Below are 55,274 nucleotides of genomic sequence, written 5' to 3'. Positions count from 1 at the left end.
AACGATCAACCGGCTTGGCTCGGCGCCATAGCGCTGCTGGATATTGTGCAGTTCGGCGACCGAAGTGGTGGCATAAATCATAGGCGCCATGTCCGCGTTGGACTGCTTTTTCAGCCATTCAACGATCTGGACGCAGTACTCATCAAGCGTCCAACGTTTATCCAGCAAACCTGCCACGTCCACGGCCAGCGATGGCGCCAGTTGGCGGTATTTTTCCACCTGCGCCTGAGTTCTCATAGAACAGGAGCCGGATAATACTACCGTGCTGGCCGCTGGCGTGGTGACGCTAAAGGGAAGGGAAGGCGCCGTGGCGTTGGCCCAGCAGCGCGCGAGACCGGCGGCTAAGCCGGATCCCCCGGTAACCAGCTTCATATCGTGCAGCGCTTGTCCCTGAATTTGCAGATGTTTATCGTTTAATGCGTCCAGTGCGATATAGCGATAGCCCGCGGCGGATAGGGTTTGGATGCCGTCGCGCACGGCCGCCTCGCCGGACTCCAGCATCTGAGCATTGATAAGGGCGCATGTTCCGCGTGACTGACGTTCCATTAAACGTCGCAGATCGCTGTCATCCATGGGATTGACCGGATGATTGCGCATACCGGATTCCTGGAGCAGGCGATCTTCAACGAATAAATGTCCCTGATACACCGTACGACCGTTAATGGGCAAGGCCGGAGAGATCACCGTGGTTGCGACGCCCAGCGCATCCATTAAGGCATCGGTGACCGGACCGATATTCCCCTCGATCGTGCTATCGAAGGTGGAGCAGTACTTAAAATAAAAACGATCGCACCCTTGTTGTTGCAACCAGCGCAGCGCATTCAGTGACAGTGTCACAGATTCTTTGGCTGGAACAGAACGTGATTTCAGACTCACGACTAATGCGCGAGCATCACCCAGGTAATCTTCTCCTGGGACGCCGCTAAACAGGCTGGTCGCTATTCCGTTATTGGCCAGAAAACTGGCGATATCCGTCGCGCCGGTAAAATCATCGGCAATTATGCCTGCTCTCATATCCAGTCCTCTTCATACAGCGAGTGTTAATTTACGGTACTATCTGTTGTTAAATGTTAATATCAATGATTCAGATGATGAATGCAGCGACGGTGATCACATTAAATAACATTTATTATCTATTTTTCACATGGTGTGGCGCTGTCAATCCGATGTACAGCCCATCTGAATGTGATAAAATGTGAAAATATGAGATGACGAGACACCATCAGGAGAAATCGATGCTGCCGTTGGAAAGACAAGAGAAGATACTGGAAATCATTAAAGACAAAGGGGTGGTCAGCGTCGTCGAACTGGTCGAGGCGCTGGGCGTGTCGCATATGACTATCCGGCGCGATATTCAGCGCCTGGAGCAGCTTAACGTGCTGGCCAGCGTATCAGGGGGCGTGGCCCTGCCGCAACGAACCCGCTTGCTGAATGAACCTTCGCATCGCGATAAGACTCTGATGTTCCCACAGGAAAAGGAAGCTATTGGCCTGGCGGCGCTTAAGCATATTCCGGCGAATAGCACCGTCTATCTGGATGCCGGGACCACGACGCTGGCGTTGGCTGAAAACCTGGTTGAGCGCAAGGATTTGCTGATCGTCACCAATGATTTTGCCATTGCCAATTTGATGATTGAACGCGGGCAGTGTGAATTGATTCATACCGGCGGGCGTCTATGTCGTGAAAATCAGTCAGCCGTTGGCCACCTGACGGCGAAAATGTTAGAGAATCTGTTTATCGATGTCGCGTTTATTTCAGCGTCATCGTGGAATTTACGCGGTCTGTCGACGCCTAACGAAAATAAAGCCATCGTGAAACAGACCGTCGCGAAGGTGAGTGAAAAATGTATCCTGCTAAGCGATTCATCAAAATACGGAAAAATGGCGAATTACCTGATCCTGCCGCTGAGCGAACTTGATGTCATCATCAGCGATGACGGGCTGAGCAGCAGCGTGGTAAATCAACTGAATGCGCTTAACGTTGAGGTCGAACTGGCGACGAGGCGTTAACCAGGCGTCGCGCGACAATAAACAGCCGCGGGAACAATAACAGCACCTTTCCGTTACACTGTAACGGATAGTGTTGCTGTAACAGCGTCAGATAACGCTCTAAAAACACCTTCTTTTCTGCTTCATCAAGATTTTGCAGGTACGGGCGCAGACCGGTCGCCTGCAGCCAGTCAACGATCGCCTGGTGCGATTCCAGAGGGTGATAATAGGTAGTGCGCCAGATGTCTACCTCGCAGCCGCTGTGGGTCAGCATGTCGTAATACTGCTGAACGCTGGGGAGCGGCTGTCGGCCGCTTTCCGGAAATCCCAGTTCTTCAGCAACCTGACGCATCAGAGTATGAGAGGGCTCTTGCCAGTTATCCGGCATCTGAACCGCCAGAACGCCGCCATCGCTTAACTGACCGGCCAGCCGTGGTAACAGCGTTTGATGGTCTCTGAGCCATTGCAAAGAGGCATTGGCATAAATCAGGTCAACCCGCTCTGCGGAATACCAGTCTTCGATATTCGCCGTAACGAATTCGCAATCGGGAAGCGCTTGCGTCGCCTGTTCCAGCATGGCGACGGAATTATCAACGCCGATAATTCGTGCTTCAGGCCAGGTAGCGCGCAGCAAGGCAGTGCTGTTACCGGGGCCGCAGCCCAGATCGACTGCCAGCTTTACCGGCTGTTGCGCAATACGCGCCGTGAGCTCAGCCGCCGGTCGGGTACGCTCATCAGCAAATTTCAGATACAGCGAGGGATTCCAGTCTGCCATAGTCGACCTCAGATTAATGTTCCGCGTTCATCAGCATAGAGGACGTAGCGCGGTTGTGAAGCTGTTTTTTAGTGACGGTGTCACTTTTTTGGGGGTGAAGGGTGCGGCGCTCATCACACAGATTGCAGGGTTTCTTCGTTACACTGGTCGTGCATATATAACAGGGATGAATGATATAATGGCCTTAACCATCAGGGTATTACTGGAAAATCGCCTTGCGGCGCACGCCGACCCGGCGTTGATAGCCAAAGCCGGGCTCAGCCTGCTCATTGAAGATGAAACCAGTAAAGTGCTGTTTGATACCGGCCCGGACGGCAGTTTTCTTGAGAATGCGCAGCGGATGGGGATTAAACTGGAGAATTTGACCGCGACGGTATTATCACACGGCCACTACGATCACTGCGGCGGCGTTCCCTGGCTGCCGGATGAAAGTCGAATTATCTGTCATCCACGGCTTGCCCAACCGCGCTATGCCGCTATCAGCCTTGGCCGGCACGTACGCAAAATCAAAAAACTCTCGCTTGAGCTCGACTATTCCCGCTTTCGCATGGAATGCTACCGGCAGCCGTTTGCCATCAGCGAACGTCTGTTGTGGTCCGGCGAGATCGTGGTAAACCGTCCGCAATCCTTTGGCATTTTAGCCAGTACGCCGTTGACGCCTGATTATATCGTCGATGAAGGCGTCCTTATTTATCTCTCCGACCACGGTCTGGTCATCATCTGCGGCTGCGGACATCGCGGAGTAGAGAACATCGTGCGGCATTGTCAGAATATCACCGGCATTGAGCGGGTCCACGCGTTGATCGGTGGGCTACACCTACGCGCCGCATCTGTCGCCAGGGTCTGGCAGGTCCGAACTTACTTACAGCAGCTACAGGTGGAGAAAATTATGGCCTGTCACTGTACCGGCGCCTGGGGAAAACTGTGGCTCGCCGGCGCACAGGCACCGGCCACCGGCGATATTTTGCAGCTAGCTTAATAAGGATCAGTCGGCATCTTTGAGCATTTCGGCGCGCCGGGCGGTGGCATAGACGAATTCCAGCATCGGCTCAAGGTCAGTATCGTGTCCCGCCTGGATGATTTTGCCACGCAGCCATTCGATTTCGCTGGTGATATCCGGATGAAAAATGTTGTTGTCCTGCGCCTTGCGTAACCATTTGAGAAGAAAATTATTTTTCCCTCTCGCTCCGCCCGATTTCTTCGTTTTTACGTGGATTTTCAGCGCGACCAGAATGCAGTAGTAAAAATGGACGCGCTGGTTGAAACTTTGATGCATGTCGGTATTTCCCGCCAGGGTAAGCCGCTCGCCGCATCAGGCGACGAGTCGAATGGAGCCAGGTCACGGGGGGATCGTTTTGTTGACGACCTCTATCACTGCACCCGTACCGCCCGGCATCCAGGACTGGATGCTCGCGGAATGGTGGCACGGATATTAAAGCGTCGTCAATTATTGATTAAATTGTTACCAGTATCATGATTAATCGGCATACATCATACGTTCGTCCTGGTCTGTTGTATTTTGATTAATTTATGGTTTCCTGCGCAAGCTCCAGCCAGATGGCGTTAATCGTGGCTTTATGCTGTGCGAGGTACTGCTCTGCCATGGCGGCTTTTTGCTGTGCGACAGCCACACCCGGTTGCTGTGTGAAGGCTCTCAGCAGTTCGGAACCAGGTAGCATGGGGATCGGTTTCCCGGACAGAATATCAATCGCTTCCACTTCCAGACTGATGGCACCGAAGGCACCGGCGACGCCCAGTATTTTCCCCTGAACGCTTTTTTGCCTGATGGCGAGAGCCACGCCACCCGCCAACGTGGCGGCGCCCACCACCCAGCCGGCCACGATAAGGGGGGAAAGTGATTTGTTGCAGTTGTTGCCGAAATAGAGCATCCGGTAACGGAAGTAACCGCCCCAGGGTTCACGGGAGCCAAAGGCATTGTGCATGAACCAGGCCCGTGAATCATGGATCTGATCGTCAAACAATGCTCGGACAAGACTGACAGACCGGTCTGTATTGCCGGCTTCGCCGGTGTCAGGAAACAGCACTTTCAGCCGGGATTCGCCGGCAGTCTTCATGCGCATCCACTCTGCGTATTCATCGTCGGTGTTCAGCAGGTACAGGGTATTTTTAAGGGCGTAAAGGGGTTCGTAATACCATGTTTGAGTACTGTCCCGCCGCAGTTCCCGGTTATCCTCCCTGAACTCTTCAGCGCCCTGTCGCAGCTGGGTCTGACCGAGCATTGCATCGAAGTCTTTCGGTCCCTGAGGTAGAAGGATAAAACTGTTTTTTGGCGCCTTGATTAACTCGTTTTTGCGGTCATCTTCCACGGCCTTCTGTTTGTCCGCCCGCTTCTGTTCATGGGCTTTGCGGACTTCCGGATCACTGTCGGCATCCAGGCCGCTGGCAGCGGCATCGAGGTAAAAGCGCTGTGTTTTATAGGTACCTGTGGCGTAACGACCGATGCGCCAGGTAGTAAGCCATGCCATTTGGTTTTCCATGGCCTTTTCCAGGGACATCGGTGCCTGCATGGGTGTTAACTGAGAGGCCTGCTCCGGGCTGGTATCCTCTTCTGCTGAGGAGAGGTTCAGGGTCAGGGTGCGCCACGCGTTGAAACGACGGATTAGCTGAGGATGAATGATAAATTCATCCTGTACATCCGGCGGCAATGCCCGCCACTGGTCTTTCTTCAGCGCGTCAGGGATGGCTTCAAGGGGAACCTTGAACGGCGCACCGGCGGCGAAAGCGGCGGCATACATGTCATGTAGGGCAATCTGCGACAGCAGCAGGGCATCATCCGACCTGTTCGCCTTGCCCTGGTCCCCCGGCGGATAGCCTCCGCCGAGATCGGAGTGCATGCCGGGATAGAGTACCTCGACGCAGCGGGCCGGATAGGAGCCATCGGTGCGGCGAATAGAGTCCAGCGGAAAGCACAGACGCTGCTCGTGAGCAGAAACCAGATGCACACCGTGCTTTATCAGTCCACCGAATCTTTTTTCCTCCGGCAGTGCCTGATTGCCGTCAGCCCAGCCCATATGCCCTTCGGCAATTGGGGCCATATGTGGTATTCCGACGGATGCGACGGTATCGAACAGACCGAGAAACTCAACGCTGAGAGGGATTTTAAGGTCGCCGGCCATCAGGCACTGCTCCGGTTTATCCTGGCCCTCCTTCGGGGCAGGAAGCAGTTCGCTGAGCCAGTTGACAAAGGCGCGAGCCGCCGCGGCTCCCCGCGAAAACCCGTAAATATACAGCTTGATACCTAGCAGCTTGATTTTTCCGGGTTCACCCGGATTAAGCGCCATCTTCAGCCTGCTGTGCAACGGCGGAGATTTAAGAAGGCGCTGAAACTCATTATAGCGGTTACCGCTGCCGGTCAGCCCGAAGGACATCATGGTGGTGGACATAGCCTGAACCGATGCCCAGCATTCCCCGTCGTCCATTTTACCGAGTCCGGTGGTACGTCGCAGTGCATCAATGATGCGCAGTAGTCCCCAGTTAATCCTGTCTTCCCCGTGAGAGGCAAAGGCCAGCCCGCCCATGGTGAAATCGAGATCCATAATCTCCGGGAATGGGGTGCCGACACCGGGCATATAATACTTATAATACTTGTTGCCGGCCGTGTCCGGGAGGTCCGTCAGAGCCGAATTCTTATTTCCGAGTCCAGCGGCATATCCCTGTCCCACGGTGGCGCGAAACAGGCGGGCGATATTGGTGGGGTGTTTGGGGTCTGCGATGTTGAGGTCATGATTGAGGTTGTTGCCGGTGCCGTCAAAGAACAGGCTGATATGCAGGGTTTTGCAGCAGGGCGGCGCGACCCGGCGGTTTGCGGCGAGACAGAGTTCGTTATGATAAGCCCGCTCCTGGCCGTCCTGCTGGTAACAGTTTCTCCCGGTCAAAGAGGCAACAGAGGGAAGGCGGCCCTGCTCCGGGAAAGATGGTGGATACCAGACCGGCGCACTATTCACTTCGGACATACGGCAGGCTCCTTCATCTGAATGGGGTCTTTAATCGGATAAGCCGGACTGCCGTAATCGGCGCAGCTTGTTGTGACTTTTACCTGGTCACAGGACTGGAAATGCACGGTGATGCCGCAGGTTTTGTCTGTGGAGGTATAGGGCGGGAGTGGCACGATGCGTGAATGCTGTATTTTCATTCGCCTGATTTTTGCGAACCATTCGCTGGTTTTATCACCGTACTCATCCCATGCACGATTTCTGTCTTTTTGAGACATCCCTGTGGTATTGGGTGGGATGGGTTTGGGTTCTGTCATATCAAGAGTGCTGCCCAGACCTGTTTCCCAGTCTATCCTGACAGTCATGCCGGGTTTCCATGACGGCGGCGCGCGGTAACAGCATCCACCGCCTCCCCCCTGAAAGGGGCCTATAGCATCCAGACCGGACTGTCCGTTAACGCTGAAATGATTAATCGCCCATTTGGTATGGTTGATGGCTTCGATAGTGCCTGCAAATGCGACGGGAGAGCCGGTAAACAGCAGAACGACACCGGTCAGCAAAGTCCTGTAACAGGGATTCATCCATAATTCCTTTTATTCAGGGATGGGGTATGGCTTTAATGCCTACTATTTGTACGGATTCTCCTCCGTTTTTTTCTGAAAATCAAAAAACAGGCTTAACGCGAGTTTTAATTACACTGAGCTTCAGATCCCTCGCCGAACCCGAAGCAGCAGGATAAACGCCATGGCGACGACCACCGCCGCCAGTAGGTACAGCGTATCGAGCGCATAATAACCCGCCACCCAACCGGCAACCGGGCCGGTCAAACCCAGCGCCAAATCGAGAAAGGCTGAATAGGTACCCAGCGCCGTACCCTGGTTTTGTTCTTCTACCTGTTTTACCGCCTCGACGCCCAGCGCCGGGAAGACCAGCGAGAAACCAGAACCGGTGAGGAATGCGCCAATACCGGCGACCCACGCCGACGGCGCCTGCCAGATAATCAATAATCCAAGACACTCCACTACGAAGCAGACAAGCGACACCGGCACGCCGCCGTAGCGGGTAATGGTGCTGCCAAGGATCAGGCGTATACAAATAAAACCGATGCTGAAGAGAGAGAGCGTGAATGCAGCGCCTTGCCAGTGGTGAGCCGAAAAATAGAGGGTGATAAAAGTGGCGATGACGCCAAAGCCGACGGTACCCAGCGCCAGCCCCAGCCCGTAGGGCCAGATCCTGCGCACTACCACATGGAATGGCGCTCTCACTCCGGCGGTTACGCTGACATCCTGTCGCGTGCGGGCAAACAGCAGGCCAATTAGCGCAACCAGCACTACCACTACGGCAAAACCGCTGATGCCAAAATAGCTATTGAGCATCACCCCCAGCGGCGCGCCGACGGCCATTGCCACGTAGGTCGCGACGCCATTCCATGAAATCACCCGCGAGGTGTGAATCGCGCCAACGGTTTTAATGCCCCATAACGTCGCCCCGGTGGCGGTAAAGCTTTCTCCCACGCCGAGGAAAACCCGGCCAATCAACAGGGCGCTGACGGCGAGAAGCGGTATAGCTTGCAACATCACCGCCGCGAGGGTGAAGAGTCCGCTTAACATGCAGCAGATGATGCCGAGGCTAACGACCTTTTTCGGCCCCCAGATATCGGTATAGCGGCCAGCGTGAGGTCGACTTACGAGCGTTGAAATGTACTGCAGGCTGATAACGACTCCGGCGATTAGCGTACTGTATCCGAGCTGATAGTGGATGTAGCCGGGAAGCACCGCCAGCGGCAGGCCGATGGAGAGATAGCAGATACAGGTGAAAACCACGATAGAAATAATACGCAGGTTAAGCTGAGTGGTGCTAACAGATGTGGTCATAACGCTAAGTGTTTAAAACGAAAGGGAGGTAAAGCATAGCGCAAGCGCGGCGGCTCCGGCGAGCGGGCGAGCATTTTATGCCAACGCTCGGTTCATTTATTGGCAAAATGACCGATAATATAGCTATACAGATGATAAATAACGCCCATATTATTTCTTAGAGTGATACCTGAGTTTGAAAGGGAAATGGATGAGTGGCCAGTCTTAGGATGGAGCACGGCAATCTATTTGCTTTCCGGAGGTCATCGCGATGAAAAAATTACTTATATTGCTCATTGTTTTTGCAGCATCCGCCTGTTCAGGAGGTTCCTCATCATCCTCGGGCATGGCGCCGGGTCAGGGGCTTGATTCGCAAACCTGCATGAACGACACCATTGATGCTAACAGCGCCTGCGGCCATTCGGTTGCGCCACAGTTTAATTGATAGAAGACAGCCTGAGAGAGGAGCGCGCCTCAAATCAGGCTGCCGACTATTTTAACGGGCAAAGCGCTTCGAACCGATCACGCAGAAAATGATGCCAAGCGTGACGACTACCATCAACGGGCTCACTGCTTCATGAAGGAGCAGCGCCGCCAGCGCCAGGCCGAAAAAGGGCTGCAATAGCTGGAGTTGACCGACCGCCGCAATACCGCCGATTGCCAGTCCCCGATACCAGAAGATAAAGCCTACCAGCATGCTGAATAACGAGACATAGGCAAGCGCCGTCCATGCAGACGCACTGATACCACTGAAGCTGATGGGAAGCGTTAAGCCGCAGGCTATCAACATCAGGGGTAGGGACAGGAACAGCGCCCAACAGATGACCGCCAGCCCGCCAAGCTCTCGGGTGAGGCGCCCCCCCTCGGCATAACCCAATCCGCAGACCACTACCGCCGCCAGCATCAGCAGATCGCCCGCGACGGAGATCCCGACATTACCGGCCAGCGCGAAACTGGCCACCAGCAAGCTGCCCAGCAGCGAGAATCCCCAAAAGGCAGGGCGCGGTCTCTCACCACCACGGATCACCGCGAAAATCGCCGTCGCCAGCGGCAATAACCCAATAAAAACAATTGAGTGTGCGGATGTCACCCGCTGTAGCGCCAGCGCCGTCAGCAGCGGAAAGCCGATGACCACGCCGCCGGCAACCAGCGCCAGTGAACGCCATTGTCCCGCTTGCGGGCGCGGCAGGCGTAAAAGCCAGATCAGGCCCAGCGCAAGCACCCCGGCAATCGCACCGCGACAGAAAGTCAGGAAAAAAGGATCGAATTCCTGCACGGCGATGCGGGTGGCGGGTAGCGAGCCGCTAAAAATAGCGACGCCGATAAAGCCGTTTATCCAACCGGATATGGAAGTGGAAGCGCGACGGTTGTGCACGTGAGACCTCTTTGTAGTGATAGTTAAGGTGGTTGACCGGGTCGATAGTAGGTCGCACAATTCATGACAATCAAATAATTGTCATGGATACAATGACGATGAAAAACCGCTATAAATCTCTGGTTGATCGCTATGCGGCAGCAATCCGCAGCGGTGCGCTGGCGGCTGGCAGCCAACTGCCGACCCATCGGCAATTGGTCGTTGAACACGGAATTTCTCTGGCTACCGCGACGCGGGTCTACAGTGAACTGGCGTTAATGGGGCTGGTCAGCGGTGAAACGGGACGCGGCACTTTTGTGCGTGAACTGAGCTTGCCGCCGGGGCTGGGTGTCGATCAGCACGCCATTGCCCCGGATATGATCGATCTTAATTTCAACTCCCCGGCGTTGCCGGAACAAACCGTTCTCCTGCGCGAGGCCTTAAAAAAGCTATCTGGCGCGGGCGATCTGGAGGCGTTGTTACGCTATCAACCGCACGCCGGACGCATGAGCGAACGGGAAATAGTGGCCCGGCATCTTAACAGACAGGGTATTGCGGCCAGCGCCGGGCAGGTCGCTATCGTTAACGGCGCTCAGCATGGGCTGGCGGTCACGCTCGGCGGCCTGCTGCGTCCCGGCGACGTGGTTGCGGCAGATGCGTTGACCTATCCGGGATTTCGCGCCCTCGCCAGGCTCTATCAACTTGAACTGGTTGCTATCCCGCACACAACACAAGGGCCGGATCTCGATATGCTCCGCAGCCTGTGTGAAAAACGGCGGGTAAAAGCGATTTACACCATGCCGACGCTGCATAACCCTCTCGGCTGGGTAATGAATCTGGCACAGCGTAGTCAACTGGTTGATATTGCCCGTCAGTTCGATTTGTTCATCATTGAGGATGCCGCCTATGCATGGTTGATTGCCAACGCGCCGCCGCCGCTGATGTCTCTGGCGCCTGAGCGTACGGTCTATGTGTGCGGTTTTTCAAAAAACATCGCCACCGGTTTACGGGTTGGCATGGTGGTATGCCGCGAGGGGTTAATGCCGGCGATAGAGCGGACGATCCGCGCCACCAGCTGGAATACGCCGGCCTTAACGACGGCGCTGGTCTGCGGCTGGATTCAGGATGGGACGCTGGCCCGGCTCGAAACTATAATGCGCGCAGATGCGCGGCGGCGGCAGGCCATCGCCCGTCAGGCGTTGGCTGGCTTACCAATGATTGGCAATGAAAATGCCTGGTTCCTTTGGCTGCCGTTGGGCGAGGAGATCCGCGCCGATCGCGTCGTGAAACAGCTGCTAACCATGAATATCGCTATTTCCACCGCCGAACCGTATAGCGTCGGCCGTGATGTGCCGCATGCTTTACGTCTGGCGCTGGCGTCACCGAGTCTCGATAAACTGAGCGCCGCGCTGAAGATAATGCGGCCCATTATCGAGTACGGCGTTTAACGGCCATTTTCTTCTGACAACCATCCTTCGTCTCTAATCGAAGTATCTTGCGGTTGGTGCTTTTACTCTTTGCCTTAGCGCGACGACTTGCTCGTCGCATTATGCTATTTCATAATAAAAGAGAATTAAAATTAAATAATATTCTCTTTTTGAGATTAATTGTGCAAGGGGTAACGGAGATGCGACAAATCAGGCCGCAGATAAACGCTTTCTTATTAGCGCTGGCAGGGGCGACGGTATTAATGATTGGTATGGGTTACGGCCGCTTCGCCTTCACCGGGATCCTGCCGGTGATGTTAAGCGATCAGATCCTGACGCTGCGTCAGGGTAATCTGGCCGCCTCCGCTAATTATGCCGGATACCTGCTGGGAGCATTGTTGCTGGCGAAGGCAAAGCCGGAGCAGGCGACCAGAATGAATATTGTCTCGGTCATTCTGACCCTAATTTGTCTGGCGCTACTGGCCTGGCTGCGTTCGCCGCTGGCTATCATTATCCTGCGCGGGTTGGCCGGGGTACTCAGTGCGGTAACGCTTATCTCCGCCTCGTTATGGCTACTGCAGCATATGAAACATCATAACGGCGCGCCGGTACTGTTTGCCGGTGTCGGGATGGGGATCTTTTTGTCGGCGGAGTTTATTGCCGCCGGTAAAGCGCTGGCGTTTAGCAGTCAGCAAATCTGGCTACTGTGCGCCATCACGGCGACGGTGCTGTTTTTATGCGCCTTGCGCGGATTATTAAGCCCGGCGGATTCGCTGCTGGCGTTACACAGCGGGCCCGCAACAGCGATGCCGAGCGACAATGGGCGCACGAGCGATGCGGTAAAATTGCTGCTGATTTATGGCCTCGCGGGTTTCGGCTACATCATCACCGCGACCTATTTGCCGCTGTTTTTGCACGGCGCGCTATCGGGTATCGACCCGGTGCACCTGTGGGCGGTATTTGGTCTCGCGGCGGTACCTTCCTGTTTTATCTGGCACCAACTTGTACTAAAAATTGGCTATCAGCGGGCATTTTGTAGCAATCTCGTTATTCAGGCCTTCGGCGTGGCCTTACCGGCATGGAGCCACTCATTCACCTTTTGTCTGTTGAGCGCGCTGCTGGTTGGGGCGACCTTCCTTGGGACGGTAACCATTGCCTTGTCAGAGGGCAAGCGGCTAAATCAGGCGGTAAAATTTAATATGATTGCCGCGCTCACGGCGACTTACGGCGTCGGGCAGATAATCGGGCCGCTGGTCGCCGATGGGTTATACAGCCTGACGGGATCGTTTAATCCTTCACTATTGACGGCCAGCGGCGTGTTGCTGGGAGCCGCCGGGCTGGTTGCCTGCGGCCGGCGTCAGCAATAACTGGCGCAGGGCGTCGAGAATAGGCGACACATACCCGCGGCGCCAGATAAGCTGGGTGGCGGCCTGGGTCACGTATTGCGTCTGGCAGCCTGCGGGCAGCGTGAGCAGGGCCAGGACGCTTTCCGGGAGCAAACAGGCGTAGCGACCGGTGGCGACGTTGGCCATCATCGCGTGATAGGAGCTGACATCGACGATGTCCACGTGCGTTCCCGTCTGCTGCAGATATTCGATGCCGCGCTGGCGGTAGGAACATCCTGCCGGGAAGGCGGCAAAACGGTAATCGCGCCTATCAACAGGGGCAATCAGGACCAGCTGTTCGATGAAAAGCGGTAGATATTCAATCGTTTGTGGGCATTGAAGGCTACCGTCTGGACCGGCCGGCAGTGAAACCAGCGCGCAGTCCAGCGTTGCGTTTTCGACTAGTTCAGTCAGCTGACGGGTGGGCATGGTACGCAATGTCAGGTCGGCGTCCGGACAGCGTTGCTGAAACAAAGGCAATATGGCCGGCAGGCGGCTGGCGGCACAGGCTTCCATCGCGCCAAGTTTTAACGTCCCCGCGGGCCGTGCCGGGTGCAGCGCCAGTTTGGCCTCTTCGGCAAGGCTTAAAATTCGCCGCGCGTAGCTGAGGAAGTTTTGTCCGGCGGGTGAAAGCAGCATCTTCTTGTTTCCGCGCACGAAAAGCTCGACTTCCAGCTCCTCTTCAAGCTGCTGAATGCGCGTGGTGATATTGGATTGCGCGCGACCAAGTTGTTTCGCCGCCTGAGTGACGCTTTGCGTTTCGGCCACCAGTTTAAAGATCAGTAATGTGGTGTGGTTCATATTTTTCTTCTCAATATGACAATGCAGTTGATCTTATCATCTTAAAAAGAGATGGTTAATGTCTCACATCGCAAATTGCGCAGGATCGTCAATGAATCAACATTTAATGCAATTGCTTAATATTCGTTACCCGATTATTCAGGCGCCGATGGCGGGCGTGTCGACGCCGGCCTTGGCTGCGGCGGTAAGCAATGCCGGGGGATTGGGATCGCTGGGGCTCGGCGCGTCGACGGTTACGCAGGCGCAGGCGCTTATTGAACAAACCCGGCAGCTCACCGAACGTCCCTTTAACGTCAACCTTTTCTGTCATACGCCGTCGCGCCGCGATGCTGTTCAGGAAGCGCAGTGGCTGGCGAGGTTGGCTCCGACGTTTGCCCGCTATCACGGCACGCCGCCGAAACAGCTTAACGAGATTTATCAGAGCTTCCATCAACATCAATCCATGCTCGATATGCTGCTTGAAGAGAAGCCGGCGGTGGTGAGTTTTCATTTTGGCGTGCCGTCTTCGGAGGTTATTCGCCGCTTCCAGCAACAGGGAACGGTGACGATGGCGTCCGCCACCTGCGTCGCGGAAGCGCGATTAATTGCGCAAGCGGGTATTGATGTCGTTATTGCGCAAGGGTATGAGGCCGGTGGCCATCGGGGGATTTTTGACCCGCACGGCGACGATCGTCAAATGAGCACCTTCACTCTGCTTCAGGCACTACTGCGGGCCGTCGATTTACCCATTATCGCCGCCGGCGGCATTATGCATGGAACGGCGATAGCCAGTCTGATGCAGCTCGGCGCGTCGGGCGTTCAGCTGGGAACCGCGTTTTTATTATGCCCGGAAGCGGGTATAGATAGTGGATATCGACAGGCGCTCACGCAAAATAGTGACGTTGTCACCTTTTTGACGGCGGCCATTTCGGGTCGGCCAGCACGCTGCGTTAAAAATAGCTGGAGCGAAATGGTGGCTTCATTCAATGAACGGGACATTCCCGCCTATCCGCTCGCTTATGACGCCGGAAAAGCGCTGGCGACGGCGGCAAAGGCGCAGGGTGATCATGGTTTCGGCGCGCACTGGGCGGGACAAGGGGTGGCGATGATCCGCGAAATGCCGGCGGCAGACCTGGTTAGGGTTCTGGCGGTAGAAGGCGGCCTGTAGTAGCCGCCTGCGAATGAGAGCTTAGCGGCGATGGGCAAGCTGTCGTACCAGCCTGTCGCCGATCATTTGTACGCCCTGAACCATCACCACCAGAATCAGTACCGTACCGACCATCACCTGATCGTTAAAGCGCTGATAACCATAGCGAATCGCCAGGTCCCCAAGACCGCCGCCGCCAATGACGCCCGCCATCGATGAAAAGCCAATCAGCATCACGATAGTCAGGGTGATCCCGGCAAGCAGGGTCGGTAGCGCCTCCGGCAGCAGCGATTTAAAGATAACGTGCCACAGATTACCGCCCATCGACAGAATGGCTTCAATGCGCCCGTAATCCACTTCATCCAGCGCGTTTTCGGTCAGCCGCGCAAAAAACGGAAAAGCGCCGATAGTAATCGGCACGACGGCGGCGGTGCTGCCCAAGGTCGTGCCGATGATAAGCCGCGTAAAGGGGATTAACGCGATCAGCAGCACGATAAACGGCAGCGATCGGCCAAAATTGATAATCGCCCCCAGCAGCGCATTCAGTTTCGGCATCGGCGCCAGGCCGTTGCGCCGGGAGACAAACAGTAACACGCCGACCGGCAGGCCGATTAAGATGGTAAACAGCGCCGCCAGCCCCACCATATAGAGGGTTTCAAGGCTGCCTTCCCATAATAAGGGCCATAAATCTTCCCAGCTCATGCGACTACGCATAAAGGCCTCCCGTGAAAGCCGTGGCGGGCAAGGAAATCTTGCTCCGCCTGCGGATTATGCAGTAACGACTGACGTAATCTGGACCACGGCGCCACCAGCAGATCGGCGATTTTCCCGCTCTCGATGACTTCGCCATGCTCCAGCAGCGCCGCGTGATCGCACAGCGTTTTGACGACTTCCAGCTCATGGGTAATAAGCACGATAGTCAGATTGAGCCGCTGATTGATATCGGCCAGTAACGCCAGCACCGAGGCGGTGGTTTCCGGATCGAGGGCGCTGGTTGCTTCATCGCATAGCAGCACATCCGGGCCGGCCGCCAGCGCGCGGGCGATGCCGACGCGCTGCTTTTGACCGCCGGAAAGCTGGGATGGAAAGGCGGTTGCTTTATCCGCCAGTCCAACCAACTCCAGCAACTCGAGCACGCGTTCGCGGCGCGCACGTTTGTCGACACCGGCGATTTCCAGCGGTACCGCGACGTTGTCAGCCACGTTGCGGGCATGCAGCAGGTTGAAGTGCTGGAAGATCATTCCGGTGCGCAGACGGTGCTGACGTAAACCGGCTTTGTCTAACTGAGTGATATCCTGCCCGTTCACCACAATCCGGCCCGTAGAGGGCCGTTCGAGTAAATTGAGACAGCGGATCAGCGTGCTTTTGCCTGCGCCGCTGCGCCCGAGAATGCCATAAATCGCGCCTTTCGGGATCTGCAGCGACACGTCGTTCAACGCCGGTCGGCCTGTTCCGGCATAGGTTTTACTCAGCCCGACGACCTCAATCATGATTGCGGCGCTACCGGGATAACCGAGCCGTTATAGTTTTTGCGAATAAACTCGGCAACCTGCGGCGAGGTGAGATCTTTGGCCAGCGCTTTAATGCGTGGGTCATTAGCCAACTGCGGCGTCGTCACCAGGATATTGGCGTAGGGGTTGTTGTTCGCGCTCTCCAGTCCTAACGCATCTTTCGCCGGTACCAGTCCCGCCTCCAGCGCGTAGTTGCCGTTAATAACCGCTAAATCGACATCGTCTAATGAACGCGGGATCTGCGGTGATTCAATTTCGAGGATCTTCAGATGTTTGGGGTTTTCCACGATATCTTTCGGGGTGGCTAACGTGGTCGCCGGGGTGGTGAATTTGGCGCCGAGTTTGATTAATCCCTGGCTTTGCAGCAGGAACAAGGCGCGACTGAGATTGGTGGTGTTGTTCGGCACCGCGACGGTCCCGTTTTCCGGGACGGAATTAAAGTCTTTGTGCTTACGGGAATAAATACCCAGCGGTTCAATATGCACTGTGGCAGCGACGGCAAAAGTCTTACCCAGCGCTTTTTCCTGGTCCTTCAAATAGGGAACGTGCTGGAAGTAGTTGGCATCAACATCGCCATTCGCCAGCAGTTCGTTGGCGTTGACGCCGCTGGTGAGTTCAACCACTTTGATATCGAGGCTGGGATCGATTTTTTTGATGTAATTGAGGATCTCAGCGTGCGGCACCGGGTCAGCGGCAACGCGCAGCGCGGCAGCCTGGGCGGATGTCCATGCCAGAGAAAGAGATAAAGCGACCCCTGCCAGTTTGAATGCGGCATATTTCATGTTGTTATCCTTATTAAATTAAACGATCAGTTGCTCAGTACGTTCGCGAAAAACATCCTGGTAATAACGTTCGGCGACGTCCGGGTGGGAACGCAGCCGCCCTTTGAGGTAATTCCAGCCAACATCCCGCAGCAGCGGATTTTGCGGATCGCTATCCGGGCCGAGCGCTTCCTGCGCCAGATGGTCGGGCAGGCGGTACACCGGCACCACGGCATCGAGCTGCGCGCCAAGAAAGAAGGCGATAGAGAGACGTTCCTGTTCTGCCGGCGGCGAGACCACGCGATGAACGGTGGCGCGCAGATAACCATTAGTCGCCAGCTCAAGCAGCTCGCCGATATTTACCACAAAGCTTCCCGCCAGCGGCGTGGCATCGATCCAGCGGTCCGGCGCGACTTCCACCTGCAGTCCTTTCTGCTCGTCCTGTAACAGGAAGCTTAAGAATCCGGAATCTTTATGCGCGCCGACGCCCTGGTCGCTTTTCGTTTCACGCTGTCCGGGGTAACGAATCAGTTTGATATGTTCATTCGGCTTATCGCCATACAGCGCGTCAAAGGCGTCGGCAGGCAACTGTAGCGCTTCGGCAAACGCGCGCAGCAAGGTCATCCCGACGCCGGTCATCGCCTGCTGCCAGCCCAGCAGAGTGGGTTTCAGCGACGGTAGCGCGGCGGGCCATAAATTCGGTCCCTGCAGGCGCTGCCAACGTGGCGCGTTTTCGGCGAGAGTTAAAGCCGGGCGTTCAGCGCCGATATCAAACTGTTCGCGCCAGTCCGGCTGGCCGCGAGTGAGCTCGGAAGCCGCGCGGTTATAGCCGCGAAAATGGGGGGAGTGAATCATCGCCACCTGCTGCTTTTCGCTATCATCAAGGGCAAAAAAGCGTCGCGCCTGGCGTTGAACTTCAGTTTGCAATCCGGCGTCCACGCCGTGATTAATAAGATAAAAGAAACCAATATCGCGAGCGGCCTGGCGGAGGTCGGCAAGAAAACCGGCCTTTTCAGCAGGATTGCTATAGCGGGCCAGATCGAGAATCGGCAAAGTCGTGGCGTTCATTGTGTTCTCCGAAAACGGGGTACGGGTCATTGGCTATTGAGTGATTCTGGGTTCGGCAGCAACAACGGCGCATGATGATTTCCTCTGTCGGGTAGATGCGCTCAGCTTGCCTTAGCGCAATTTTTTCGACCAATAACGTTCTTTTCTAATTTATGACCGCGGTGGGTTCAGTGCTTTTGCGAAAAACGGATAAGGAGAGAGGAAACGCGTGGACGTGATGTAAAAAAGTAGCGGGATGTTGCATGATGCCGCCGCGGTCCGTATGGTGAGCGAAATTTTTCATGCAGGAAAGACAATGCACACGTCAAAAGATCCGCTTCACGGCGTGACGCTCGAAGCGTTACTCACTGACCTTGTGGCCAGATATGGCTGGGATGAACTGGCCAGACACATCAAAATCAACTGTTTCAAAAGCGATCCGAGCATTAAGTCGAGCCTGAAATTTCTGCGCCGCACGCCGTGGGCGCGTAAAGAAGTCGAAAACTTTTATCTCGATACGCTGGAAGGGCTTATCGACAAATCTACTGCCTCTGCCGACGCTGGCCCGTGGGCCAACTGGCAAAAGAAGTAACGCTTATCAGGTTACCGCTTGTTCATTGACACCATTGCGCAGCGCTCCCGGCGCTTTGCCGGTAATGCGTTTAAAAGCGCGGCTAAACGCGGCGAGCGAGTTGTAGCCGAGGCGGAAGGCGACTTTTTCCAGCGCTTCGCCTTCATGGCTGATGTACTGCACCGCCAGGCGCATGCGTAATTCCGTCAGGTAGCGGGCCGGCGTGGTACCGGTGGCGGTGAGAAAACGTTCGGCGAATACCGAACGCGACAGGCCGGATTCGCGGGCTAAGTCTTCTACCTTCCAGTTGACGCCGGGCTGCTGATGCATAGCGTATATCGCGCGCGATAGCTTCGGGTCGCGCAGTACCTGTACCCAGCCGGTGGCGTTACCGCAGCCGCATTCCACCCAGGCGCGGACGATCAGCGCCGCGACGACGTCGGCGAGACGTGCCAGAATGCCGGCATAGCCCACCTGACGCGTCAGGGATTCACGCTCCATTGCCGCCAGCAGCGGCTGGATTTCCGGGCGGGCGTTTAACAGGCTACTGACCAGCATCACCTCCGGCATGGCCCGAACCAGCGGCTGCATTCCGCCTAATTCAAAATCCATACAGGCGCTGAAGATAACCGCATTTTCTTCGGTATTAACGCAGCCCGCGTTTTTGACGCAGGAAACCGTCCCGCAGACCGGTTTGCTGTCGAGTTCCATCACGTTAACCCGCGCGGCTTTGCTATCTGAGAGCAGAGCATGCGCATCGCTATTGGGAATAAACACCGCATCACCGCTCTCGAGCGAGAACTGTTTGCCGTTGCTCATTTGTAGCAGGAGCGGGCCGCGGCTGACAAAATGAAACTGCGCTTTGCCAGGAACCGAATTAAACTCCACGCCAAAAGGACGAGAGGTTTCAATCCGTCGGTATTTCACTCCCGACAGCCGCATGCCCTGTAACAGCTCGCTGGTCAGATCTAACGTTTGCAGGTTCATCTTTTTTTCCGGACGAATAATCAATAATTGCAGAGTATGTATCATATATCGTCTTAACGGAAGCCACTAAGCTTGGCGAATGTTAATGATTCTGGAGAGATGTATATGAGTTCTTGCATTGTCGCTGAAGAGAGCGCAGTTAACGCCCGTCCGGCGTGGCGCGCCGTGTATGCGCTGGCGCTGGGGGTCTTCGGCCTGATCGTCGCTGAATTTCTACCGGCCAGTTTACTGACGCCGATGGCCAGCAGCCTGGGCGTGAGTGAGGGGATGGCCGGACAGGCGGTGACCGCCACGGCGTTAATCGCTCTGGTGACGGGGTTGTTGATTACCTCTGCAACCCGCAATATCGACCGTCGCTGGGTGCTGATGTTCTTTTCCGTATTGCAAATCATCTCCAGTCTGATCGTGGCCTTTGCCGGTTCACTGGAGTTCCTGCTGCTGGGACGCCTGCTGCTCGGTATCGCTATCGGCGGCTTCTGGGCGATGTCGACGGCGACGGCGATGCGGCTGGTTCCGGCAGCGATGGTGCCGAAAGCGCTGGCGATTATCTTCTCGGCGGTGTCGATTGCCACCGTAGTGGCGGCGCCGCTGGGTAGCTACCTGGGCGCGCTCATTGGTTGGCGTAACGTCTTTATCATCTGCGCCGTACCGAGCCTGGTCGCGCTACTGTGGCAGCTATGGGTACTGCCGTCGATGCGCCCGGAGAGTGCTGGCAGCTTTAGTACGCTCTTTAAGGTACTGCGGCGGCCGGGAATGGTTGGCGGTCTGCTGGCTTCGATTTTGATTTTTGGCGGCCACTTCGCTTTCTTTACCTATCTGCGGCCATTTCTCGAAACCGTGGCGCTGGCAAGCGTAGAAGGGGTATCGTTGATATTGCTGGGGTTCGGCGTGGCCAACTTTATTGGCACCTCGCTTGCCGGGCATCTGCTGGCGCGCAGTTTGCGGATGACGCTGGCGCTGGTTCCACTGGCGATGAGCGTGCTGGCGCTGATGATGGTGCTGTATGGTCATATTGCGCTACTCGATGGTCTGTTGGTCGCCCTGTGGGGATTTGCATTCGGTCTGGTGCCGGTGGCCTGGTCAACCTGGCTTGCTACCACGGTACCGGATGAAGCGGAAAGCGCAGGGGGATTATTAGTCGCGGCGATCCAGTTGGCCATTAGCGCCGGGGCTGCCGGCGGTGGGGCAATATTTGATATCAGCGGCGCCAGCGGCGTATTTACCGGCAGCGGGCTGTTATTATTAAGCGCCATGCTGATTGTCTTTATTGGCGTCAGGGTGACGCCGCCGGTCAGAAACAATTAATGATTAAACGCGCCGACTGGCGCGTTTATTTTTCTTCAGGCGCAGCGAGTACTCATTTTATTATTATAAAACGAGCGGGTAATTGATGAGTTGAAAACTATGTATGCTTTCCCGCATGAATGCGGTTGCTGGCCTCAGCGTTTTGTCAGGTGGCTTCCATCACAGATTGGGCGCTATGTTATTAATTATTCTGTTAAATAGCGTCTGTCAGTTGGTCAACGATAACTTTACCGCTGTTATCAAATTGGGTAATACGAAAATTAACGTTCCACGAGCGACGAGTATTAAATTTATCAAACAGGGAGACGCGGCCTTTTTTCTTACCCTCTTTATTGAGGATCACCCACTCAGTCACTTCGGTATACTGCTGGCTAGGTTGATGACCGCTTTGTTGTTCAACTAATTGGTCTTCAGAATCCAGTTTTAAATAATCGCGTAACATTTTGCACCTCTTTGTTAATGTTTTTTTAACGTTACTCCTTTTTTTGATTCTTTCAATCTGAATTTTTAATCGACAGTGGTAACTATTAGGTAGCAATCTAGCTGTTATATTTTCGGTAATACTCTGCTGAATCCCAGGCTATTGTAACCATTCAGCACCACACCGACCTACGGAAGTGAAGCGATGGATGCCTCATCCAGCGGAAAGAGGTCCGTTGGATGTGGCATTGATTACCCGGTTTTTGGGATTGAGGTTATTCATCGTGCTGATGGATATTACAGCACCGCTACGTACTTAATACCGTTATTGTTCTGTTTTAGCCTTTCCAGCGCCTGCGGGATCTCGTCGAAGCTGACGCTTTCTATCGGCGGCATCACCAGTTCGCCGCGGCCGATCTGCTGCAGCATGCTTTCCCCGGCCTGACGTAATCGACTCCACTGTCTCTGGGTACCGTAAGGATGGATTGCCGCCAGCGCGACCTCATGTAATGAGATACTGGTAGTAAACGCGGGTAGCGGCGCGTGCTCGAGCCGGTCCTGTATACAGACCAGATGGCCGTAGTAGCCGAGCAACCCGGCAAGCGAAAGGGCATTTTGCTGGTTTACGGTATCGAAAGCGGCGTACAGCGATTTACCCGCCAGCGCGCGTTTTAACTCCTGCGGCCACGAGGTATGGTGATAATCAAAGGCCTGAATCACCCCGCGAGCCAACAGTTTCGCGTGATGCGTGGCGCTGGCCGTGACGTAGACGTTAGCGCCGCTCTCAATCAGTAACTGGCTTAACAGACTGCCGGCAGCGCCGCCGGCGCCGCTGACCAGTACATTCTCGCCAGCCGGAAGGGGGATCTTTTGCGCTGCCTGCCACGCCGTCAGACCGGGGCACGGCAGCGCCGCAGCGGTGAGGTCGCTGATGTGGTCGGGAACCGCAATCACCGCCTGGGCGCTGACTAACGTATGGCGGGCAAAGCTACCGTCAAAACGCAGGTCGGTGTGATACATCACTCGCGTGCCGGGACGAAGGTGGCGGGCGTTGCGGCCAACGGCGGTAATCACCCCCATACCGTCGACGCCGGGGATCTGATCCTCCTGCCAGGCGTCGGAGAGACCGGCCATCAGCTTCCAGTCGACCGGATTAAGGCCAATGGCGCGGTTCTCGATCAGCACCTGATCGTCAGCGGGTGTGACTAACGTTTTCTCATGGCGTTCGAGCAGAAGCGGGGAGGCGTGCTTTTTCCACAGCCAGGCGTCGGTTTTTATCATTGTTTCTTCCTCTGGTGTTGGTGAGCTATCCATTTAAACAAAATCAGAACTCAAGATAATTCCATAAATAGCAATTATCTATTGCGATTAGTGCTGTTTATTGCAATAGCATTCCATGAAACACTTTGCTCATATTTTCAACGTGATACCGCCAGGCGGTTGACGGAGTGACCTATGAGCATCGAAAAATTAACCCAGCAGCCGCTAACGATTGGCGTTGAACTGCCGCTGGACAATGACTGGTCAACAAGCGGACAGCTAAAACGGCAGCGCGACGGGCGACCGTTTGGCGTGCCGGATATGAGCGAGCACGCGGAGCGCATTAAACTGGCGGATACGCTCGGTTTTCGTGCCGCCTGGATCCGCGATGTTCCGCTGTACGATCCGCAGTTTGGCGACGCGGCTAACGTCTTTGAAGCCTTTACCTACCTCGGCTATTTATCGAGCCTGACGCAAAATATTTTACTGGGCACGGCGGCGGTTGTGTTGCCGCTACGTCAGCCATGGCTGGTACGTAAAGCCGCCGCCACGGTGCAGGCGCTCAGCGGCGACCGGCTGCTATTGGGCATCGCCAGCGGCGACAGGCCAGTCGAATACCCGCTATTTGGTGAAGACTACGCCAGCCGTGGCGAGCGTTTCCGTCACGGCGTGAGCGTGCTGAAGGGGGAGACCGATCGTCAACTGGAGCCGGGCCTGCAGTTATTGCCAGCCAAACCGACTCCGCCGCTGCTGGTTGCTGGTTTGGCGCAACAAACGGCGCAATGGGTAGGCAGTAACATGGATGGCTGGCTCGCCTATCCAGGTCAGCCTGACGAGCACGTTAGCCGCGTCAGGCTATGGCGCCGGGTAGCGGGCGAGAAACCCTATATCAGCTTCATCCATCTGGATCTGCAAGATGACCCCAATGCGCCGATTCAGCGCCATCGTTTCGGCATCAGCAGCGGCCGCTATGGTCTCATTCAGGAATTGAATGCGATGCGCGATGCCGGCGTGAACCATATCGGCCTGCATTTCCGCCGTAACCAGCGTCCGCTGGCCGAGACGATGCAGGAGATTGGCGAACTGGTGCTGCCGGCATTCCATCATTAAAGTACGCCGTCACCGCCGTCAGAACACCAGACCTGGCCGGAGGCATACGAGCAGGCATCAGAGGCGAGGGTGACATACAGCGGGGCGATCTCAACGGGTTGCCCTGGCCGCCCCAGCGGCGTATCGCCGCCGAAGTTTTGCACTTTTTCTGCCGGCTGTCCGCCGCTTGACTGCAGCACCGTCCAGTACGGGCCGGGAGCGACTGCATTGACCCGGATCCCACGCGGCCCTAACTGCTTGGCCAGCGATTTGGTGAATGCCACCAGGCAGGCTTTGGTCTGGGCGTAATCCAGCAGAATTGGGCTCGGTTTAAAAGCCTGGACCGAAGAGGTGTTGATAATCACGCTTTGGGCTTTGAGGTGCGGTAGCGCGGCCTTGGTTATCCAGAACGGCGCATAGACGTTGGTTTTGAAAGTAGCATCGAAATCGGCGGTGGTGAGTTGCTCAATTTTTTCACAGTATTGCTGACGTCCTGCATTATTCACAACAATATCCAAACCGCCAAGACCGCTTACCGCTTTTTCCACCAGCGTTTCACAGAAGGATTCCACGCGAATATCGCCCGGTATCGCCACCGCGGTACGGCCTTCCGCTTTGATAAGCGCGATAACGGCGTCCGCATCGCTCTGTTCTTCCGGCAGATAGTTAATGGCAACATCCGCGCCCTCGCGGGCAAAGGCGATGGCCACGGCGCGACCAATCCCGGAATCTCCGCCGGTAATCAGCGCTTTCTTACCCTGTAGCCGTCCTGAACCGCTATAGCTGACTTCACCATGATCCGGTGTGGGTTCCATTTCGGCGGCCAGGCCGGGAGGCGTTTGCGGTTGATCGGGGAAAGGGGGTTGTGGCCAATGGTTGGTACGCAGTTTGTCATTATCCATAGCAATCTCCTTCACAGAAAAGAGTAATGATAGAAGACATGCGGAAGTTTTTAAAAATACAGCTGGAGTCTAAATAGATATATTCCCGGTTTTTTACGGGGCAACTGTTTGATATAAGAGGTTTTGCAAACTGATTTCTTTGCTGTGGTTTTTAGGATTATTCAATGATGAAATGTTTCGAATTATAATCTTTAACATTTTTTACATTACACTTTTTATCTCGACGGGATAGTTTTTTATTTATCCTGCGGTTGCGTTTGTTTCTCTCATAAAATATCACCTTATGCCGCTAAGTTGTTATTTTGCGGCTTCGCTATTTATTGTTTAATTAATTTTGTGGTGGCTTTTAATTAATTATTAGTGAATTGCTTTTTTTAGCGATTACGCCATGCTTAGTTTTCGACGGCGATGATTTAGACCAATAAATCATCATTAACTAACCGAGCTAAAAGGTAACCATTATGGCAGAACATAGAGGCGGTTCAGGTAATTTCGCAGAAGACCGGGATAAAGCATCTGAGGCCGGACGTAAAGGCGGTCAGCACAGCGGCGGGAATTTTAAAAATGACCCGGAACGTGCATCCGAAGCCGGTAAAAAAGGCGGTAAAAACAGCCATGGCGGCGGCCGTAAATCCGGTGACAGTTAGTCAGTTGAAGTAAATTTGGTTGATAAGCAAACAACCATAGACAAAATACCCTGCGGGTCATTTGGCCCGCTTTTTTTAAAGGTGTGATTTATGAAAATTCAAACCATTGAAGATATTTTTACCCATTTATTATCGGATACCTATAGCGCGGAAAAACAGTTAACCCGCGCGCTGGCTAAACTATCCCGCGCCAGCGCATGTGAAGAGCTACAAACCGCATTCAGCGCTCACCTCGAGGAAACGCAGGGCCATATAGAACGTATCGATAAACTCCTCGAAAAAAATGATCAAATTCGCCTGAAACGGATGAAGTGCGTGGCGATGGAAGGGCTTATCGAAGAGGCCAACGAAGTGATCGAAGCGACGGAAAAGAACGAGATCCGCGATGCTGCGCTGATAGCCGCCGCGCAGAAAGTTGAACACTATGAAATTGCGGCCTACGGTACGCTGTGTACGCTGGCAGAGCAACTCGGCTATAAAGCCGCGGTGAAACTGCTGGCGGAAACGCTGGAAGAAGAAAAAGACGCTGATATGAAATTAACGGACATCGCCGTTGGACACGTCAATCAGGATGCCCAACAGTCCGCTTAATCCTATCTAAGGCATCAGGCAAAAAAATGAGTCTTAGTCCGGTTGTAATAAAAAGGTGTCATCTCGTCGCGGCGATAATGTGGTTTGTACTGGCTATACCGTCGGTAATATGGTGGAAAGACAGTGTCCTGTGGGTCATCATTATTAGTATTTATGCAAATATTGTCGGCCACTTATCAGGGTATAGCGCAGCGCGAGCCGACCAGGCCGCAGAAGAAAATGAAGATAAGGCTGAAGAGTAATTATCTTTTTATAAAGAGGTTGTTATGACTGATATTGAAAACTATCACGATTGGTTGCGTGACGCGCACGCTATGGAAACGCAGGCTGAATCAATGCTTGAATCAATGGTAAAACGAACCGACAGCTACCCGGAATTATGTACCCGCCTTGAGCAGCATCTTTTTGAAACCCGTCGGCAAATTACCGTGCTGGATGATATTATTGCGCGCAATAATATTTCCCGCTCGGTTCTTAAAGACTCAATGAGTAAAATCGCCGCGATGGGACAATCTATTGGTGGAATGTTTCCACAAGATGAAGTGGTGAAAGGGGTGATCAGCGGTTACGTTTTCGAGCAGTTTGAGGTCGCCTGTTATACCTCCTTATTAACCGCCGCGCAAAAGGTCAACGATCATGATTCGATTGCTGATTTAGAAAGTATTCTGGCGGAAGAAAGAGGCATGGCCGAATGGTTGCTGCATCATATACCCGATATTACGGAGCAATATATTATTCGCTCCGAAACGCCGGGTTTTGATGCCAAGCGTTAGCGGCAAAAGGTTTATAAATGATACGCCTCCTTGCCATCTTGTCACGAATTAACCAAAGCTCGCTGGCTCTAACGAGGGCGGAAAAGCAGATTATGTTAGAGATAAATTTCAGCGAGCACTGTCAGTGTCCGTCATTGACCCCGAGGCAGCAAATGATGGTAGATAAACTTGCCACACGTCCGGAGCCTGCGCAGAGAAAATAAGAGCTTATACCTCGGGTATGTTTCGGGCGCTCGTGATGTTCTGCTCATACGAGGAGGAATAATGCCTCGCCAACCGTGGTTTCAAAACGCTGTAATTTATCAGGTTGATACCTCGCTGTTTTATGATGCCAATGGTGATGGCTGTGGCGATCTGGCAGGGATAAGGCAAAAACTCTATTACTTACGTAGCCTTGGGGTGACGGTATTGTGGTTAACCCCCTTTTATCTGACCCCATTTCTCGATGACGGTTACGATGTGCAGGATCATCTGCAGCCCGATCCGCGTTTTGGGCAAATTAGCGACGTTATTCGACTGATTGATGACGCGCGCGAATTGGGGATACGCGTAATCATCGAGTTGGTTATCCAGCATACCTCTTCGCAACATCCCTGGTTTCAAGAGGCGCGTAAAAACAGGCATTCTCCTTTCCGGCCATATTATCTCTGGGTCGATTCGCCGCCCGAACAGGACGATCCGCCAATGTTTCCCGGTGTCGAAAAGAGCGTCTGGCGCTGGGATCAACAGGCGGGACAGTATTATCGCCACATGTTCTATCGCCACGAGCCGGATCTCAATCTGGTGCACCCTCCGGTGATAGACGAAATTGACAATATTGTGCGTTTTTGGCTACGCGTAGGGGTGAGCGGTTTTCGGCTTGACGCCGCCTCACACCTGGTTAAACAAGCCGGAAATGGCGACGAAGAGCAGGGGTACTGGATATTGGCCCATCTTCGGCAACTGGTTGAACAGACCAATCCTGAAGCCATTTTGCTCGGTGAAGTTGACGTGGCAGTGAACGATTATCGTCACTATTTCGGCCACAGCGATCGCCTGCAACTGGTGCTTAATTTCTGGTTGAACAAATTTTTTTACGTAAGCCTCGCCCGGCAGAGTGCGAAGCCGCTCGTTAGCGCGCTGCAAGCGATGATTAAGCCGCCGCCCGGTTGCTGTTTTGCTAACTGGCTACGTAATCACGATGAGCTCGACCTGGAGGGTATTGAGGACGCAGACCGGCAGTTTGTGCTGCGCTGTTTCGCCCCCGGGAAGTCGATGTCAGTCTATCAACGTGGCATTCGCCGCCGCCTGGCGCCGATGCTGGAAGGTAATATCCGTCGGCTGGCGCTTTGCCATGCGGTGTTACTGTCGCTGCCTGGCGTGCCTGTGATGCGCTATGGCGATGAAATCGGTATGGGCGAGGATCTGTCGCTGAAAGAGCGTTATGCCGTGAGGACGCCTATGCAGTGGTCAGCCGGGGTGAATGGGGGCTTTTCCACCGCCGCGGCGGAAAAATTACTCGTCAGGCCGGTTGCCAGCGGTTCATGGCGATATCAGCAGGTCAACGTCGAACTGGCGCTGCGCCAACGCCACTCGTTACTGCAGCAAGTGCGGCAGATGGTTCAACTGCGCGCCGAATACCATGAGCCGGGCACCACGCCCTTTGAGCTGGTATCCGGTTTGCCGCCATCGGTGTTAGCGCTGCGCTACCGCGGTTAATCTCGCGATCTGCTGATGCTGGCGAACTTCTGCGAACGCCCAGTAGAGGTACGATTGCCGCGTCAGGAGACAGGTTACTGGTCCTGCCTGCTGGAGGACCGCCGTTATCGCGATCGCCTTACCGGCGGCAAGGTCTGTCGGTTACAGCTTGCCGATTATGGTTATCGCTGGTTTAGCCGCCAGCACGATTAACGGCGCTTTCGCGGGCGGCGTAGTAGTCCGCGTAATATCATCAGTCCAAATGCGATCCCAACACCGGATGCGACTTTACCAGGCAAATCGGCGCTGACGTTAAATGAGCGCTGGCGAGCGCCGGCGCTAAATGTCCCGCGGGTGCTGTGCTCGCCCCGCACGGCAGAGTAGAGATCGTCTGGCTTTTCGTTACGTTTCGCTTGCGCTGTCAGCTGACCTTCCCAGGCTTTGTTAACCATCAGGCGGTCGAGTAGTGAAGGGAAGAAAAACTGGCCAACGATGGATTGAATGGTGCTTTTACCCACCCACAATTCGCGAACGGGGCGCTGAACGACGCTAAAAATCGCCTCTGCCGCCACCTCCGGCTGATAAACCGGGGGAACGGGCTGCATCTCTTTATCCATTTTATTCCTTGCCCAACCAAACTGTGTCGTATTCATTCCGGGCAGTTGTACCATGGTTAATTGGATCCGGCTGCGTTGATGCATCAGTTCGGTTCGCACTGCATCGGTAAATCCGCGAATCGCCGCCTTCGCGCCGCAATACGCCGATTGCAAAGGGATGGAACGCCAGGCAAGCGCGGAGCCCACCTGGATTATTATCCCGCGGTTTCTGGGGCTCATGACTTCCAGCGCGGCGCGTGTGCCGTTGACATAACCCAGATAGGTCACCTCCGTCACGCGGCGAAATTCCTCATCACTCATCAGATGGAAGGGCGCTAACACCGTGGCCATGGCATTATTGACCCACACCTCAATGGCGCCGAGCTGGGTTTCGATTTCTGCCGCGGCCTGTCGCAGCGAGCGGGCGTCAGCGACATCAGCGCTGATAACCTGCGTCCGCACGCCGAACTGGCGGCATGCGTGTTCGGCCTCCTGTAACCCACTTTCATCGCGCGCAATAATCGCCACGTCATAGCCGGCTTTCGCAAAACGTAGCGCCGTCGCTTTACCGGCGCCCGCACTACCGCCGGTGATAACCATTACCGCCATAGTCGCCTCAATTGATCTGAACATGGCATTTCGCCATGGTGTATTGGTCATGAGTAATTGAGTATTATTGATTCATTGCTGGCCGGTGGTCGGAAATATCTGAGAGTACTTATTATGGCTAACAAGCGACATTATTTATAATGGCAATGGATAAAATTCGTGGTAACGCTACCTTTATAATTCAATGCCGCAAAGTTGGAGGGGGTATGTATATTAATTATGTTACTGAAAAAGAAGAGGACGACCCGACACGGGCACCTGAGTCGGGCGATAAGCAACCGGAACGCGATAAGTAACGTCTCACGCTTCGGTCGGAATAATTGAAATCTGGCCGTTACGTTCGAGGATCGCAAATTTAATCTTCTCAAGTTGATATATACCATGGTGCTGTCGCGCGGCGAGCAATATGTCATCCACAGAGATATCGACCATTTTCATTTTATCGTCAGCGACAACACCATTTTCTACGACGATCGTCGGCGAACCATCAAGATAATTCTCAGCCTGCGAAAAGCGTTTCTTAATATAGCCAAATAAAATATCTACGCTGACCAGCGTGACAATCGTCAGCATTGAGCCGGTAACAGAATAGTCGGTACTGAGCATGGCCTGCTGGGTGGCCTCACTGATAATTAGCAGTAAAATCAGATCAAAACTGGTGAGTTGCATAAGCGTTCTTCTGCCAGCAACTTTAAAAATAATCAATAAGATAAGATAGATTGCGACAGCTCTGAGCACCATTTCCATCGTTGTGGCTCCTACGGAAAGACAAATTGGTTAAAGGTGACGGCGGGTTGCTGATTCGCCTGCAGTGTCGTGGAAAGGTTGCCGAAAGTTTTTGGCGTGATGGATAACCACACTGAAAGCGGCGCGCCACGGCTATTTTCATTGTAAACCAGGATCAGATGACCGTTAGCGCTGTACATTTTATCGGGCTGCGGTCGAATATCGCCAATTTGGTAATGGCTTAATAGCGTGGGTGAAAAATCCACTGAGGTATGAGCGAGGCTACTGTTTTTCACCTGAATATTGACTTCGGTTTCGCTCATTAGTCTGGCAAAACGGTCATAGTCTACCGTTAACGATGAAGCGGAATTCTCATGATGGGCGGAACTCAGGATGCCAGATGAAAATAAACCGCATAATGCAGCAATGATAATAATGGCGAGAAAAACCACCCCGTAGCGCCGGAAGTTATACTCGAAGCGTAGCGCCTGTAGATTCTCGTTTATCTCTGGCGGATCCTGTTGATTATTGTCCATTATTTGGGCTCCAGCATGATGTTTATATTTAACGCAGCGATAGCGACGTTGTTATTTTAGCTGATATCAGAATTATTGACGTTGTTAAAATCGCTATCAGCGGCCAGACTTTAATAACAGTCTGCTGACATGAAAGGTGAAATAATGAGGAAAAAGCTAATCGCGACACTCTGTTTGTTACTCACCGCTGGCGTCTGGGCTGAAGAAAAGGGCGGTTTTGAAAACGATGCCGCGCCGCCGCCACCGCACCAGCTGGACGGCGGCTATCGCGGTATGGAGGATGGCCGGATTATGACCATTGAGCAGGCGAAAACCATGCACGACGGCGCGACTATTTCCCTGCGCGGCAATGTGATTAAGCATGAAGGCGACGACCGCTATCTGTTCCGTGATAAAACCGGCACCATTGCGGCCATTATTCCGGCAGCCGTTTTTGATGGTCAGGAAGTCAAGCCGGACAAACTGGTGAGCATTAACGGAAGCCTGGATAGCAAAATGACGCCGCCGCTGGTGCGGGTTGATAAGCTGCGCCAACAGGCGCCCAATTAACCGGAGAGCCAGACGATGAGCAGAGCGCATCACCATGAACTGGATAAACGCGGTAAACACCCGGCGCGCGAAGAGCCGGGTAAACACGGTGAGATCCCACGTAAACGGGATGATAGTGACGATCACAAAAGCGATCCCTATCATCCGACGGAAAACGCCAAAGCGGTATGTTTCTGCTGAGGCTAATGAAACCCCGCGCGGTGCGCGGGGTTAGCGTTTACTCACGTAGCGCGTTTCGCCAGTCAGCGATCAGGTCTTGCGGATCTTCAATGCCTACTGAGAGTCTAATCAACTGCGGCGTTATACCATTCGCCAGCCGCTGTTCCAGCGGAATGGAGGCGTGTGTCATGCTGAACGGCTGGCTCACCAGGCTTTCCACGCCCCCCAGGCTTTCCGCCAGGGTAAATAACCGTAGTTTTTTGATGATGCGCCCGGCGTAGTCATCATCTCCTTTGACCACAACGGAAATCATACCGCCTGGCAGGGCCATCTGTCGGCGAGCCAGATCGTGATGAGGATGGCTGGCGAGCCAGGGGAACCACACTTTCTCGACCTGCGGCTGCTGCTCCAGCCATTCCGCCAGCAGCAGAGCGTTGCTGCTATGACGTTCCACCCGTAGAGCCAGGGTGCGGATGCCGCGCAGGGTCAGGAAGCTGCTGAATGGGTCAAGTACGCCGCCGACGGCGTTTTGCAGATAGCCCAGCTTCTCCGCCAGCGCGGGGTTGTCGCCAACCACCGCCAGACCGGCAACCACGTCCGAGTGGCCGTTGAGATATTTGGTCGCCGAATGCACCACGATATCAAAGCCCAGTTCGATAGGGCGATGGATGATCGGTGAGGCGAAGGTATTATCGGTGACGCTGATAATGTTATGTCGACGGGCAATCGCGGCGATGGCGGTAAGGTCCGCCAGCTTTAATAACGGATTGGTCGGCGTTTCCACCCAAATCATCCGCGTATCAGGGCGGATTGCGGCTTCGATGCCTGGCAGATCGTCAGGTTTGACCCAGGTCACCTGCAGACCGGCGCTACGACGGCGAACATTTTCAATCAGTCGGTATGTGCCGCCATAAACATCATCTACCGCTACCAGGTGGCTGTCCTTATCCAGCAACTCCAGTACCGTGGAAATGGCCGCGAGGCCTGAAGCGAAAGCAAAACCCCGGCTACCGCTTTCCAGCTCAGCGATGGCCGTCTCCAGCGCGTGGCGGGTCGGATTACCGCTACGTGAATATTCGTAGCCGGTATGCTGGCCCGGCGCGGGCTGGGCAAAGGTGGAGGTGGCGTAAATCGGCGGCATCACCGCGCCATGCTGGTCGTTAAAAATGCCGCTATGGACGCTGAGCGTCTGTAAGTTTTTCATGTTCGTTCCTTATTGTTCCAGTCGGTTACGCCAGGTGGTCAGGACGTCGCTACGGGTAATCAGGCCGATAAACCGATCGTTATCGGTGACGACCACGACGTGTCCACGGTCGAAGATATTTTTAAGTGCGCTTTCCGGGGCGTGCTTATCCAGGGTTTCGACATGGCGGGTCATCGCCTCTCTGACCGGCAGCGCGAAACGCTGGCTGTCGCCCTGGACGTGGCTTATCAGATCCCATTCATCGACGATGCCTACCACGTGACCGTTTTCCAGCACCGGCAGCTGGGAGAAATCGTACAGGCGCATACGAGCAAGGACGGCAGCCAGCGTATCGTCGGGCGCGGCGGTGACGGTTGCGCCTTCGTCATGACGCAGGGCAATAAAATCGCTAAGATCGCCGCGCGTCGGACGGCTTAGCAGACCTTGCTGGCGCATCCAGTCATCGTTGAACATTTTCGACAGGTATTTGTTGCCGCTATCGCAGGCGAAAGTCACCACCCGTTTAGCGGTGGACTGCGCCCGGCAGTAACGCAGGGCTGCTGTCAGCAGGGTGCCCGTTGACGATCCGGCGAGGATACCTTCCACCTGCAGCAGTTGCCGGGCGGTGGCGAACGCTTCACGATCGGTCACCCGCCATGCTTTGCGTACTTTCTCCAGATGGGCGAGCGGGGGAATAAAATCTTCGCCGATCCCCTCCACCAGCCAGGAGCCGGTTTCACCGTATTGCCCGGTCTCTACCTGATCCGCCAGAATCGACCCCGCAGGATCGGCAAGAATAAATTCGGTTTTCGGCGAATGCTCCGCAAACCACGCCTGCAAACCGCCCAGGGTACCGCCTGAGCCGACACCGACCACCACGGCGTCAATATCGCCATCGAGCTGCTCAAACAGCTCCGGCGCGGTAGTGGTGGCATGAGCCAACGGGTTGGCTTCATTGTTGAACTGGTCAATATAAAACGCGCCTGGCGTTTCCTCCGCCAGACGGCGGGCGTAGTCCTGATAATAGGCGGGATGGCCTTTGTTGACGTCCGAGCGGGTTAACTGCACGGTGGCGCCCAGCGCGCGCAGATGGAAAATTTTCTCGCGGCTCATTTTGTCCGGTACCACCAGGATCAGTTTGTAGCCTTTCTGGGCGGCAATCAGCGCCAGCCCCAGCCCGGTATTACCGGCGGTGGCTTCAATGATGGTGCCGCCGGGGCGCAGTTTTCCCTGGCGCTCGGCTTCATTAATCATCGACAACGCCACGCGATCCTTTATCGAACCGCCGGGGTTTTGGTTTTCCAGTTTCAGGAACAGGCTGCACGGGCCGGTATCCAGTTTATGCAGCTGTAACAGCGGGGTATGACCAATCAGGTCGCTTACAGAGTGAAAGAGTGACATAACCATTTACCCATTCGTATCGAGATAGCTGAATGGTAGAACTGTAAAAACGGCATTTTAAAGAACATAAATCTGCCGTTTAGCGCAAAATGGAATATAAGATGCTTTTTAGCCATCCAGAAGGAAAGCAGGTTATCCGCCCGGGCGTATCGATTGCTGGAATAGCGGTTTTTTGCCTTGTTTTTAAGCAAATTAGCCGCTGTCTTTAACCTGTCTATGCGTTTTCCGGCAAAGCATTACTGAAAATTATCGATAGCTTGACTCTCCAGGCATAGCGATTATAAATAAATTGACTATGCCGATACGGCAAGGCTATGACCGTCACTGGATTACCACCTGGACCGATAAGGGAATACTGATGAAACTGTGGAATAAAACGCTGATTACCTCTGCATTGTGCCTGGCGTTGTTTGGCTGCGATGACTCATCGAAAGTCGACAATAAACTGGATCAGGCTAAAGATAACGCGGAACAAATTAAAGACGCGGCTGCCGATAAAGCGCGGGCCATTAAGCAAGAAGCAGATAAGCAGATCGACGACATCAAAACGCAGGCCAATAATGAAGCGGATAGCCTGAAAAACCAGGCCAGCAGTATTAAATCTGAAGCCGACAAGAAAGCCGACGCGATTGCCCAGGATGCGAAAAATAAAGCGGATGCGGTAAAACAGGATGCGCAGCAAAAAAGCGATGCGATCATGAAAGAGGCGGGAAAAATTAAAGATAACGCCATCGTTGAAGCCAACCAGCTTTCCGCCGATGCCGCCAATAAAACCAAAGAGATAAAAGAGAGTATCGCGCCGGAGCATGCGCCAGCTCAGCAGGCGCCGGCCGGCCAGCAGTAAGATACTGGACTGCTACCGCGGCGATACCATTCTCGCCGCGGTGTATTTTATCAGGAAATAAACAGACTCAGTAATAACACCATCAACAGACCCACCACCGAGTTGATAAGCTCCAGTAAGCCCCAGGTCTTAAAGGTATCGCGCATCGAGATACCAAACGTTTCCTTAAATAGCAGAAACCCGCCGTCATACATCAGAGTAATGGTATTGCTACCGCAGGCCACCGCCAGACACATCAGCGCCGGATTAAGGTGAAACGCGGTCACCATCGGCGAAACAATCCCGGCTGAAGTAATTGCCGCCACGGCGCCCTGGCCGGTAAGAATACGAATAATCGCCGTAATCAACCAGGCGATAATAAACGGCGACAGCGGGACGTGGCTCATCATCGTGACGATATGATCGCCGACGCCGGAATCGATAATAACCTGTTTGAGAATGCCGCCGGCGCTGATGACGAACAGAACGTTGGCAATTCTGGCGACCGAATCCGTTACGCAGTGGTTAACCTGAACGGCGTTCATACCGCGGCGGCAGCCGAGCAGCCAGATTGCGGCGCCGGTCGCCAGCAGCATGCTAATTTCCGCGCTGCCGAGAAACTGGAAGAATTTTGCCGCAGAAGAGGTCGCGCCAAACAGCGACTGAATCAGCGAAGACGCAATCATTAATATCGCGGGGATCAGCGGAATAGCAATGCTGACCGCAAACGACGGCAGCGCCTCGGCGGGTTTCTCCTCCTGCGGTTTAATCATGGCATTCAGCTTCATCTCGCGGATGCCCGGAAGCCAGGCGGGTAATAAAATCCCCGCACAGAACAGCGCCGGGATGATAACGATAATGCCGTAGAGATAAACCTGGACAATATCTGCCTGGAAGGCGCTGACTAATGCAACCGGCCCCGGCTGTGGCGGAAATAAACTATGGCCCATGGTGGCGCCGACGACCGTCGGTATAACCAGTTTCATCCACGGGATATTGGCTTTGCTGGCGATGTTGAGAACCAGCGGCATGGCAATCAAAAACGCCACTTCATAAAACATAGCGATGCCGAAGATGACGCCGATAAACATTAAGCCGACCGCCAGATAACGGGTGCCGCAACGCCTGATGACCGTATCGGCAATCTGCTGGCTGGCGCCGGATTCAGTCATAAATTTGCCAATGATAGCGCCGAATATAATGATCAGCGCCAGGTGTCCCATTATTCCGCCCAGTCCTTGCTGAACCATCGAGACGATTTTATCGAGGGGCACGCCCTCCATAATGGCGACAAACAGGCCGGCAATTAACAAGGCGAAAATATTGTGGACTTTGTATTTCAGATTCATGATGACCAGTAGCGCAATACCGACCACCACCCATAGCAGAGCCAGGGCTGGAGACATGACATCCTCCCAACAGAGATTTTATTATTTTCAGTGCCGGAGAACTCCGGCACCTGAGTGAAGAGCGGATCAGGCGTGCTGGTTTTCCAGCGCTTCCCATAATCCCAGCAGGTAAGTGGCGCCGAGCGCGCGATCGTACAGGCCGTATCCCGGGCGGCCGGTTTCTCCCCAGATAAAACGGCCATGATCGGGACGAATATAGCCGTCGAAGCCGTTGTCGTGCAGCGCCTGCATCACCCGGTACATATCGAGCGAACCGTAGCGGGTAGGGTGCGCCGATTCGTAGAAATCTTTATCTTTTATGATTTTAATATTTCTGACATGAGCGAAATGAATGCGCCCGCGCTGGCTGAATTCCGCGAGGATTTGATAAACATTATTTTGCGGCTCCTCGGCAATAGAGCCGGTACATAAGGTAATTCCGTTTGCCGGTGAATCCACCGCGCGACACAACCAGTCGAGGTCGTCGCGGTTTTTAATAATGCGCGGCAGACCAAAAATAGAATACGGCGGATCGTCAGGATGAATGGCCATTTTCACGCCGACCTCTTCGCAGACCGGGATAATTTTCTCCAGGAAATAGAGCAGATTTTCTCGCAGTTTGTCATCATCGACCGCCTTATAGCTGTCGAATAGCGTCTGTACCTGCGCTAAACGTTCTGGCTCCCAGCCCGGCAGGGCATAGCCGTTGGCGTTGCTGAGCACTTCCGAGACGACCTGTTCCAGCGTTTTATCGATGCCGGCTTTTTCAAAAGCCATCGTCAGCGACCCGTCCGCCAGCCGGTAGTTCATGTCGGTTTTCATCCAGTCAAAAACCGGCATAAAGTTGTAGCAGATGACCTTAACGCCAAAGGCGGCGAGGTTACGGATAGTTTGCTGATAGTTGGCGATATAGCGATCGCGCTCCGGTAACCCGATTTTAATCGCGTCGTGAATATTCACGCTTTCGATTACTTCCATCGTCAGACCGTTAGCGTGGGCCTGCTCGACTAACGCCTTAATTTTCTCCCGCGGCCAGACTTCGCCAACCGGAACGTCGTACAGCGCGCCGACCACACCTTCCACCCCCGGAACCTGACGGATCTGTTCAAGAGTGACTTTATCTTCGTCTGGCCCAAACCAGCGCATCGTCATTTGCATGAAAACTTTTCCTTACCGCGTTGTTTATAGTCTACTACCATACAAGTTGAATTAAGGATAACGACAATGCGTAGTGGAGGACATGATCGAACTCACAAAACCATACATCGGATGAATTGCACTCGCTGACGCAATAGTCATTACAAAATGCGTAAAATCGGGTAAAAAGGGCGGATAACGTGGCGGCATCAGGTAGAATTACTATGCTTAGAGACGAGGTCTCTTTTTTAAGTCGTTAATTTTGTTTGTATGGAGAGTGTATGGGTTTCTGGAGAATCGTATTTACTATCATCCTGCCGCCGCTGGGCGTACTGCTGGGTAAAGGTTTCGGCTGGGCATTCATTCTGAATATAATTCTGACCTTGCTGGGCTACATTCCTGGTCTCATCCACGCGTTCTGGGTGCAAACCCGCGATTAACCCTGCCGTAATCTAGCGGCGCTGATGCGCCGCTATCATTCGCTTCGTATAGTCTCAGCAATTAGCTTTTAACGTACCTTTCAGACCATGTGGCTCCGAGCGCAGATATTGCGGCGGCACGCTAACCTGGGCCCCCAGAGCAGCCGCAGCCTGCCACGGCCAGTGTGGGTTGTAGAGCGCAGCGCGGGCGATGGCAATCAGATCGGCGTCGCCGTTTACCAGGGCATCTTCAGCCTGCTGCGGTTCTGTGATTAACCCTACGCCAATGACCGGAACGTTGATCTGCTGGCGGATTTCATGGGCGAACGGTAATTGATAGCCAGGACCGACCTGAATCGCCTGCCGTGGCGACAATCCGCCGCTGGAAACGTGAATATAGTCGCAACCCAACGCTTCAAGCTGCTGACTAAAGACGATGGATTGCGCGGTATCCCAACCGCCGTCCACCCAGTCCGTCGCCGAAAGTCGCACGCCGACGGCGATATTTTCGCTGACTGCCTCCCGTATTGCCTGGAACACCTCCAGCGGGAAACGTAAGCGATTCTCCAGCGAACCGCCGTATTCATCTGTACGCTGGTTGCTCAACGGGGAGAGGAACTGATGCAGCAGATAGCCGTGCGCGGCATGCAGCTCTATCAGTTCAATACCCAGGCGTTCGGCGCGTCGCGCGCTATCAACAAAGGCTTGCTTAAGCCGCGCCAGATCGTCATGGCTCAGCGCTTTCGGCGCCCGGTCGCCGTCATGGAATGCCAGCGCGGATGGGGCGACGGTTTGCCATCCGCCGTTATCCAGCGCTAACTGACCGCCGCCAAGCCAGGGTGCAGCGGCGGAAGCTTTGCGCCCGGCATGTCCCAGCTGGATACCGATGCGGGTTGTTGAATAGGCGCGAACATCTTCCAGTACCCGGTACAGGGCGGCTTCGGTTTCATCGTCCCACAAGCCGACGTCCGCCGGGGAGATGCGGCCCGCAGGCTCGACGGCGCTGGCTTCGATAATTAATAAACCGGCGCCGGAAAAAGCCAGTTGTCCGAGATGAATGCGGTGCCAGGCGGTTGCTTTGCCATTATCCGCGGAGTACTGGCACATCGGGGCGATGACAATACGGTTTTCCAGCTCCAGTTTGCCAATTCGCGCAGGGCTAAATAGTTGACTCATAAGTACCTCGTAAGCGTTGTGCTGCCTGATGACCTTTAGTTGTAGCATGCCTGAATGGCGGCCTCTTTTCCGTTGTTGCGCTTAAGACGCTGTTCGTCGTTATTCGCATGCTGATGGATCACCACTCATCGCTGAACCACAGCTTGCGTCGGCGACCGCTGGCCTGCTGTGAAACCGCTCTCGCCATCGCGGCGCCGATTTCCGCGCTGGCGACGAGGCCCTGAACGAAAGGGCGGTCATGCATCAACCACGGCAGCGCGCCGAAGGCAATGCGTCCGCGAGCGCACGCCGGCGCCTGCAGGGTGTAATCGTCACCAATATCCGGGATTTCATCACCACAGGCGAGAAGCTGCTGGCGCAGCGTCGGGAAAGGGATGTCTTTACTCTTCAGCGCCTTTTGGCCTCTGGCGTCAATAAAGACGTCAAATTCGCTGCGTTGATTGTGATGGTGGATGACCGTTCGTTGTGGTTGAACTTCCAGTTGATAAACGGACCCCAGCGGCAGAATACTAATAAGCCCTGCCTCCCGTAACGCCAGCAGGCGGCGAATCGATTCCGACGGAATGGCCGCGTAATTATCGATAAATACCCGGGCGAGCCCTGTTTTAAAGCGTTCACGATCGCGTTCGTTAAGATGCGGCGCAATCATCTCAATCACTTCATGCAATCGCAGAATGGTATACCGCCACGGCACGGTATGCTGTTGCTGTTTGTTGCGTTCCACTTCCTGCAAATTGGCTTGCGCCCAGGCGAAGGGATCGTGGCGTTTTCTGTCGACAAACCAGGCGTCGCTGAATGTATCCGCGGTGAGCTGGCGTAAACCTATCTGCTTGCACCAGTGCGGCGCGGCGAGTTCCAGCTCTTTGACGATAAGTTGGAATACGCGATCCAGCAATCCCTCGCTCCCCTCGGCAATGGCCGCTTCCAGCGCCTGATGGGTGACTATCTCCAGCGGTTCATAGGGGATGGGGCAGTAGAAATCGGCCTCGGGCAGAATGCCGTTTCGCGACATCAGAGTAATGTGGAGTTTGTGGCTGGCGTCATGAAGCCGAAAATGGACGCTCTCATCCTCGTCAGTCGTAAAGTGGCCATGCTGAATGACGACGGCGACGGCGGCATCAATGCCGCTGAGTGACGTCCCCATGATACCGACCCGGCACGGGGCTATCTGCGCCTGCATCAAGCCGCTCCAGGGACTGGGATAATATTCGCGGGGGGAATCATCATCCTGCGGCCAAAGATGTCCGGTGGCGATAACGGCAAAATCCGCGCGTTCCGCTGTGGGCGCATGGTTAACCCACAGTTTGACGCCATCCTGTTCTGCCTGGATATCGGTCACCTCGCAGGACTCGCGCACGCTAACTTTGAACCCCGCTAACCTTGCTTTCTCTAACAGCGCGAGAAACCGATCGCGATAATAGTCGCCGAGGATCACACGCGGTAAAAACTGCCGCTCATGTAAGGCCTCACGCTCAATGCCATACCGGGTGAGCCAGTCTTCGCTCTGATTTTGTAGCCACGTCAGATAGGTAATATAGATGGGGGGGATTTCGATACTGGCGATATTCGCCAGCATTTGCGCTGAATTATGCTCATCGTTATAAGGCATGCCGACGCCAGCCTCTTCACCCTGCTCGTAGAGCACTATCTCCAGCGGCTCACCCCGTTCAACCAGGGAATGAAAGGTATATATCCCGGTCGGCCCGACGCCGACAATCGCCACTTTCTTCATCGTTATCCTTCCTTTGGTGCGGTTCCCGAACTGAAAGATAAGTGTGGTAGAGAAAATGACGAAAGGTGGAGTTATTTAGGCAAAGCGAGGAAAAGTGTGCGTTCCTGGGTGGTTGAGGCTTTGAATCCGTGGTGTAGATAGAATCGTTTCGCGCTATCGGTCAGAGCATGGACCATCAGGGCACGTACGCCAACATTTTCGGCAACGCGATAACTGCGTAAGAGCGCATCATGGAGTAGATCGCCCCCCAGCCCCTGTCCGTGAAAAGCGCAGTCGATCGCCAGGCGGGCGAGAATGATGACCGGGATAGGATCGGGCATATTGCGCCGCAGGCCGCCAGTGGCTTCCGTGTGATTAACGCTGCCGGTTGCTAACGAATAAAACCCCACCACCTGGTGGCTATCTTCCTTGCAGACCACAAAGGTTCTCGCGGCGCCCTGAGCCTGGTTTTTCAATCCTCGCTGTTTTAGCCATTGATCGAGAACCGTTTCTCCACAACAAAATTCCGCAATCTGGTGGTGTGAAGATAGCGGCGTCGGCGCGCTTACTTTTCCCATTGCGGTTTTCTCGCCAGCAATTTATCGAGAGCGGGGTTAGCTTCAACCGGCGCATCCAGCATGTCGATAAATTCGGCGTATTGTTCATCGCTTAAGTTAAACACCCGACGGTCGAGAATGACGTTTTCTGCCGCCTGGCAGGCCATCTCAAGAATAAAGTCGGTCCGCGATTTATGCAGAATTTCAGCGGCCGCATCAATCAGCGCCCGCTGGGACTCCTTCGCCCGGATGTTGAGTTGGATATCTGATTTCATCTTCTTTTCCCGTATAGCAATTGGTATACAGCTCATTGTAGAACAGCTGTATATCAAATGCTATACATTCTGCCTGCGCGGGGTATCAGGGGACATATACTTAATTTGAAACAAATTAGCATGCTAATTAACTTGCAGCCATACGATTGTTGGGTGTATTTAACATATGGGTAACTTAAGAAACTTTACATTTACATATGCAGTTGGCCCTGCATGTTCTTTCGGCTAGCTGCTACATCTCCAGGCCGCTGTGCCAGGATAGGGATAACACGATGTTAGGCTGGACTTCACTACAGCGCAATGCCGCCATTGCCAGCTTCTTAAGCTGGACACTTGATGCCTTCGATTTTTTCCTCCTCGTCTTCTTACTGAGTGACATTGCCCAGACGTTTCACGTTGGGCTGGAAAAGGTCACGCTGGCGATATTACTGACGCTTGCCGTACGGCCTATCGGCGCGCTCATTTTTGGTCGGCTCGCCGAGAAATATGGCCGTAAGCCGATCCTGATGTTGAATATCATCTTCTTTTCGATATTCGAGCTGTTGTCCGCCGCGGCGCCGTCATTAACGATTTTTCTGGTTTTAAGAGTGTTGTATGGCGTGGCGATGGGCGGTATTTGGGGCGTGGCGTCGTCGCTGTCAATGGAAACCATTCCGGATCGTTCCCGGGGGCTGATGTCAGGAATTTTCCAGGCCGGTTATCCGTTTGGCTATCTGATTGCCGCCGTCGCTTATGGGCTGCTATTTGATTTACTCGGCTGGCGCGGGATGTTTGTTATCGGCGCTGCGCCTATTTTGCTGTTGCCGTTTATCTGGTTCTGCGTGCAGGAGTCACCGGTATGGCTGGCGTCACGGGCGAAAAAGGAGAGCACGGCGCTACTGCCGGTACTGAAAACGCACTGGAAATTGTGCTGTTATCTGGTGGTACTGATGGCGGCGTTCAACTTTTTTTCCCACGGTACCCAGGACCTGTATCCGGTATTTTTGAAAGTGCAGCACGGCTTTGATCCGAAAACGATCAGTATTATTGCGGTCACTTACAATATTGCGTCGATCATCGGCGGGGTGCTGTTCGGTTCGCTTTCCGAGAAGATTGGTCGTAAAAAGGCCATTATAACCGCCTCGCTGCTGGCGCTACCGGTTATCCCGCTGTGGGCATTCGCTAGCGGTTCACTGATGTTGGGAATCGGCGCATTCCTGATGCAGTTCATGGTTCAGGGCGCCTGGGGCGTGGTCCCGACCTATCTGAATGAACTGGTTCCAGCGAATACCCGGGCGGTGCTGCCGGGCTTTGTGTATCAATTGGGTAATCTTATTGCTTCGGTTAATGCGACTTTGCAGGCCACGATCGCGGAACATCATGGTCAGAACTATGGACTGGCGATGGCAATTGTTGCCGGTACGGTAGCGATCATTATCGCGATACTGACCTTCTTTGGTCAAGAAAGTCGGGCGAAGAAGATAAGCGGGGCGGTTGAGCAAAACGCCATGCAGCATGTGAGTCGGTAACCCGCTATGGCAAAGCGGGTAGCAATAGTCTACCCGCGCTTTGGATTAGCCCTGGTTAAGTTCGCCTTCGATAGATTTCAACCCGGCAATTGCGCAGGCTTCGTCAAAATTTCCCCCCGGCGCGCCGCCGACGCCAACCGCGCCAATGACCTGGTTGCCCATCTTAACCGGCACTCCGCCAGCTAATAGCAGAAAACCGGGTATATCGCGCAGGTTCGCGGCTCCGGCGTTGGACTGAGAACCTTTCATGACAGCGCTGGTGGCGTTTTTAGTGGTTAGCGCGGTGAATGCTTTCATACGGCTGGCTTCGACGGTGTGCGGGCCGGCATTATCCATTCTCTTCATCAATAGTGGCGTACCGGAACGGTCGACCAGAGTGACGGCGACGTTATAGCCATCTTTGACGCAGGCCTGAAGCGTGCTTTGCGCGATTTTATCCGCGAGCTCAAGTGACAAATTTTGCTGGCTGAGTACGCCCGTGGTGGCGCTGGCGGTAGTGACCAGGCTACCGAGCAGAATGGCGCTAAGAAGAATACGTTTCATAGTGATGCTCCGTCGTGTTGAGTGGCGATAGGCCAATACTAGGGCGCAGGGAGCATGGCGACTATTGCCGCGAATACCGAACGTACCAGGTATTTTTACTTAGAACCACTGGCGACATCAGCGTAAATCTTTAACAGTTTGGGCAGCGAGTTAACTTCAAGCTTGCTAAAAATATTGGCGCGATGCGCTTCGACGGTACGCGGCGATAGCGAGCATAAACGAGCGATTTCTTTACTGGAATATCCCTGAATCAGCTGCTGGAGCATTTCATGTTCGCGGGCGGTAAGTGTGGCGAGTTTTTCCTGCAGCGGCAGTAATATTTGTTGTCGTTCGAGATGCGCTTTTTGCTGCGCCATCGCTTCGCCGACTACTTCGAATAACAGGTCGGCATCAATGGGTTTGGTTAAAAATTCAAAGGCGCCATTTTTGAAGGCGCGACGGCATAAATCAATATTACCGTGCCCGGTCATAATAATAACCGGTAAGGTTAAACCTAGCTGGCGCCACTCATCGAGCAGCGTCAGCCCGGTTTTCCCCGGCATGCGGATGTCCAGCAGCATACAGCCGGTTAATTCAGCAAGATTCCCTGCCTGATGTTGAAAAGCATGTGCGCTATCAAAAGCCTGCGCCTGCCAGCCAACGGTTGAGAGCAGCAGACTCAATGAATCGCGGATTGCCGCATCGTCATCTATTAACCAGATATACTGTTCCATTACTTCTCCTCCGTGCGTAGCGGAAACCATAGCCGGAAGCAGGCGCCTTGTCCGGTGATATTGCTCGCTTCTATCGTGCCATTAAGACGCTGGACGAGAGTATCGGTGAGAGCCATGCCCAACCCAACGCCGTCGCTACGGGTGGTATAAAACGGCATAAATACCTGCTCCAGCGCTTCAGTCGATAACCCTGGTCCGCCATCAGTAATCGTTAAGGTAATACCGTCATTCACTCGCTCAGCTTGTAAATGAATCCATGCGCTACCGGGAGCATTTGCGCCTTGCGCCTGAATGGCATTGCTGGCGATATTATGCAGAATTTGCTCCACCCATAGCGGCGGCGCAGGAAGCGCGGGGAGGTCCGGCGGAAAATGGCTGGAGACGCGAACTTTCCCCGCGCCGATCTCGTTATCCAGTAATTCGCAAACGCGTAGCCACAGGGACGTAAGGTCCACCGGCTGATATTCGGCGCGCTTACTAGTGAGCTTGAGACGAAACTGGCTGAGCAGGGCGTCAATGCGTTTTATCTGCAACACTGAGGCCTCAAGTAGTTCGGGGATCCGCACGGGATCATTTTTTTTAATCAGGCGCACTGCCGCCTGGTTATAGCTCATGATGGCGGTCAACGGTTGATTAAGCTCATGTACGATGCCGGCGGCCAGTTCGCCCATGGTATTAAGACGAGTAAGTTCGCCATAGCGAGAGCGTAAATCGGCGATATCCCGTCGGCGTTTATTGGTTCGATACTGATTAACGAGATAGATAATCACCGCCCAGAACAGTGCCGGTGAAAGTATCAGCCACCACGGCAGTTGATGCCACTGCGGGTTATCGCCTGCGCTAATCCGCAGCGGCTGCGTCGGGCTGGCGACGGTTTTCTCCCAACGCCACCAGGTGTTGGCAGAGGCGGTACCTTCCTCAAGCAACGTGGTATCGTCCCAGAGAATGGCAAGATGTTTGAATGTCTTTTTCTCATTGAGACTGTTAAGTAGGGTGTTCAAATCAATCAGCAGGGAGATGCCCGGAAGATTCAGCCAGTAGCGTGCAGGGCTTTGCGCGACGATGGGGCGTCGCGGTTCAAGGGAATCGTAGCGGCGCCATTGCACGATTTGCGGCAGGATCTGCTGGACTTCGGCGGCATTTTGACCGGCCGGAAGCAGGGGGATGATGGCATCGTGCTGCGACACCTTTACCGTGATTTCTCGATACAGGATGCGGAAGTCGGCGGAGCGCGCGTCATATTGCTGTTGAAGAAACCAGGCGCCAAGCCCCGTCGAGCTTAACAACGTCAGCATGAGCCAGCAGAGGTTTTTTATCATATCGCATTTTGTGCATGATGTTTTAATTGCCAGCGCCAAACTCGATTATGTAAATAAAATGCTGAGGTTTTTACAAACATAGCGCTGTTAATGAGTTTGATGCTCCCAGCGCTAAACAATACACCAACCAAAGCACTTATAAGCAAACCGGCATGCCCGCCAAATATGAATACCGAAATGAATGCGTAAATGAGATTTCCCGCGGCGAGCGCGGCGGTCAGGAAAATCAGACCTAGATAGAACTTAAGCGCCGCCAGAAAACCCCGAGAGAACAGCGTCATCGACGGGAAGATCAGCAGACAATAGAGTAAACCTGTGGGGATGATACCAGCAAAAACAGCATGCGCGGGCCAGGAAAACCACTGAAAGATGGCTCCCCAAAGCGTTAGCTGCGGCATAGCAAAACTTATTACGCTTAACAGCGCGCTTAAAATAAAAGGCACGCCAGCCGTATGCAACCCGACAGGCGTTCCCATACGCTCCATCAAGTACATTTTCGCGGACTCTAACTGCTTAGGATCCTGCTCCTTTATCCTTTGCTCAACGATGGTGCCCAGTTTGAGACTGTCATTAATATATTTCATTATGCCGAGTGCTTTAACTATCTAAAATGAGAACGACTGTATAACGCCGATGACGTACTTACCGGATTGCGTCATATTTTGCGGGTGGCGTATTGTTCCGGTGAGCGCGCTCCCCGCGAAGGCTGAGGTATTAATAACCGCATTCGTTAATTCGCGCTGCAAAGAACGCTGTATAGCCTCAGACGGGAAACGCTTAGGGTAAAGCTGCGCCTGCATGGCCGCCTTAATTCCACCGTTAGAAATTCCTGGATTTTGGGCGCGGATGATTTCTTCTGTAATACGCTTACGCTCGGCCCGGCTCAGACTTTTGAGCCAGTTTATCGCCCCGGAGGAGGAACTGGCTTTCATTAATTTATATGTTGCAATGGTACTTTTTAAACCCGCACCAGCGCCAGCTAAAGAAACGATATCCAGGGCTGTTGAGGTTGCGGTATACCAGTCCTGGCTGTCAAGCCAGGCAATATCCTCCTCATGGCCGATACCGATAGCTAACAGACGTCCGCTACCGATAAAACACTGTAAACCGGTAGCCACACCACCTGCAGTGATCATTGCTGCCACCACGCCTGAGGCTCCGGCGGTGAGGGGGATGGCCGCGCCAGCTCCAAGCGCTAAAAAGACAGTGACCACGGCAGCGCCGCAGGCTATAGCCGTGGAGGTAATTTCATTAGCCAGTGACGGTGCTTGTAGCGTTTTGATCGTGGCTTTTGCGGCATTGTGCGGCGTCGAGGATGCAATTTTTGTCACGATAACATGGCTAACGCTACTTTGGTTTGGTGTGGCGATTCTACGTGAAGGGCGCACAAGCCAGCGATTCATTCCGTCGGAATAGATTATCCCGGCTTGAGAGAAATCACGGGAGCAGTCCAGTTGTGCGGCCAGCGCGGTAAAATCAAAATCACTACCAGAGGCTAGTCCCAGGCTACGAGCAAACCCATAGTCGGGCAGATTTGAAGAATGTGCAGGGAAGGTCATGAGCTGCTCGCTACGTGAATTGTGGAATTATAGAAAAATGAGGTTAGATGTTAAAAAAACCATAAACAACCAGGAATAGTCCGAAACAGACTAACTTTTGAACTCAATCAAGTATTTACCTGATATTGGAAGGGTACGCGTCGTACAGTACGGATGAGGGCTTGAGCAATATAATTTGGCGGTGATGAAAAATTGAAAACATCGCCTGCCAGCGATTTAGTATATCGCCGGCAGGAACGAAGTGGATGGTACAAAGTTGTGAAATAAACTGGTGAATTATTTATTCAGCAGTGCTTCATATTGCGCCTGAAATTGCGGCGCGTTCGTTGCCCCATCAAAGAGGGTGTAGGTGATATAACCTTTATTAAGCCAGCCGGAATCGGTATCGTTCTCAACGTTCTTTAACGATGCCGGGTTGATGATTTGTTTGGCGCGTCCATCAGGTAAAATATCATAACCAATCTGTGGGGTAGGGAACATCTCATTTTCGATATAGTGTACACCTTTAATTTTTGATTTTGGCAGCGGCGGATAGTTAATGCTTAAGCCCGATCCTTTAGGCACCAAAGGTGAACCAGGAACATGATTACGATTCAGGGTCTCAACAACCTCAACCACATAATCCACCGCATCAGGCCAATATTTATGTGTGCTTGGCCATTTATTCTTCATTTCAACTTCGGTAAAGATATACCCAATGCTGGCCGCAATCGCCGGGAAACCATAACGTACAGCCCTGGCTGCCGCACTAACCGTCCCTGAATTGACCTGGGCCATCCCGGTATTCGGGCCATCGTTGACGCCAGAGATAACCAGGTCGGGCTGATTATTAATGAGTAGTCCCCGTAAGCCGAAATCAACCGCATCAGCGGGCGTTCCCGGGAAGCAGTAGCGTTTATCAGCAGCTTTCTTTACATCAAAGATTTTACCCGTTTTGAAGGTAATGGCCGAACCGATGCCGCTCTGATTGGTAGCAGGAGCGACCATCCATACCTCAAAACCTTTTTGCGTGAGTTTTTCCTGAAGCGAAATACTGCCCGGAGATTCGCAACCATCGTCGTTTACAATCAAAATTTTAAGCGGGGCGGCGCTTACGGTGAAAGTGAATGCAGAGATCAGCGCTGCGGCAATACATGACTTGTTCATCGAAACTCCTGTTAATCCTAGGGTAGATACAATGCAAAAAAAAACCTAAGGCCGCTCCTGCAACGAGTACAGAAACGGCCTTAGGTTTTGCCTGAAAGAGTAACAATCCCAAGTGAATTTAAAATACGTACTGCAGATATTTACGTCCAGACGGAAATACGGTTGATATGAGGAGGATCACATTTACATAAATCATCGTTATAGATTAAGTGCAATTCAAAAGCATTAGTGATAGGGTCCGTAATAGCTGGATTGTTACTGTATCAACAGGCAAAACCTACGTTTTCTTCTCCACCTGCATGCCAGGGCGCTGAAGAGTACGTAGGTTTTTTTTTGGCTATAGAAAAGGATTCTTATAAAATGAAAAATTTATTTCTGGGGGCCTTAATGGCTGTTACCGCCGTTACCAGTCCACTGCTGATGGCGAAAAGTAACGATAAAAATGACCAGGAGGTCATCAATATTTATTTTGCGCGTCATGGGAAAACGCTGCTTAATTCGTTTGACCGCGTGCAAGGTTGGATTGATTCCCCGTTGACGAAGGATGGGGTGCAGGTTGCTCAATATTTAGGTGAGGGACTCAAAGGGATAAAATTTGATCGTTTTTATTCCAGTGATGCGGGACGGCAGCGCGAAACCATGGCAGTAATTCTTAAACAGGCTGGCGTAACGGATTATCATTTAACCGAAATGACAGGCCTGCGAGAGGCGTTTTTTGGCGGTTTTGAAGGCGGTTATAATGTCGATATGGCCAATGCAGGCGCACACGCACTAGGAATGTCGGACAGTAAAGCGCTTTTTAAGGGGATGAAAGCTGGCACACTTTCGGTAAGCGAAAGCCAGAACGCGCTGGCCAAATCCGATCCTAAACAGCTAGCGGAAAACTATGAGCAGGTAAAAGAACGGACACAAGCTGCGCTGGCAACTATTGTAGAAAATGCCCAAAAAGAGGGTGATAAAAATATTTTGGCCATTTCTTCAGGTACCGCGATTCAGATAATGATTTCCGATCTGACGGAGGACCCGGCCAAAAATCTGCCATTGTCGAATGCTGCGGTGGTGAAAATCACTTATCACGATGGTAAATACAGTGTGCCAGAAATTGGCACCATGAAATACGTTGAAGCAGGCAAGGTTTCACTAAACCATAAATAATCTGACAGTTTAGTTTTCCGCCATAAATATGCTATGGCGGATCTTTTCTCAGGAAATAAAAATGTTTAACAACATAACTGCCGCGTTAATAGCGTGCGGGCTGGTTACGCCTGTATGGGCCGCTACAGACGCTATTTTTGATGATCCTTTTTTTACTGACTCACAGCTCACTGTCTCTGCAAAGAATTATTGGAAATATCTTAAGGAGGAAAATGCCAACCCTAAACATGTACACAACGCCTGGGGTCAGGGATTTTCAGCAGAATACCAGTCTGGTTATTTAGCCGATATTATCGGCTTCGACGTATCGTATTATAGCGCGATAAAGTTGGGCGCCAGCGACTATTTCAACTCCCGCGGCGTGCTTTATAACAATGGGACTGGTAACAAAAAAAGCAATGCAGAAGGGTATTCAAAGTTTGGTCAACGTAACGTGAAGCTTAACTACACGCTTTCTGGTGCTCAGCTAAACGCGCGCTGGGGATGGCAGATGCTGAAAAATTATGGCGTTATTTCAACATCTAACAGGCTTTCGCCGACAACGTATTCCGGCGTAAGCAGTGCTTTAAGCTACGGTCCATTTACCATAAGAGGGGCATGGCTTGAAAATTCCATGGACAGAAACTCACCAGATAAAAAGCGATTTCAGACCAATACCGGTGAATATATTAGCCACCTGGCAAGCGGAGAAATTCTCTGGCGGGGAAAAAATTTTGATGCACAGTATGCTTATGGTGAGAGCAAAGGCTATCTGCAGCGGCACCTGCTGTTTACGCAGTTTCGACCTGATACGCAGCTAACGATAGGCACTCAGGTATACGGCACCCACGCCATGGAAAGTTACCGTGCAATGCCCGCGAGTAAACGGGATTTTGACAATAATGCCTGGCATTTTGCGTTGGACGCGACCTGGAAAGGTGAACGCTGGAATAGCAAAATGGGCATTGGCTACACCAATGCTAAAAAAGCAGATGAAGTCGGGTTTTATCCACGCCACATGAGCAAAAATTCTCGGGGAACATTTATTTCTATGGCCTACGCTGGCGACGATTACATGCGTGATGGGGAACTGGTGCTGGCGAACATCACCGAATATCGGTTAACGCCTGAATTAGCCGTAGGCCTGGCGGGAAACATCGGGCAATTTAACTATAAAGGGAATCACGTGCGCACCGGGGAAATCAATGCCTTTAGCCGTTGGGTTCCAACGCAGTCCATGTTTAAAAACTTCACTTTTTGGGCGATGTTCGGGCCGGGATGGTCATACAAGACGCAAGGAAAAACGCCAGTCCTTACGGATGGCCATTATACGCGTACAAACACGCTGTCTTCGGAAGTCATCATGGAATATCGATTTAAGGTGTTCTGATCGAGATGACATGGCGAGGACGAAGCCGCCCGGGAGCGATGGCGAACGATGAGTCGTGAAAACGCCATGTTGAGAATGATATTGTAGACGCGGACAACGACATAATGATGTTGTTGTTGTCCGCGATGTAATCTGACAGCCGGAGATGATTGTTGGAGAAAGAAAGCGACATGTCTGATTGCGGATATCATGAAGGCTGAATGGCGCTCGTCGCAGACAGAGCAACGATAGATGACCAGTTTGATTGGATAGCTACGAGAACGGAACAAGCACAGGCCAGCAAGAACCACAGTAATGCACAACGTTAAACGCCGTTATCCGTCACGCTCCATGATGTCAAAGCTAAGTTCAGATGTCCGGGGTAGGGCAAAGTTCAAATGTCCGCTCTTTGCATAGTGAGATTATATGCACTACAGGCATCAGCAACGATTAATTTCAGTTGTGTTCTTAATAGAACAAGCGGAATCGAAGATGTTGACACCATTTACAAGTATAGGTAACCTGCGCAACAGACATTTCGGCGTTACCGAAGTGCGTAAGCGTTAACGTCAACCAACGCACTATATACGAGCTTACATAGTTCCGTATCTGGCAGGTTGATTCAGTATGTCTGTTCATTCTTATAAAACTCCTCTTGTAAAAAATTCTCTGCGCTCATTGACCTTTGTCGGAGTGTTGCTAATAGCATCCAACTTAAGAGCTCCTATTACCGCACTTGGGCCAGTAATTCACGAAATCTCCGCTTCATTTTCCCTGTCAAACTCTGCATCGGGTTTACTTAACGCTTTGCCTTTGCTTATTTTTGGACTTGCTTCACCTTTCGCTCCTAGGCTCACCCGAAAAGTTGGTCTTGAGAAAGCACTTTTGACCGCGCTCATTCTTATTACGGTGGGATGTATTGTCCGTTCTCTGATGGGGTTGCCCGGGTTATGGCTGGGCACTTTTATCATAGGATTAGGTATCGCAATTGCAAACGTTTTGGTAGTTCCCCTGGTTAAAAGGGATTTCCCTTCCCATACCGCACGTTGTGTTGGGCTCTATGCCGCGACGATGGCGCTGACAGCTGCATTTTCCAGTGGAATTGCAGCTCCGCTTTCCGTAATCAGTACTGCCGGATGGAGATTATCTACCGGAGTTTGGGTGATAACTGCCGTGCTGGGTCTTATTGTGTGGCTAAAGGTTTGTGTTGGGGGAGCTCATGAGTCTGACTCTACCGCGAAAACGCGTGTTCAGGGTAACCGTTCTGTCTGGAAAAGTTCGATTGCGTGGCAGGTATCGATGTTTATGGCATTGCATACGATGGTTTTCTACACAGTTATTGACTGGTATCCATCAATGGCAGGGGAACATGGCGTCAGTGCTACAACGGCAGGTTATCACTTGTTCTTGTACCAGGCGGTTGCCGTTATAGCAAACCTAACGACCGCTGCGTTCATATCACGAATGAAAGACCAGAGTATTCTGGGGCTTCTGTGTTCACTCTTTATTACTGTTGGTATCGCTGGCATCCTGATTATGCCAGGATTAGCTGCAATATGGTTAGTGTTCGCAGGCGTTGGTGCAGGAATGTCTATGGTAACCTGCCTTACTCTCTTTGGTCTTCGTACACGTGAACATAGTCAGGCAGGTCAATTATCCGGTAAGGCTCAATGTGTTGGTTATCTTATAGGTGCTCTTGGCCCATATCTGGCAGGGATTATTCGTGGGTATTCTATGAGCTGGGATTCCACGCTTGTCTGTTTGATTTTTGTTACTTTCATACAGTCCTATTTTGCATGGCATGCGGGTAAAGATAGAGTTATTTAAATACTTTAAGCACTAGTTTTTGCTGACATATATTATTTTACACTTTTGTTCATAACGATATGGGTAAAAAAATCATGAATACTACAGATTCAAATGAAATCACACAAAGCCAGTTAGCTGACTTTCGTTCTTTTTCTTTTAAGCATCATATTGATGGAATGCCAGATTCAGTATCTGATTTTGATAAATTGCGAATCCACTCATTTAGTACTAGTGACAAAATGAAGCTCACATGGTGGGAGGCTGGTGAGGGTGAACCATTAATATTTGTACCGGGCTGGTCATCAAACGGTACAGATTATTTTTATATTCTTTACATATTAAGTCAAAAATACCACGTATTTGTACTTGACCTCCGTAATCAGGGGCTTTCAGAACATAACCATTATGGGAACAGAATTTCTCGATATGCTCAGGATCTTCACGAGTTTTTGGAACATATTCACGTAGTGGATATAAATCTTTGTGGGCATTCTATGGGGGCAACTATTATCTGGAATTATATAGATAATTATGGTACTTCGGGCATAAAAAAACTGGCTTTCGTTGATCAAGCTCCAGCTCTGTTTGTTCGTCAGAACTGGACGGAAAATGAACGCCTGCAATCTGGGGCATTTTGCAGGACAGCAGAGCTAATGATAGATATGTTCTCAGGCAAAGCTTCTTTTAATAAAATGGTAGTTAATACAAGATTGCCTGAGTTATTGAGCCGCATGGATTCGCCTTACTACGCTAACGTCAGGGATTTCGGTGAAAAGATTATTCCGACTAACATAGATACTATGGTAGCGGTAATGTGGGATCATATTCACAATGATTGGCGTGATGTTATTTCATCGAAAATAGATGTGCCAACAATCATTTTTACAGGTGAAAATAGTGATTGGCTTGATAGCCAGAAGTGGATTCATAGTGTCCTCTCAGGTTCTGTTTTACATATTTATGGTGAAAGTGATTTTGGTGACCATAATTTGATGATGAAGAACCCGGTTAAATTTTCAAATGACTTGAGTGTTTTTTTAGATTCATGAAAAATTTATTAAACGTTTAAAAGCAACAGTCTCTTTAATTAAAGAGACTGTTTTGTTCCAATAAATATCATTTTTCCTTTGTGCCAAAAATCTCCTCAGAACGTGATTGCAGTGTCTTTAGTGCTTCCAGCATATCGTCACCGTTAAGCGAGCGCTGGGATTTCTTCTCCGTTGGTTTTCTCCGTCTCCGCGACGGGCCATCTCCGGCAGGGAGAGCCTGTGACCGATTGTTGTCGCGTTTATCCTGAACCAGTTTGATAAATTCAAGTGTACGCCCGAGGCGCTTGTTGTCCACGATAGCCCCCTGGTCGATTTCCTGAAGGCGATCATAGGTAGAGTAGGGAAGGACAACCCCGTTTAGCCGGAGTTCCTTACGGCCATCCGGGTAATGCCAGACTTCAATGTACTTGCCAATAGCCGTGCGGCTTAACTCATTATCTTCAATCAGATAAAGCACTTTGTCATACTGCACTGTCAGGGATTTTGAAACACGGCGTGGTTCCCGCCATGTGAAAAATGTGGCCAGATCATCGTCAGTTTCAAGTGGACGATGCACATCAAAGTCATGCCGGGGCGCTTTCGCAAAGCGTCGGTTGTAATCAGCCATGAACTCATCGGCATAATCATTGGCTTGCATCCACTGAAGAAATGCCCCTGAGCCTGAGCTCCTTTACGAGGCGATCCTGAAGCGTCAGATGGGCACGTTCAACGCGACCTTTGGCGGAACTGGTATTGGCGCAGATAGTCTGGATGTTCAGTTCGTGCATCGCACGGCCAAACTGGGTATAACCATCGCCGCCGGTGGCATTTTTATTGTTGATTCTGAAGACGCTGGCTTTGTCGCTATACAATGCCAATGGTTTGCCATGCATTTCCAGATAGCCCCTGGTGGTTTCAAAATAGGTGAAGGTCGATTCTGATTTCACGAAACGAAGCTGCATCAGGCGACTCGTCGCATCGTCGACGTAGACCAGTGCGGTACAGGCGGGCGCACGGTTCTCGAACCAGTGATGGTCGCAACCATCAATCTGGATCAGTTCGCCGCAGCAGGCCCGTCGATACCGTGGCTGCTGTATTTTCGGCGCACGTTGTTTGCGGGGGATCCAGAGACCGGCTTTGACCATGAGTGAACGGACAGTCTCTTTGGACAGGTGAACATCGTGCAGTTCTGCGAGTTTCTCACACGCCAGCGTCGGCCCGAAGTCGGTATAGCGTTCTCGTATAATATTGAGCGCGTACTGTGCAAGGCCATCAGGCAGTTGGTTATTGCTGGGTTTTCCACGACGGCGGTTAGTCATACCAAGCGGGCCAGATTCACGGTAACGCAACAGAAGGCGTCGGCACTGGCGGTCAGATATCCCCAGGCGCTGCGCGGCCATCTGTGTGGTCAGACGCCGGTCGACAACGTCCTGAATGATTTTGAGTCGGTTAACTTCATCCAAAGTGAAAAACTCCGCTGCGTGTGCCGTCATGGGAATCTTCCTGTTGATTATACACGACGGACATCTTAACTTAGCCCGAAGCGGACATTATAACTTTGCTGCTACAATGCAAGTACGCATAATGTATATTATGTTAAATCACATTAAGCATACCTGACGATCTCCACATGGGATTATGAACCTGGTAATTTGTGGTGATTAGCGACCTCCCGCAAAGCAGACCAAACTGCCCTTT

The 55,274-nt window shown here is 52.9% G+C and carries 55 protein-coding genes and 3 pseudogenes (1 of these 58 cut by a window edge); 24 read left to right on the top strand and 34 right to left on the bottom strand.

Annotation, left to right across the window (positions count from 1 at the left end; translation table 11 throughout):
- Positions 1 to 1,014, bottom strand: the 5' portion of a protein-coding gene (otnK, locus tag KGA69_RS18695; protein ID WP_213292575.1) for a 3-oxo-tetronate kinase. Its footprint begins 255 nt before the window's first position; 1,014 of the gene's 1,269 nt are visible here — the first part of the coding sequence; the start codon lies at positions 1,012 to 1,014; the stop codon falls past the left edge of the window.
- A gap of 221 nt (positions 1,015 to 1,235) precedes the next feature.
- Between otnK and KGA69_RS18690 the strand changes: the two genes are divergently transcribed.
- Positions 1,236 to 2,009, top strand: coding sequence for a DeoR/GlpR family DNA-binding transcription regulator (locus KGA69_RS18690; RefSeq protein ID WP_045394489.1), 774 nt, complete (start codon positions 1,236 to 1,238; stop codon positions 2,007 to 2,009).
- Here the strand turns inward: KGA69_RS18690 and tam are convergent.
- Positions 1,975 to 2,763 (bottom strand): trans-aconitate 2-methyltransferase, encoded by a 789-nt coding sequence (gene tam, locus KGA69_RS18685; RefSeq protein WP_045394486.1) that lies wholly within the window; start codon positions 2,761 to 2,763, stop codon positions 1,975 to 1,977. The genes KGA69_RS18690 and tam overlap by 35 nt on opposite strands.
- Before the next feature lie 178 nt (positions 2,764 to 2,941).
- Between tam and KGA69_RS18680 the strand changes: the two genes are divergently transcribed.
- Positions 2,942 to 3,742, top strand: a complete 801-nt coding sequence (locus KGA69_RS18680; RefSeq protein ID WP_213292574.1) for an MBL fold metallo-hydrolase — start codon at positions 2,942 to 2,944, stop codon at positions 3,740 to 3,742.
- A gap of 6 nt (positions 3,743 to 3,748) precedes the next feature.
- Here KGA69_RS18680 and KGA69_RS18675 read toward each other — a convergent pair whose 3' ends face one another.
- The 4 genes from KGA69_RS18675 to KGA69_RS18660 form a co-directional block, all read right to left on the bottom strand.
- Entirely contained in the window at positions 3,749 to 4,039 is a 291-nt protein-coding gene (locus KGA69_RS18675) for a hypothetical protein (protein WP_015366702.1), read from the bottom strand.
- Positions 4,040 to 4,286: 247 nt separating this feature from the next.
- Complete coding sequence (locus KGA69_RS18670; RefSeq protein WP_213292573.1) at positions 4,287 to 6,737, bottom strand: T6SS phospholipase effector Tle1-like catalytic domain-containing protein; 2,451 nt, start codon at positions 6,735 to 6,737, stop codon at positions 4,287 to 4,289.
- Positions 6,725 to 7,297: a DUF3304 domain-containing protein gene (locus tag KGA69_RS18665; protein WP_045394482.1), complete on the bottom strand. Its 573-nt coding sequence runs from the start codon at positions 7,295 to 7,297 to the stop codon at positions 6,725 to 6,727. The genes KGA69_RS18670 and KGA69_RS18665 overlap by 13 nt, the downstream gene beginning before the upstream one ends.
- 123 nt (positions 7,298 to 7,420) lie before the next feature.
- Positions 7,421 to 8,590, bottom strand: a complete 1,170-nt coding sequence (locus KGA69_RS18660; protein WP_045394479.1) for an MFS transporter — start codon at positions 8,588 to 8,590, stop codon at positions 7,421 to 7,423.
- Between the two features lie 250 nt (positions 8,591 to 8,840).
- Here KGA69_RS18660 and KGA69_RS18655 point away from each other — a divergent pair, with 250 nt between their 5' ends.
- Positions 8,841 to 9,014, top strand: a complete 174-nt coding sequence (locus KGA69_RS18655) for a hypothetical protein (protein ID WP_162184068.1) — start codon at positions 8,841 to 8,843, stop codon at positions 9,012 to 9,014.
- Between the two features lie 51 nt (positions 9,015 to 9,065).
- Here the strand turns inward: KGA69_RS18655 and KGA69_RS18650 are convergent, their stop codons facing one another.
- The gene (locus KGA69_RS18650) at positions 9,066 to 9,944 is read right to left on the bottom strand and encodes a DMT family transporter (RefSeq protein ID WP_045394477.1); all 879 of its coding nucleotides are present in this window, start codon (positions 9,942 to 9,944) and stop codon (positions 9,066 to 9,068) included.
- Positions 9,945 to 10,042: 98 nt separating this feature from the next.
- Here KGA69_RS18650 and KGA69_RS18645 point away from each other — a divergent pair, with 98 nt between their 5' ends.
- Together KGA69_RS18645 and KGA69_RS18640 are read left to right on the top strand one after the other, a co-directional pair.
- Positions 10,043 to 11,371, top strand: a complete 1,329-nt coding sequence (locus tag KGA69_RS18645) for an aminotransferase-like domain-containing protein (protein ID WP_045394475.1) — start codon at positions 10,043 to 10,045, stop codon at positions 11,369 to 11,371.
- 179 nt (positions 11,372 to 11,550) lie between these two features.
- Positions 11,551 to 12,717, top strand: coding sequence for a YbfB/YjiJ family MFS transporter (locus KGA69_RS18640; RefSeq protein WP_047050911.1), 1,167 nt, complete (start codon positions 11,551 to 11,553; stop codon positions 12,715 to 12,717).
- Here the strand turns inward: KGA69_RS18640 and KGA69_RS18635 are convergent.
- The gene (locus KGA69_RS18635) at positions 12,649 to 13,536 is read right to left on the bottom strand and encodes a LysR family transcriptional regulator (protein WP_213292572.1); all 888 of its coding nucleotides are present in this window, start codon (positions 13,534 to 13,536) and stop codon (positions 12,649 to 12,651) included. The two genes, KGA69_RS18640 and KGA69_RS18635, sit on opposite strands and share 69 nt — an antisense overlap.
- A gap of 91 nt (positions 13,537 to 13,627) precedes the next feature.
- Between KGA69_RS18635 and KGA69_RS18630 the strand changes: the two genes are divergently transcribed.
- A complete protein-coding gene (locus KGA69_RS18630; RefSeq protein ID WP_213292571.1) occupies positions 13,628 to 14,683 on the top strand; it encodes an NAD(P)H-dependent flavin oxidoreductase in 1,056 nt (351 codons plus the stop codon).
- A 21-nt stretch (positions 14,684 to 14,704) separates the two neighbouring features.
- Here the strand turns inward: KGA69_RS18630 and KGA69_RS18625 are convergent, their stop codons facing one another.
- The 4 genes from KGA69_RS18625 to KGA69_RS18610 are packed head-to-tail and all read right to left on the bottom strand — an operon-like array spanning position 14,705 to position 18,002.
- A complete protein-coding gene (locus KGA69_RS18625) occupies positions 14,705 to 15,364 on the bottom strand; it encodes a methionine ABC transporter permease (protein WP_161798788.1) in 660 nt (219 codons plus the stop codon).
- Positions 15,361 to 16,152 carry a methionine ABC transporter ATP-binding protein gene (locus tag KGA69_RS18620; RefSeq protein WP_213292570.1) on the bottom strand — a complete coding sequence of 264 codons (792 nt, stop codon included), beginning with the start codon at positions 16,150 to 16,152 and terminating at the stop codon, positions 15,361 to 15,363. The genes KGA69_RS18625 and KGA69_RS18620 overlap by 4 nt, the downstream gene beginning before the upstream one ends.
- A complete protein-coding gene (locus tag KGA69_RS18615; protein ID WP_213292569.1) occupies positions 16,149 to 16,955 on the bottom strand; it encodes a MetQ/NlpA family ABC transporter substrate-binding protein in 807 nt (268 codons plus the stop codon). The genes KGA69_RS18620 and KGA69_RS18615 overlap by 4 nt, the downstream gene beginning before the upstream one ends.
- Positions 16,956 to 16,973: 18 nt before the next feature.
- On the bottom strand, positions 16,974 to 18,002 hold the full coding sequence (locus tag KGA69_RS18610) for an isopenicillin N synthase family dioxygenase (protein WP_213292568.1): 1,029 nt from the start codon (positions 18,000 to 18,002) through the stop codon (positions 16,974 to 16,976).
- 295 nt (positions 18,003 to 18,297) lie between these two features.
- Here KGA69_RS18610 and KGA69_RS18605 point away from each other — a divergent pair, with 295 nt between their 5' ends.
- Positions 18,298 to 18,573 (top strand): VF530 family protein, encoded by a 276-nt coding sequence (locus KGA69_RS18605; protein ID WP_213292567.1) that lies wholly within the window; start codon positions 18,298 to 18,300, stop codon positions 18,571 to 18,573.
- 6 nt (positions 18,574 to 18,579) lie between these two features.
- On the opposite strand, the gene KGA69_RS18600 is transcribed toward KGA69_RS18605, so the two are convergent.
- On the bottom strand, positions 18,580 to 19,539 hold the full coding sequence (locus KGA69_RS18600; protein WP_213292566.1) for an AraC family transcriptional regulator: 960 nt from the start codon (positions 19,537 to 19,539) through the stop codon (positions 18,580 to 18,582).
- A 105-nt stretch (positions 19,540 to 19,644) separates the two neighbouring features.
- Between KGA69_RS18600 and KGA69_RS18595 the strand changes: the two genes are divergently transcribed.
- Positions 19,645 to 20,844, top strand: coding sequence for an MFS transporter (locus tag KGA69_RS18595; protein WP_213292565.1), 1,200 nt, complete (start codon positions 19,645 to 19,647; stop codon positions 20,842 to 20,844).
- 193 nt (positions 20,845 to 21,037) lie between these two features.
- Here the strand turns inward: KGA69_RS18595 and KGA69_RS18590 are convergent, their stop codons facing one another.
- Positions 21,038 to 21,286, bottom strand: a complete 249-nt coding sequence (locus tag KGA69_RS18590) for a hypothetical protein (RefSeq protein WP_015366686.1) — start codon at positions 21,284 to 21,286, stop codon at positions 21,038 to 21,040.
- Positions 21,287 to 21,561: 275 nt separating this feature from the next.
- A complete protein-coding gene (locus tag KGA69_RS18585; RefSeq protein ID WP_063447053.1) occupies positions 21,562 to 22,545 on the bottom strand; it encodes a zinc-binding dehydrogenase in 984 nt (327 codons plus the stop codon).
- A 174-nt stretch (positions 22,546 to 22,719) separates the two neighbouring features.
- Between KGA69_RS18585 and KGA69_RS18580 the strand changes: the two genes are divergently transcribed.
- Positions 22,720 to 23,634: a TIGR03571 family LLM class oxidoreductase gene (locus KGA69_RS18580; RefSeq protein WP_045394455.1), complete on the top strand. Its 915-nt coding sequence runs from the start codon at positions 22,720 to 22,722 to the stop codon at positions 23,632 to 23,634.
- On the opposite strand, the gene KGA69_RS18575 is transcribed toward KGA69_RS18580, so the two are convergent.
- Positions 23,631 to 24,515: an SDR family oxidoreductase gene (locus tag KGA69_RS18575; protein WP_015366683.1), complete on the bottom strand. Its 885-nt coding sequence runs from the start codon at positions 24,513 to 24,515 to the stop codon at positions 23,631 to 23,633. The genes KGA69_RS18580 and KGA69_RS18575 overlap by 4 nt on opposite strands.
- Positions 24,516 to 24,976: 461 nt before the next feature.
- On the opposite strand from KGA69_RS18575, the gene KGA69_RS18570 reads away from it, so the two are divergent.
- The 5 genes and pseudogenes from KGA69_RS18570 to KGA69_RS18550 all read left to right on the top strand — a co-directional run bounded on the left by KGA69_RS18570 (position 24,977) and on the right by KGA69_RS18550 (position 28,416).
- Complete coding sequence (locus KGA69_RS18570; RefSeq protein WP_045394453.1) at positions 24,977 to 25,162, top strand: con-10 family general stress protein; 186 nt, start codon at positions 24,977 to 24,979, stop codon at positions 25,160 to 25,162.
- 90 nt (positions 25,163 to 25,252) lie between these two features.
- The gene (locus KGA69_RS18565) at positions 25,253 to 25,753 is read left to right on the top strand and encodes a YciE/YciF ferroxidase family protein (RefSeq protein ID WP_213292564.1); all 501 of its coding nucleotides are present in this window, start codon (positions 25,253 to 25,255) and stop codon (positions 25,751 to 25,753) included.
- A gap of 26 nt (positions 25,754 to 25,779) precedes the next feature.
- Positions 25,780 to 25,995: a hypothetical protein gene (locus tag KGA69_RS18560; protein ID WP_032705768.1), complete on the top strand. Its 216-nt coding sequence runs from the start codon at positions 25,780 to 25,782 to the stop codon at positions 25,993 to 25,995.
- A 24-nt stretch (positions 25,996 to 26,019) separates the two neighbouring features.
- Positions 26,020 to 26,526: a ferritin-like domain-containing protein gene (locus KGA69_RS18555; protein WP_213292563.1), complete on the top strand. Its 507-nt coding sequence runs from the start codon at positions 26,020 to 26,022 to the stop codon at positions 26,524 to 26,526.
- Between the two features lie 264 nt (positions 26,527 to 26,790).
- Positions 26,791 to 28,416, top strand: a pseudogene (locus tag KGA69_RS18550) (alpha-amylase family protein).
- On the opposite strand, the gene KGA69_RS18545 reads toward KGA69_RS18550, so the two are convergent.
- From KGA69_RS18545 to KGA69_RS18535, 3 genes are all read right to left on the bottom strand, one after another.
- Positions 28,413 to 29,399, bottom strand: coding sequence for an SDR family oxidoreductase (locus KGA69_RS18545; RefSeq protein ID WP_223685269.1), 987 nt, complete (start codon positions 29,397 to 29,399; stop codon positions 28,413 to 28,415). The pseudogene KGA69_RS18550 and the gene KGA69_RS18545 sit on opposite strands and share 4 nt — an antisense overlap.
- A gap of 309 nt (positions 29,400 to 29,708) precedes the next feature.
- Positions 29,709 to 30,155 carry a DUF421 domain-containing protein gene (locus KGA69_RS18540; protein ID WP_213292562.1) on the bottom strand — a complete coding sequence of 149 codons (447 nt, stop codon included), beginning with the start codon at positions 30,153 to 30,155 and terminating at the stop codon, positions 29,709 to 29,711.
- Positions 30,156 to 30,166: 11 nt separating this feature from the next.
- Entirely contained in the window at positions 30,167 to 30,670 is a 504-nt protein-coding gene (locus tag KGA69_RS18535) for a hypothetical protein (RefSeq protein ID WP_047048243.1), read from the bottom strand.
- A 144-nt stretch (positions 30,671 to 30,814) separates the two neighbouring features.
- Between KGA69_RS18535 and KGA69_RS18530 the strand changes: the two genes are divergently transcribed.
- Both KGA69_RS18530 and KGA69_RS18525 read left to right on the top strand, forming a co-directional pair.
- Positions 30,815 to 31,219, top strand: coding sequence for a YdeI family stress tolerance OB fold protein (locus tag KGA69_RS18530; RefSeq protein WP_049059479.1), 405 nt, complete (start codon positions 30,815 to 30,817; stop codon positions 31,217 to 31,219).
- Positions 31,220 to 31,234: 15 nt separating this feature from the next.
- Positions 31,235 to 31,399: a hypothetical protein gene (locus KGA69_RS18525; protein ID WP_074165369.1), complete on the top strand. Its 165-nt coding sequence runs from the start codon at positions 31,235 to 31,237 to the stop codon at positions 31,397 to 31,399.
- Between the two features lie 37 nt (positions 31,400 to 31,436).
- Here the strand turns inward: KGA69_RS18525 and KGA69_RS18520 are convergent, their stop codons facing one another.
- Both KGA69_RS18520 and KGA69_RS18515 read right to left on the bottom strand, forming a co-directional pair.
- A complete protein-coding gene (locus KGA69_RS18520) occupies positions 31,437 to 32,582 on the bottom strand; it encodes a trans-sulfuration enzyme family protein (protein WP_045394441.1) in 1,146 nt (381 codons plus the stop codon).
- Positions 32,583 to 32,591: 9 nt separating this feature from the next.
- Positions 32,592 to 33,968, bottom strand: a complete 1,377-nt coding sequence (locus KGA69_RS18515; RefSeq protein ID WP_213292561.1) for a pyridoxal-phosphate dependent enzyme — start codon at positions 33,966 to 33,968, stop codon at positions 32,592 to 32,594.
- A gap of 352 nt (positions 33,969 to 34,320) precedes the next feature.
- On the opposite strand from KGA69_RS18515, the gene KGA69_RS18510 reads away from it, so the two are divergent.
- Entirely contained in the window at positions 34,321 to 34,806 is a 486-nt protein-coding gene (locus KGA69_RS18510) for an E3 ubiquitin--protein ligase (RefSeq protein ID WP_411710443.1), read from the top strand.
- Positions 34,807 to 34,856: 50 nt separating this feature from the next.
- On the opposite strand, the gene KGA69_RS18505 is transcribed toward KGA69_RS18510, so the two are convergent.
- Together KGA69_RS18505 and uxuA are read right to left on the bottom strand one after the other, a co-directional pair.
- Entirely contained in the window at positions 34,857 to 36,191 is a 1,335-nt protein-coding gene (locus KGA69_RS18505) for a gluconate:H+ symporter (protein ID WP_045394438.1), read from the bottom strand.
- Between the two features lie 69 nt (positions 36,192 to 36,260).
- A complete protein-coding gene (gene uxuA / locus KGA69_RS18500) occupies positions 36,261 to 37,331 on the bottom strand; it encodes a mannonate dehydratase (protein WP_045394436.1) in 1,071 nt (356 codons plus the stop codon).
- Between the two features lie 260 nt (positions 37,332 to 37,591).
- Between uxuA and KGA69_RS18495 the strand changes: the two genes are divergently transcribed.
- Positions 37,592 to 37,750 (top strand): YqaE/Pmp3 family membrane protein, encoded by a 159-nt coding sequence (locus tag KGA69_RS18495; protein ID WP_002903230.1) that lies wholly within the window; start codon positions 37,592 to 37,594, stop codon positions 37,748 to 37,750.
- Between the two features lie 54 nt (positions 37,751 to 37,804).
- Here KGA69_RS18495 and KGA69_RS18490 read toward each other — a convergent pair whose 3' ends face one another.
- From KGA69_RS18490 to KGA69_RS18475, 4 genes are all read right to left on the bottom strand, one after another.
- The gene (locus KGA69_RS18490) at positions 37,805 to 38,905 is read right to left on the bottom strand and encodes an NADH:flavin oxidoreductase/NADH oxidase (protein WP_213292559.1); all 1,101 of its coding nucleotides are present in this window, start codon (positions 38,903 to 38,905) and stop codon (positions 37,805 to 37,807) included.
- A gap of 118 nt (positions 38,906 to 39,023) precedes the next feature.
- Positions 39,024 to 40,637: an FAD-NAD(P)-binding protein gene (locus KGA69_RS18485; protein ID WP_213292558.1), complete on the bottom strand. Its 1,614-nt coding sequence runs from the start codon at positions 40,635 to 40,637 to the stop codon at positions 39,024 to 39,026.
- 71 nt (positions 40,638 to 40,708) lie between these two features.
- Positions 40,709 to 41,194, bottom strand: coding sequence for a GNAT family N-acetyltransferase (locus tag KGA69_RS18480; RefSeq protein WP_045394429.1), 486 nt, complete (start codon positions 41,192 to 41,194; stop codon positions 40,709 to 40,711).
- A complete protein-coding gene (locus KGA69_RS18475) occupies positions 41,182 to 41,448 on the bottom strand; it encodes a type II toxin-antitoxin system TacA family antitoxin (RefSeq protein ID WP_015705366.1) in 267 nt (88 codons plus the stop codon). Before KGA69_RS18475 ends, KGA69_RS18480 begins: the two co-directional genes overlap by 13 nt.
- Before the next feature lie 272 nt (positions 41,449 to 41,720).
- On the opposite strand from KGA69_RS18475, the gene KGA69_RS18470 reads away from it, so the two are divergent.
- Positions 41,721 to 42,956, top strand: a complete 1,236-nt coding sequence (locus KGA69_RS18470) for an MFS transporter (protein WP_047067471.1) — start codon at positions 41,721 to 41,723, stop codon at positions 42,954 to 42,956.
- Positions 42,957 to 43,001: 45 nt separating this feature from the next.
- On the opposite strand, the gene KGA69_RS18465 is transcribed toward KGA69_RS18470, so the two are convergent.
- The 6 genes from KGA69_RS18465 to surE all read right to left on the bottom strand — a co-directional run bounded on the left by KGA69_RS18465 (position 43,002) and on the right by surE (position 48,236).
- A complete protein-coding gene (locus tag KGA69_RS18465) occupies positions 43,002 to 43,499 on the bottom strand; it encodes a GlcG/HbpS family heme-binding protein (protein WP_049061207.1) in 498 nt (165 codons plus the stop codon).
- Positions 43,500 to 43,594: 95 nt separating this feature from the next.
- A complete protein-coding gene (locus KGA69_RS18460; protein ID WP_045394421.1) occupies positions 43,595 to 44,212 on the bottom strand; it encodes a response regulator transcription factor in 618 nt (205 codons plus the stop codon).
- Positions 44,212 to 45,531, bottom strand: a complete 1,320-nt coding sequence (locus KGA69_RS18455) for a sensor histidine kinase (RefSeq protein ID WP_049060916.1) — start codon at positions 45,529 to 45,531, stop codon at positions 44,212 to 44,214. Before KGA69_RS18455 ends, KGA69_RS18460 begins: the two co-directional genes overlap by 1 nt.
- On the bottom strand, positions 45,528 to 46,115 hold the full coding sequence (locus KGA69_RS18450; protein WP_045394417.1) for a hypothetical protein: 588 nt from the start codon (positions 46,113 to 46,115) through the stop codon (positions 45,528 to 45,530). Before KGA69_RS18450 ends, KGA69_RS18455 begins: the two co-directional genes overlap by 4 nt.
- A gap of 21 nt (positions 46,116 to 46,136) precedes the next feature.
- On the bottom strand, positions 46,137 to 47,090 hold the full coding sequence (locus tag KGA69_RS18445; RefSeq protein ID WP_047048276.1) for a hypothetical protein: 954 nt from the start codon (positions 47,088 to 47,090) through the stop codon (positions 46,137 to 46,139).
- Between the two features lie 276 nt (positions 47,091 to 47,366).
- Positions 47,367 to 48,236 carry a 5'/3'-nucleotidase SurE gene (gene surE, locus KGA69_RS18440; RefSeq protein ID WP_063447060.1) on the bottom strand — a complete coding sequence of 290 codons (870 nt, stop codon included), beginning with the start codon at positions 48,234 to 48,236 and terminating at the stop codon, positions 47,367 to 47,369.
- Between the two features lie 420 nt (positions 48,237 to 48,656).
- On the opposite strand from surE, the gene KGA69_RS18435 reads away from it, so the two are divergent.
- The 4 genes from KGA69_RS18435 to KGA69_RS18420 all read left to right on the top strand — a co-directional run bounded on the left by KGA69_RS18435 (position 48,657) and on the right by KGA69_RS18420 (position 53,597).
- Positions 48,657 to 49,391 carry a histidine phosphatase family protein gene (locus KGA69_RS18435; RefSeq protein ID WP_223683734.1) on the top strand — a complete coding sequence of 245 codons (735 nt, stop codon included), beginning with the start codon at positions 48,657 to 48,659 and terminating at the stop codon, positions 49,389 to 49,391.
- A 61-nt stretch (positions 49,392 to 49,452) separates the two neighbouring features.
- The gene (locus tag KGA69_RS18430; protein WP_074165761.1) at positions 49,453 to 50,760 is read left to right on the top strand and encodes an OprD family outer membrane porin; all 1,308 of its coding nucleotides are present in this window, start codon (positions 49,453 to 49,455) and stop codon (positions 50,758 to 50,760) included.
- A 606-nt stretch (positions 50,761 to 51,366) separates the two neighbouring features.
- Positions 51,367 to 52,566 (top strand): MFS transporter, encoded by a 1,200-nt coding sequence (locus tag KGA69_RS18425; protein ID WP_213292556.1) that lies wholly within the window; start codon positions 51,367 to 51,369, stop codon positions 52,564 to 52,566.
- A 74-nt stretch (positions 52,567 to 52,640) separates the two neighbouring features.
- The gene (locus tag KGA69_RS18420) at positions 52,641 to 53,597 is read left to right on the top strand and encodes an alpha/beta fold hydrolase (RefSeq protein WP_045394411.1); all 957 of its coding nucleotides are present in this window, start codon (positions 52,641 to 52,643) and stop codon (positions 53,595 to 53,597) included.
- A gap of 67 nt (positions 53,598 to 53,664) precedes the next feature.
- On the opposite strand, the pseudogene KGA69_RS18415 reads toward KGA69_RS18420, so the two are convergent.
- A pseudogene (locus KGA69_RS18415) lies at positions 53,665 to 54,988 on the bottom strand (ISNCY family transposase).
- On the opposite strand from KGA69_RS18415, the pseudogene KGA69_RS24180 reads away from it, so the two are divergent.
- A pseudogene (locus tag KGA69_RS24180) lies at positions 54,941 to 55,045 on the top strand (hypothetical protein); the annotation flags it as partial. The pseudogenes KGA69_RS18415 and KGA69_RS24180 sit on opposite strands and share 48 nt — an antisense overlap.
- Positions 55,046 to 55,274 lie beyond the last annotated feature (229 nt).

This window comes from Klebsiella sp. A52 (assembly GCF_018388785.1).
Classification (GTDB): Bacteria; Pseudomonadota; Gammaproteobacteria; order Enterobacterales; family Enterobacteriaceae; genus Klebsiella; species Klebsiella aerogenes.
Note: the sequence above shows the minus strand (reverse complement) of the source record. Positions and strands in the feature narration are given on the sequence as shown.

What these genes read in the sequence shown, in the direction of transcription:
- KGA69_RS18575 (WP_015366683.1), bottom strand. Translation starts at nt 24,515, where the DNA reads ATGGATAATGACAAACTGCGTACCAACCATTGGCCACAACCCCCTTTC.
- KGA69_RS18580 (WP_045394455.1), top strand. Translation starts at nt 22,720, where the DNA reads ATGAGCATCGAAAAATTAACCCAGCAGCCGCTAACGATTGGCGTTGAA.
- KGA69_RS18485 (WP_213292558.1), bottom strand. Translation starts at nt 40,637, where the DNA reads ATGAAGAAAGTGGCGATTGTCGGCGTCGGGCCGACCGGGATATATACC.
- KGA69_RS18505 (WP_045394438.1), bottom strand. Translation starts at nt 36,191, where the DNA reads ATGTCTCCAGCCCTGGCTCTGCTATGGGTGGTGGTCGGTATTGCGCTA.
- KGA69_RS18525 (WP_074165369.1), top strand. Translation starts at nt 31,235, where the DNA reads ATGAGCAGAGCGCATCACCATGAACTGGATAAACGCGGTAAACACCCG.
- KGA69_RS18605 (WP_213292567.1), top strand. Translation starts at nt 18,298, where the DNA reads ATGCACACGTCAAAAGATCCGCTTCACGGCGTGACGCTCGAAGCGTTA.
- KGA69_RS18460 (WP_045394421.1), bottom strand. Translation starts at nt 44,212, where the DNA reads ATGGAACAGTATATCTGGTTAATAGATGACGATGCGGCAATCCGCGAT.
- KGA69_RS18510 (WP_411710443.1), top strand. Translation starts at nt 34,321, where the DNA reads ATGAAACTGTGGAATAAAACGCTGATTACCTCTGCATTGTGCCTGGCG.
- KGA69_RS18420 (WP_045394411.1), top strand. Translation starts at nt 52,641, where the DNA reads ATGAATACTACAGATTCAAATGAAATCACACAAAGCCAGTTAGCTGAC.
- KGA69_RS18450 (WP_045394417.1), bottom strand. Translation starts at nt 46,115, where the DNA reads ATGAAATATATTAATGACAGTCTCAAACTGGGCACCATCGTTGAGCAA.
- KGA69_RS18480 (WP_045394429.1), bottom strand. Translation starts at nt 41,194, where the DNA reads ATGGGAAAAGTAAGCGCGCCGACGCCGCTATCTTCACACCACCAGATT.
- KGA69_RS18670 (WP_213292573.1), bottom strand. Translation starts at nt 6,737, where the DNA reads ATGTCCGAAGTGAATAGTGCGCCGGTCTGGTATCCACCATCTTTCCCG.
- KGA69_RS18475 (WP_015705366.1), bottom strand. Translation starts at nt 41,448, where the DNA reads ATGAAATCAGATATCCAACTCAACATCCGGGCGAAGGAGTCCCAGCGG.
- KGA69_RS18610 (WP_213292568.1), bottom strand. Translation starts at nt 18,002, where the DNA reads ATGAACGCCACGACTTTGCCGATTCTCGATCTGGCCCGCTATAGCAAT.
- KGA69_RS18560 (WP_032705768.1), top strand. Translation starts at nt 25,780, where the DNA reads ATGAGTCTTAGTCCGGTTGTAATAAAAAGGTGTCATCTCGTCGCGGCG.
- KGA69_RS18595 (WP_213292565.1), top strand. Translation starts at nt 19,645, where the DNA reads ATGAGTTCTTGCATTGTCGCTGAAGAGAGCGCAGTTAACGCCCGTCCG.
- KGA69_RS18620 (WP_213292570.1), bottom strand. Translation starts at nt 16,152, where the DNA reads ATGATTGAGGTCGTCGGGCTGAGTAAAACCTATGCCGGAACAGGCCGA.
- KGA69_RS18555 (WP_213292563.1), top strand. Translation starts at nt 26,020, where the DNA reads ATGACTGATATTGAAAACTATCACGATTGGTTGCGTGACGCGCACGCT.
- KGA69_RS18590 (WP_015366686.1), bottom strand. Translation starts at nt 21,286, where the DNA reads ATGTTACGCGATTATTTAAAACTGGATTCTGAAGACCAATTAGTTGAA.
- KGA69_RS18600 (WP_213292566.1), bottom strand. Translation starts at nt 19,539, where the DNA reads ATGAACCTGCAAACGTTAGATCTGACCAGCGAGCTGTTACAGGGCATG.
- KGA69_RS18445 (WP_047048276.1), bottom strand. Translation starts at nt 47,090, where the DNA reads ATGACCTTCCCTGCACATTCTTCAAATCTGCCCGACTATGGGTTTGCT.
- KGA69_RS18665 (WP_045394482.1), bottom strand. Translation starts at nt 7,297, where the DNA reads ATGAATCCCTGTTACAGGACTTTGCTGACCGGTGTCGTTCTGCTGTTT.
- uxuA (WP_045394436.1), bottom strand. Translation starts at nt 37,331, where the DNA reads ATGCAAATGACGATGCGCTGGTTTGGGCCAGACGAAGATAAAGTCACT.
- KGA69_RS18470 (WP_047067471.1), top strand. Translation starts at nt 41,721, where the DNA reads ATGTTAGGCTGGACTTCACTACAGCGCAATGCCGCCATTGCCAGCTTC.
- surE (WP_063447060.1), bottom strand. Translation starts at nt 48,236, where the DNA reads ATGAACAAGTCATGTATTGCCGCAGCGCTGATCTCTGCATTCACTTTC.
- KGA69_RS18655 (WP_162184068.1), top strand. Translation starts at nt 8,841, where the DNA reads ATGAAAAAATTACTTATATTGCTCATTGTTTTTGCAGCATCCGCCTGT.
- KGA69_RS18515 (WP_213292561.1), bottom strand. Translation starts at nt 33,968, where the DNA reads ATGGTTATGTCACTCTTTCACTCTGTAAGCGACCTGATTGGTCATACC.
- KGA69_RS18545 (WP_223685269.1), bottom strand. Translation starts at nt 29,399, where the DNA reads ATGGTTATCACCGGCGGTAGTGCGGGCGCCGGTAAAGCGACGGCGCTA.
- KGA69_RS18630 (WP_213292571.1), top strand. Translation starts at nt 13,628, where the DNA reads ATGAATCAACATTTAATGCAATTGCTTAATATTCGTTACCCGATTATT.
- KGA69_RS18430 (WP_074165761.1), top strand. Translation starts at nt 49,453, where the DNA reads ATGTTTAACAACATAACTGCCGCGTTAATAGCGTGCGGGCTGGTTACG.
- KGA69_RS18640 (WP_047050911.1), top strand. Translation starts at nt 11,551, where the DNA reads ATGCGACAAATCAGGCCGCAGATAAACGCTTTCTTATTAGCGCTGGCA.
- KGA69_RS18520 (WP_045394441.1), bottom strand. Translation starts at nt 32,582, where the DNA reads ATGAAAAACTTACAGACGCTCAGCGTCCATAGCGGCATTTTTAACGAC.
- KGA69_RS18615 (WP_213292569.1), bottom strand. Translation starts at nt 16,955, where the DNA reads ATGAAATATGCCGCATTCAAACTGGCAGGGGTCGCTTTATCTCTTTCT.
- KGA69_RS18645 (WP_045394475.1), top strand. Translation starts at nt 10,043, where the DNA reads ATGAAAAACCGCTATAAATCTCTGGTTGATCGCTATGCGGCAGCAATC.
- KGA69_RS18660 (WP_045394479.1), bottom strand. Translation starts at nt 8,590, where the DNA reads ATGACCACATCTGTTAGCACCACTCAGCTTAACCTGCGTATTATTTCT.
- KGA69_RS18570 (WP_045394453.1), top strand. Translation starts at nt 24,977, where the DNA reads ATGGCAGAACATAGAGGCGGTTCAGGTAATTTCGCAGAAGACCGGGAT.
- KGA69_RS18625 (WP_161798788.1), bottom strand. Translation starts at nt 15,364, where the DNA reads ATGAGCTGGGAAGATTTATGGCCCTTATTATGGGAAGGCAGCCTTGAA.
- KGA69_RS18585 (WP_063447053.1), bottom strand. Translation starts at nt 22,545, where the DNA reads ATGATAAAAACCGACGCCTGGCTGTGGAAAAAGCACGCCTCCCCGCTT.
- KGA69_RS18690 (WP_045394489.1), top strand. Translation starts at nt 1,236, where the DNA reads ATGCTGCCGTTGGAAAGACAAGAGAAGATACTGGAAATCATTAAAGAC.
- KGA69_RS18455 (WP_049060916.1), bottom strand. Translation starts at nt 45,531, where the DNA reads ATGATAAAAAACCTCTGCTGGCTCATGCTGACGTTGTTAAGCTCGACG.
- KGA69_RS18680 (WP_213292574.1), top strand. Translation starts at nt 2,942, where the DNA reads ATGGCCTTAACCATCAGGGTATTACTGGAAAATCGCCTTGCGGCGCAC.
- KGA69_RS18535 (WP_047048243.1), bottom strand. Translation starts at nt 30,670, where the DNA reads ATGGACAATAATCAACAGGATCCGCCAGAGATAAACGAGAATCTACAG.
- KGA69_RS18675 (WP_015366702.1), bottom strand. Translation starts at nt 4,039, where the DNA reads ATGCATCAAAGTTTCAACCAGCGCGTCCATTTTTACTACTGCATTCTG.
- KGA69_RS18465 (WP_049061207.1), bottom strand. Translation starts at nt 43,499, where the DNA reads ATGAAACGTATTCTTCTTAGCGCCATTCTGCTCGGTAGCCTGGTCACT.
- KGA69_RS18530 (WP_049059479.1), top strand. Translation starts at nt 30,815, where the DNA reads ATGAGGAAAAAGCTAATCGCGACACTCTGTTTGTTACTCACCGCTGGC.
- KGA69_RS18435 (WP_223683734.1), top strand. Translation starts at nt 48,657, where the DNA reads ATGGCGAAAAGTAACGATAAAAATGACCAGGAGGTCATCAATATTTAT.
- KGA69_RS18540 (WP_213292562.1), bottom strand. Translation starts at nt 30,155, where the DNA reads ATGGAAATGGTGCTCAGAGCTGTCGCAATCTATCTTATCTTATTGATT.
- KGA69_RS18495 (WP_002903230.1), top strand. Translation starts at nt 37,592, where the DNA reads ATGGGTTTCTGGAGAATCGTATTTACTATCATCCTGCCGCCGCTGGGC.
- KGA69_RS18425 (WP_213292556.1), top strand. Translation starts at nt 51,367, where the DNA reads ATGTCTGTTCATTCTTATAAAACTCCTCTTGTAAAAAATTCTCTGCGC.
- KGA69_RS18635 (WP_213292572.1), bottom strand. Translation starts at nt 13,536, where the DNA reads ATGAACCACACCACATTACTGATCTTTAAACTGGTGGCCGAAACGCAA.
- tam (WP_045394486.1), bottom strand. Translation starts at nt 2,763, where the DNA reads ATGGCAGACTGGAATCCCTCGCTGTATCTGAAATTTGCTGATGAGCGT.
- KGA69_RS18565 (WP_213292564.1), top strand. Translation starts at nt 25,253, where the DNA reads ATGAAAATTCAAACCATTGAAGATATTTTTACCCATTTATTATCGGAT.
- KGA69_RS18490 (WP_213292559.1), bottom strand. Translation starts at nt 38,905, where the DNA reads ATGAGTCAACTATTTAGCCCTGCGCGAATTGGCAAACTGGAGCTGGAA.